Below are 57,671 nucleotides of genomic sequence, written 5' to 3'. Positions count from 1 at the left end.
ACGGACCCGACTCGATCACCGGCCCGGTCCGGTCCGGCCACGTCGGCGACATCAACGGCGACGGCAAGGACGACATCGTCCAGTGGATCTACACCGGTGACGGCACGTGGGGCAACCGCCTGCTCTACGGCGGCAGTTCGGGCTTCACCCGCGGCGACGGGGTGCCCGGTGAGACCGCGGGCGAGGACGCCGGCACCGATGTGGGCGATGTGAACGGCGACGGGTACGACGACGTCGTGGCCGGCGTCGACGGCTGGAACAACAAGGTGCGGGTCGCGTGGGGCTCGGCCTCCGGCCTGTCCGACGACAACGTGCAGACCTTCGACCAGGACCTGGCCGGCTTCCCCGGTGCCGAGGAGGACGGCGACCAGCTCGGCGCCTCGGTCTCCGTCGGCGACGTCACAGGCGACGGTTGCGACGACATCGCGCTCGGCATCCCGGGCGAGGACGTCGGGAGCACCGCCGATACCGGCTCGATCGCTCTCCTCCGCGGCAGCTCATCCGGTGTCTCGGGTGCCGGGTCCCAGGTCTTCCACCAGGACACCTCCGGTGTTCCCGGAGTCGGCGAGAAGGACGACCGGTTCGGGGTGAGCACCGCGCTCCTGGACGTCGACGGCAACGGCAACCGCGACCTCGCCGCCGGCTCCACCGCGGAGAACGGCGAGAACGGCGCGACCTGGCTGCTGCGCGGCACCTCGACGGGTCTCACAGCAACGTCCGCCTACGCCTTCGGCGCCAAGGACCTCTCCGCGCCCTACAAGGACGCCCACTTCGGATCTGCCCTGCGCTGACAGGCGCTGTCGGGCTGAGCCCGACGGAGGTGGGTGGGGCGGCCCGGTGCCGCCCCACCGCCGTTCGAGGCGCGCGGGTGGCGAAACACCGCAGCGGAGGTCCGGCGGTCGCCGCCGGACGAGTCGGTACAGGCGACCCGGGCACGATGTCCGAGGACGCCCATGGCTTCGGGCCGGTCGGGCCGGTCGGGCCGTCTCCAGGCCGTCCGCGGGAGCCCACAGCGACAACAAAGGACCGGCAACGACCACGAGGGTGCGGCGAACTGCCGCACCCTCGTGGTGTGTTCGCCCCGCTAGACCCAGGTGTCGAGCCACATGCGGTCCCGCCACGACTCGATCGGGATCGCCTGGCCCGTGTAGATCGGCCAGAAGTAGATGAAGTTCCAGACGATGAGCAGCACGAGGACGCCCGCGCCCACCGCGCCCACGGCTCGGCGGCGTTCACTCGACCCCCGTGGACCGAGCATCGCGCCCAGCATCATCGCCAGGGCCAGGCAGAGGAACGGCACGAACACCACGGCGTAGAAGAGGAAGATCGTCCGCTCCTGGTACATGAACCAGGGCAGCCAGCCCGCCGCGATGCCGCAGAGGATCGCCCCCGCGCGCCAGTCCCGGCGGAACGCCCAGCGGTAGAGCACGTACAGCACCGCGAAGCACGCCGCCCACCACAGCAGCGGTGTGCCGATGGCCAGGACCTCGCGGGCGCACTTGTCGGCCGCGTCCACCGGGCAGCCGTCCTGTCCCGGGCGCGGGGACTCGTAGAAGTACGAGACCGGGCGACCCAGTACCGGCCAGCTCCAGGGGTTGGACTGGTAGGTGTGCGGCGAGGTCAGCTTGACGTGGAAGTCGTAGACCTCGGCCTGGTAGTGCCACAGGCTGCGCAGCCCGTCGGGCAGCCAGCTCCAGAGGCCGCCCTGGTGCGGCGGGGTCGACGCCCAGTCGCGGAAGTAGCCGCCCCGGGTGGCGAACCAGCCGGACCAGGAGGCGACGTACGTCGCGATCGCGACCGGCAGCACCGACACGAAGGCGGGCAGCGCGTCCCGCTTCAGCATCGAGCGGTACGGGTGCCGGGCCCCGGCCATGCGGCGCGCGGCGGCGTCCCACAGGACGGTGAGGATGCCGAACGCCGCCAGGATGTAGAGGCCGTTCCACTTCGTGGCGATGGCCAGGCCCAGACACAGGCCCGCGGCCAGCCGCCACGGGCGCAGCCCCAGCCGCAGCCGGTCCCCGACGGCGGGATCGGGGCGTACGTCGGTGCCGCTCTCGTCCGGCGGCAGGGCGGCCGCCAGTTTCGCCCGCGTTCTGTCCCGGTCGGCGAGCAGGCAGCCGAAGGCGGCCAGCACCCAGAACATCAGCACCAGGTCGAGCAGCGCGGTGCGGCTCATCACGAAGTGCAGGCCGTCCACCGCGAGCAGGGCCCCGGCCAGGCAGCCCAGCGCGGTGGAGCGGAGCAGCCGCCGGCCGATGCGGCACAGCATCAGCACGGAGAGCGTGCCGAGCACCGCTGTCATGAAGCGCCACCCGAAGGGGGTCAGTCCGAAGAACTGCTCGCCGAGCGCGATCGTCCACTTCCCCACGGGCGGGTGGACGACATAGCTGTGCTCGGGGCTGAGCGGGATCTTCGGCGGGTGGCCCAGGATCAGGTCGTTGGCGTTCTTCGGCCAGGTCCCCTCGTATCCGTACCGGAGCAGCGACCAGGCGTCCTTCGCGTAGTACGTCTCGTCGAATATCACGGCATTGGGGCGGCCCAGGTGCCAGAACCGGAGCAGTCCCGCGACCAGGGCGACGAGCAGGGGACCGCCCCAGGCGGACCAGCGGGCGAGCCGGTCAGCGGCGTGCGGGCCGATGCCGAGCATGGCCCAGGGCCGGGTGGCGGGAGCCGGGTACGGGGGGACGAGCCGCTCCCGCAGCGGCGTCCGCGGCCGGTCCACGTGCCCGAAGCGGCGGAGCCGCAGCTGCCATGCGGTCGGTGCGGCTGCTCGTTCCGCCGCCTCACCGCCGTGCTGTTCGCCGGCCACGGGTCGTGCTCCTGTCGCGGTGTCACTGGTCACCGCGCCATCGTAGGGAACCCTGCTGTGCGCGTGTGCCTCCCGCCCCGGGCCGGGTGCGGGCACCCCTCGGAGGGTTGACCCGCGGGGCGGTGGGCTGCCGCGTTCCCTGTCCGGGGACGGGCTGTGCGGGAACGGGCCGTGCGGGGCGGCCGGGGGCCCGGACGGTCGGGATCCCGGGCGTGCCCGTGCCGGATGCCGGGCCTGGGAGGATGGCAGGCGTGACTGGAACGCTCGTACTCGCAGGGACCCCCATCGGCGACGTCGCGGACGCCCCGCCCCGGCTGGCCGCCGAGCTGGAGACCGCCGATGTGGTGGCGGCCGAGGACACACGGCGGCTGCGCCGGCTCACCCAGGCGCTCGGGGTGCAGACCACGGGGCGGGTCGTGTCGTACTTCGAGGGCAACGAGGCAGCGCGGACGCCGGAACTGGTCGAGGCGCTGGAGGGCGGGGCCCGGGTGCTGCTGGTCACCGACGCGGGGATGCCGTCCGTGTCCGACCCCGGATACCGGCTCGTCGCCGCGGCCGTCGAGCGGGACATCAAGGTCACCGCCGTACCGGGGCCCTCCGCGGTCCTCACCGCCCTTGCCCTCTCCGGGCTTCCGGTCGACCGCTTCTGCTTCGAGGGCTTCCTCCCGCGCAAGGCGGGCGAGCGGCTGGGCCGCCTCCGTGAGGTCGCGGGCGAGCGCCGCACGCTCGTCTACTTCGAGGCGCCGCACCGGCTCGACGACACCCTGGCCGCGATGGCCGAGGTGTTCGGGGCCGAGCGCCGCGCCGCCGTGTGCCGCGAGCTGACCAAGACGTACGAGGAGGTCAGGCGCGGGCCGCTGAAGGACCTGGCCGCGTGGGCGGCCGAGGGCGTACGCGGCGAGATCACGATCGTGGTGGAGGGGGCGCCCGCGCCGGAGCCCGAAGACCTGGACCCCGCCGAGCTGGCTCGGCGCGTGGCCGTACGCGAGGAGGCGGGCGAGCACCGCAAGGCGGCGATCGCGGCCGTGGCGGCGGCGGCCGGGCTGCCGAAGCGGCAGGTCTTCGACGCGGTGGTGGCGGCGAAGAAGGCGTGACGGGCGGTGCGCCGTGGAGGGGGCGGGCACCCGTCTGTGGACCGGTCCTGCGGCCGGTCCCGCAGGGCAGGGGCCGGGCGCAAGGTAAAGGGATAATCTGAAAAGGCAAAGCTCAGGCCCCTGCAGAAGGGTTTCTCCACAACCAACTCCCCAAATCTGCGCCAACAGGTGGCTGGGGCTGCTGCGTTCCCGCCGATATGGGCGTCCACTGGAACCGGGACGTTCCGGTCCCGGAGGGCTTGTCCGATGGACAAGAGGAGCTGGCATGAGTGATATCGCGGACACCCCGAAGGGTGTCTTCCCGACAGCCCGCAGCACATCCGCCGAGCCGCACACCCGCGAGGCGTACTCCTTCGCCTGTATGCGGTGCGGCCACGGCTGGGAGCAGGCGTACGAGATCCATCACCATGTGGACGCCCAGGGGCGCGCCCACGTCACCTACCACGCGAACGGCCACCGCGTGCCGTCCCCGCTGACCCGCCCCACCTGCCAGAACTGCGACGGCCACGTGGTGCGCATCATGCGGTCCGGCCAGATCCCGCTGGCCGCGGCGGGACTGGCGGAGCAGGGGATCGCCGGGCCGCTGCTCGGCTCGGCTGCGCCCGCGGCCCCCGCACCGATGGAACCGCCGGTCACGACGCGTACCGGGGAGACGGCCGGTGGGGAAGGGACCGGACAGGAAGGGGCCGAACGGGAAGGGACGGTCGCCTCAGGAGGCGGGGGCGAGGCCCAGGCCGCCCATCGGCGCCATCTCTCCGATCTGTTCCACCGCTTCCATCGCAAGGCGTCGTGACCCCGGCGCCCGCAGTGCGCGAGCACCCCGGGCTCACGGCCGTGAGCCCGGCGGGCGGCACCGGGACGCACCGGCGGCCCGCATAGGATCGCCGCCATGGCGGCAACGGCACCGAAGAACGGCAGCGGCACGGGCGAGACCCAGGGCAAGGACGGCAGGGACGGCAAGGACCGCGAGGCCGCCTCGGCCCCGCCGCTGCCCGAGCCCCTGCGGGTCCCGGTGGCCGACTCCCACACCCATCTCGACATGCAGGACACCACGGTCGAGAAGGCCGTCGCCAAGGCCGCGTCCGTCGGCGTCGCGACCCTCATCCAGGTCGGCTGCGATGTCGCCGGGTCCCGCTGGGCGGCGGAGACGGCCGCCGCGTACGAGACGGTGCACGCCACCGTGGCGCTGCACCCCAACGAAGCGCCCCGCATCGTCCTCGGCGACCCCGACGGATGGTCCCGCCAGGGCACGCGGAAGCCCGGCGGGCAGGAGGCGCTCGATGCCGCACTCGCCGAGATCGACGCCCTCGCCGCGCTGCCCCAGGTGAAGGGCGTCGGCGAGACCGGGCTGGACCGGTTCCGGACCGGGCCCGACGGCATCGCCGCACAGGAGCTGTCCTTCCGCCGTCACATCGACATCGCCAAGCGGCACGGCAAGGCCCTCGTCATCCACGACCGGGAGGCGCACGCGGATGTGCTCCGCGTGCTGGAGGAGGAAGGCGCCCCCGGGACCGTCGTCTTCCACTGCTACTCCGGCGACGCCGAGATGGCCAAGATCTGCGCCGAGCGCGGCTATCTGATGTCCTTCGCCGGCAACGTCACCTTCAAGAACGCGCAGCCGCTGCGCGACGCGCTCGCCGTCGCCCCTCTCGACCTGATTCTCGTCGAGACGGACGCGCCCTTCCTCACGCCCGCGCCCTACCGCGGACGGCCCAACGCCCCGTATCTGATCCCGTACACGCTGCGTGCCATGGCCGAGGTGAAGGGCGTCGGCGAGGACGCCCTCGCGGAGGCGGTCGCGGCGAATACGGCACGCGCGTTCGGCTACTGACCGCCGCGGCTGCGGCAGGCGAAACCCGGGGTCCGCCGCGCCCGTTGCGTCACCGTGTGCAGTCACTCCGTTTGGGAGAGTGACGGTCCCTTCGATACAGTCCCGGGCCGATCACCGGAATCGGGGGGAGGGAGCGTCGTGAGCAGATCTCAGGGCAGCCATCGCGCCGTCCGCGGCGCCCGCCGGAGCCGCGCGGAGGACGCGCGCGGATTCAGCGGATTCAACCGCCCGTACGAGCCGGGGGAGGCGCCGGGACACGGCCGCCTGTACGAGCCCGGGGACACGCAGGGGTTCAACCGCCCGTACGAGCCCGGCCGGGTGCCGCGTCAGTACCCGCTCGCCGCCCCGCCCCCCGTACCGCCGGGCGGCCCCCGGACCGCAGCCACCGTGCGCCCGGCCGCCGCTCCCGCACCCCCAGTTCCCGCACCCCCGGTCGCCGCTCCCCCGCCGCCCGCCGCGGCTCCCGCACCCCCCGGCGGCGGCCGGGCCGCCGTCCGCCGCGCCGCCCAGCACCGGCGGGCCGCCGAACGCCCCGACGCCCTGCGCCGTCTCGTCCCGCAGGCGCTCGTCGTGGCCTTCCTCGCGGGCGGGACCTCGGCCTTCGTCGCCCACGACAAGTCGGTGCGCCTGACCGTGGACGGCACTGACCGGACCCTCCACACCTTCGCCGACGACGTCCAGGAACTGCTGGAGGACGAGGGCGTGGAGGTCGGCCGGCACGACCTGGTCTCGCCCGCTCCCGAGGAGGCGCTCGCCGACGGCGATGAGGTCGTCGTCCGCTACGGACGCCCCGTCACCCTCACCCTCGACGGCACCGACCGCCGCGTCTGGACCACCGCGGGCACCGTCGAGAGCGCCCTGCACCAGCTCGGCGTACGCGCCGAGGGCGCCGACCTCTCCGCCTCCCGCAGCTCCTCGATCTCCCGCCGCGGCCTCGACCTGAACGTGTGGACCGAGCGCACGGTGACCGTCCTCGCCGACGGACGCGTGCACGCGATGCGCACGAACGCGGCCACCGTCCGGGAGGTCGTCGAGCAGGCGGGCATCGTGCTGCGCGGCCAGGACACCACGTCCGTCGCACAGGACAGCTTCCCCTACGACGGCCAGACGGTCTCGGTCCTGCGGATCACCGGCACGGAGGAGGTGCGGGAGGAGCCGGTCCGCTTCCGCACGGTCAGCTACCTCGACGCGTCCCTCACCCAGGGCACCGAGGTCGTCGTCCAGCAGGGGCTGCAGGGCGCACGGCGCGTCACCTACGCCCTGCGCACCGTCAACGGCGTCCGGCAGAAGCCGCGCAAGCTCCGCTCCGAGGTGGTGCGGCGGCCGCGCACCCAGGTCGTCCACGTCGGGACCAAGCCGCTGCCGCGCTCGGTCAGCGGCGCGGACGGCCTGAACTGGTCGGCGATGGCGCACTGCGAGTCGGGCGGCCGGACGAACGCGGTGGACGCCTCGGGCACGTACGGCGGGCTCTACCAGTTCGACACCCCCACCTGGCAGCGGCTCGGCGGCCGCGGCCGCCCCCAGGACGCACCGGCCGGCGAGCAGACCTACCGGGCCAAGAAGCTGTACGTGCAAAGGGGGGCGAGTCCGTGGCCGCACTGCGGCCGTAAGCTTCACCAGTGAGCACCAGCCCCCTCCACGACGAGCACGGGCCCCTGCTGGGCCCCACCGAGATCCGCGAACTGGCCGCCGCCCTCGGCGTTCGCCCGACCAAGCAGCGCGGCCAGAACTTCGTCATCGACGCCAACACCGTCCGGCGGATCGTGCGGACCGCGGATGTGCGTCCGGACGACGTGGTCGTCGAGGTCGGGCCGGGACTCGGCTCGCTGACCCTCGCCCTCCTGGAGGCCGCGGACCGGGTGACGGCCGTCGAGATCGACGACGTGCTCGCCGGCGCGCTGCCCGCCACCGTCGCGGCCCGGCTGCCGGAGCGCGCCGACCGCTTCGCCCTGGTGCACGCCGACGCGCTGCACATCACCGAGCTCCCGGAGCCCGCGCCGACCGCGCTCGTCGCCAACCTGCCCTACAACGTGGCCGTCCCCGTCCTGCTGCACATGCTGGCGACGTTCCCGGCCATCGAGCGGACCCTCGTCATGGTCCAGGCGGAGGTGGCCGACCGGCTCGCGGCGCCGCCCGGTTCGAAGGTGTACGGCGTGCCGTCGGTCAAGGCCGCCTGGTACGCGGAGGTGAAGCGCGCCGGGGCCATCGGGCGCAACGTCTTCTGGCCGGCGCCCAACGTCGACTCCGGCCTCGTCTCCCTCGTGCGGCGCGCGGAGCCGCTGAAGACCAGCGCCTCGCGCAACGAGGTGTTCGCCGTCGTCGACGCCGCCTTCGCCCAGCGGCGCAAGACGCTGCGCGCTGCGCTCGCCGGCTGGGCGGGCTCCGCTGCGAAGGCCGAGGCCGCGCTGGTGGCCGCCGGGGTCTCGCCGCAGGCGCGCGGGGAGTCGCTCACCGTCGAGGAGTTCGCCCGTATCGCGGAGAAGAAGGGAGCCGCGCTGTGACGCGGTCCGTGACCGTCAGCGTCCCCGCCAAGGTCAACGTGCAGCTCGCCGTGGGCGGGGTGCGGCCCGACGGCTTCCACGACCTGGCCAACGTCTTCCTGGCCGTGGGACTCCACGACCGCGTCACCGTCACCCCGTCCGACACCTTGCGGATCACCGTCGAGGGTCCGGACGCGGACCAGGTCCCGGCCGACCGTACGAACCTCGCCGCGCGCGCCGCGGAACTCCTGGGCGCCCGCTACGGGATCGCGCCCGAGGTACACCTCCACATCGCCAAGGAGATCCCCGTCGCGGGCGGTATGGCGGGCGGCAGCGCGGACGGCGCAGGCGCGCTGGTGGCCTGCGACGCGCTGTGGGGGACAGGCGCCTCGCGCGAGGAACTCCTGTCCCTCTGCGCCGAGTTGGGCAGCGACGTGCCGTTCAGCCTGATCGGCGGTGCGGCCCTGGGGCGCGGGCGCGGGGAACTCCTCACGCCCCTGGAGGTGGGCGGGACCTTCCACTGGGTCTTCGCGGTGGCGGACGGCGGACTCTCGACCCCCGCGGTGTACCGCGAGTGCGACCGGCTGCGGGAGGCGGCGTACGCGGAGAGGGCGGGCGCGGGAGCCACGGGCGGCGCGAGCGTCGAGCACGTACCGGACCCGGAGCCGTCCCCGGCGCTGCTGGACGCCCTCGCCGAGGGCGACGTCGTGGCGCTGGCGTCCGCGGTGATGGCCGGGGGCACGCCCCCTGGCTTCGCCGGGGGGACCCCCGCCAGGACCGTGTCCGGAGGAGGATCGAGCAACGACCTCCAGGCGGCGGCGGTTTCGCTGCGCCCCTCTCTCACGGAGACGCTGGAGGCGGGCGCGAAGGCGGGTGCCCTTGCGTCGATCGTCTCGGGCTCGGGCCCGACGTGCGCCTTCCTGGCCCGTGACGCCGCGGCGGCGACGGCACTGTCGGGCGCGCTCCGCGCCTCGGGCACCTGCCGCACGGCCATCCCGGCCACGAGCCCGGCCCCCGGGGCGACGGTGGTGTGACCGGGCCGGGGCGTCCTCCGAGGACGGGCCGGAGCCGCAGGGGAAGGCGCGGCGCCAAGTGACGTAAGGGCGGGACCCGTTGGGCCGCGCGGCCAGGGGGACCCGCGGCCCGGACCGTACACACCGCCCGAGCGACGCCCTCCGCGCGCGGGACGGGGCACCACCCCGGACTGGGTACGCGTACCTACGCCCGCCGGGACGGAAATGAGTACCGGCGCCGTGACCTCGCCGCGCCTGCCCACGGCAGGTTGTCCGCATGAAGACCAGCGCCAGCGAACTCGCCGCCGCGACCCCCGCGCACCGCGACCGGTACATCGACCTTCTGCGGGCCGCCTCCCTCGGCACCGTCGTGCTCGGGCACTGGCTGATGGCCGCCGTCACCGCGGAGGGGGACGGTCGCGCGCAGGTGGGCAATCTGCTCGCCGTCGAGCCGCGGCTCCAGCCGGTCACCTGGCTGCTCCAGGTGATGCCGGTGTTCTTCTTCGTCGGAGGCTTCTCGCACGCGCTGTCGTACCGCTCCCTGCGCAAGCGCGCCGGAGCCGGAGCCGGAGCCGGGGACGGAGGCGCGGAGGTGCGGACCGGGCTCTACCCCGCCTTCCTCCGCGCCCGTCTGCAACGGCTGCTGCGCCCCACCATGGTCTTCATCGCCGTCTGGGCGGCCGGTGCGCTCGCCGTACAACTCCTCGGCGGCGACGGCCCGCTGACCGATGTCGCCGCGCGGCTCGTCGCCCAGCCGCTGTGGTTCATCGGGATCTACCTCGCCATGGTGGCGTTCACCCCGCCGCTGCTGCGCCTGCACGAGCGGTACGGCTGGGGCGCGTTCGGTGCGCTCGCCGGGGCGGCCGCGGCCGTGGACGTCCTGCGGTTCGGCTTCGGCGTGCCGTACGTGGAGTTCCTCAACTTCGCGTTCGTCTGGCTCGCCGTCCACCAGCTCGGCTTCCTCCGCGCCGACGGCCGGCTCTCCGCGGCGGGGCTGCGCGTGCCCGCCTCCCTGGCGCTGTGCGGTCTCGCGGGTGCTGCCGCGCTGGTGGCCTTCGGCCCGTATCCGCTCAGCATGGTGGGCATGCCGGGGGAGAAGGTCAGCAACATGGCGCCGCCCACGCTCGCCCTGCTGTTCCACGGCCTGTGGCTGACCGGAGCGGTCGAGCTGCTGCGCGCCCCCGCGGCACGCCTGCTCGCGCGGCCGCGTGTGTGGCGTGGCGTGGTCGTGGCGAACGGCGTGGCGATGACCGCGTTCCTCTGGCACCTCACCGCGATGCTGGGCGTCTACGGGCTGCTGTTGGCGCTCGATGTGCCCCTCCCGGCACCCGCGACACCCGCCTGGTGGGCCCAGGCCCCGGTCCGTATGGCCGCCGCTGCCGCGCTGACCGCGCTGCTGGTCGCCGCCTTCCGCCGCTTCGAACGCCCGGCCGCCGCACGGCCGCGGGCCGGAGCCGGTGCGAGCGGCGCTCGCCCCACCGGCGCGGTGGCCCGCCGTGCGTCGAGCCCGGCCGCCGCTGCCGGCGTCACGCTGTGCCTGCTCGGTGTCCTCGGTCTGTCGATGGTCGGCTTCGGCGGGCTGCTGGACGGGCGTACGGCGCTGCTGATCGCCGTGCACATCACGGCTCCCGCCGCCGTCGCGATGGCCGTGTTCGGCTGGCTCCTCGTGGAGACCGCGGGCCGCCGGACCTTGCGCCCCTGACACCGGTCTCGACCCCGCCCCCACCGGCCCGGGAGCGTTCGGCGCCCGGCCGCGGCAGGAGGCGCCCGCTGCGGCGACTACCCTGGAAGGTCGATCATCCGCAGCGCCGTCAGCCGGCGCAGAAGCAGGAGTGAAATGGCCGTCAATCTGGTCAATGTCGAGGCCGTCGTGAAGGTGTACGGCACGCGGGCCCTCCTCGACGGCGTCTCGCTCGGCGTCAGCGAGGGCGACCGGATCGGCGTCGTCGGTCGCAACGGCGACGGCAAGACGACCCTCATCCGCGTCCTGGCCAAGCTGGAGACCGCCGACACCGGCCGGGTCACGCACTCCGGCGGACTGCGGCTGGGCGTGCTCACCCAGTACGACTCGCTCGACCCCGCCGCCACGATCCGCCACGAGGTGATCGGCGACCTCGCCGATCACGAATGGGCGGGAGACGCACGGATCCGGGACATCCTGACCGGGCTCTTCGGCGGCCTCGACCTGCCCGGCTTCCCCGAAGGCCTGGACACGGTCATCGGCCCGCTGTCCGGCGGCGAGCGCCGCCGTATCGCGCTGGCACAGCTGCTGATCGCCGAGCAGGACCTGATCGTTCTCGACGAGCCCACCAACCACCTGGACGTCGAGGGCATCGCCTGGCTGGCCGCCCATCTGCGGGCGCGCCGCTCGGCCCTGGTGGTCGTCACCCACGACCGCTGGTTCCTCGACCAGGTCTGCACCCGCATGTGGGACGTGCAGCGCGGCGCCGTCCACGAGTACGAGGGCGGCTACTCCGACTACGTCTTCGCGCGCGCCGAACGGGAGCGCATCGCCGCCACCGAGGAGGCCAAGCGGCAGAACCTGGTGCGCAAGGAGCTGGCCTGGCTGCGGCGCGGTGCCCCGGCCCGTACGAGCAAGCCGCGGTTCCGTGTCGAGGCGGCCAACGAGCTGATCGCGGACGTGCCGCCGCCGCGGGACAGCGCGGAGCTGATGCGCTTCGCGGGCAGCCGGCTCGGCAAGACGGTCTTCGAACTGGAGGACGTGACGGTCCAGGCCGGGCCCAAGGTGCTGCTGCGGCATCTGACATGGCAGCTCGGACCCGGCGACCGCATCGGGCTCGTCGGCGTGAACGGCGCGGGCAAGACCTCGCTGCTGCGGGCGATGGCGGACGCGGCCCGCACGGAGGGCGACGCGCAGCCGGTGGCCGGCCGGGTCGCCGTGGGCAGGACCGTCAAGCTGGCCTACCTCTCGCAGGAGGTGGCCGAACTGCCGCCGGCGCTCCGGGTGCTGGAGGCGGTGGAGCAGGTGCGGCAGCGGGTCGACCTCGGCAAGGGCCGGGAGATGACCGCCTCCCAGCTCTGCGAGAAGTTCGGCTTCACCAAGGAGAAGCAGTGGACGCCGGTCGGCGACCTGTCCGGCGGTGAGCGTCGGCGGCTGCAGATCCTGCGCCTGCTGATGGACGAGCCCAACGTCCTCTTCCTCGACGAGCCGACGAACGATCTGGACATCGAGACCCTCACCCAGCTCGAGGACCTCCTCGACGGATGGGCCGGTTCGCTGGTGGTCATCAGCCACGACCGGTACTTCGTCGAGCGCACCACGGACCGGGTGTTCGCGCTGCTCGGCGACGCCCGGCTGCGGATGCTGCCGCGCGGCGTGGACGAGTACCTGGAGCGCCGCCACCGCATGGAGGAGGAGGCCGCGGCCAGGGTCCTGGCGGAGGCGGCCCCCGAGCAGCAGAAGCAGCAGAAGTCGGCGGCCGACCAGCGCGCCGCGCAGAAGGAACTCCAGCGCATCGAGCGCCGGCTGGACCGTATCGGCGGCCAGGAGACCACTCTGCACGACCGGATGGCCGAGAACGCCACCGACTTCGAGCGGGTGGCGAAGCTGGACGCGGAGCTGCGGGAGCTGGCGACGGAGCGGGAGGATCTGGAGATGCGCTGGCTGGAGCTGGCCGACGAGGCCTGAGCCGGCGCACGGGTCCGCGGACCGCAATTCCCTTCTCCTTTACGGACGTTGGTGAGCGCGCGGTCCGGGGCGTGCCGCAGTGGCTGTTCGGGTGTGCAACGGAGGCGTCACGGACCGGTCTCGACTGGCCGCCGGTGCCGATACTGGCCCCTCCGGCCGACAGTGGCGGGTGGTAGAAAGAACTCCCGCTCGAGTGTCGTTGTCTTGCGGGGAGCATGCCCGATTCGCTCCATTCCGGCGGGACTTGACACCTTCCGGGAGTGCGGGGGAGGCCGGTCGGGACATGCGCCCCTGCACGAATGAGGACTGCTGATGTCACAGCCGCCCCAGCCGCCGAACCAGCCCCCGCAGGGCGAGTTCGGCGCCCCTCAGGACCCTGCCTACGGGTACCCGCAGCAGCCGCCGCAGCCGCCGCAGGGGCAGCCCTCGTACGGCTATCCGCAGAACCCGCCGCCTCCCGGCCAGGCGCCGCAGGCGCCACCGCCCCCCGGGCAGCCGCCGCAGACCCCTCCGGCCGCGGCGGGCCAGCCGCCGCAGGCCGCGCCCGCGCCCGGCCAGCCGCCGCAGGCCCCCGCCTCGCCGTACGGCTACCCCGGTGCGCAGCAGCCGGGCCAGCAGCCGCAGTTCGGGCAGCCGCCCTACGGTCAGCAGGCATACGGCCAGCAGGCGTACGGTCCGGGTCCGTACGCGCCGCCGCAGTACGGCATGTACCCGCCCCAGGCTCCGTACCCCGGCGCCACCCCGCCCGGAGGCGGGTCCAAGCAGCGTGTGGTCCTGATCGTGGGCGCGGCCGTCGCGGCCCTGCTGCTGATCGTCGGCGGCGTCTGGTTCGCCACGAGCGGTGACGGCGACGGCAAGAAGGACGAGGCCAAGAACTCCTCGGGCGGCAGCGGCACGAGCGGCGGCAGCACAGGCGGTGACAGCGGCGGTTCGGACGGCGGTACCACGACCACGACTGTCGAGGCCGAGCTCATCACGAAGATCCCGCGGCCCAAGGTGGACGAGCAGGTGACCGCCGAGGGCCTGTGGGTGACCGACACCGTCTTCGCCAAGAGCGGCGTCGACGAGATCGTCGGCTATGACGTGTCCGGCGGCGAGAAGAAGTGGGAGATCCCGCTCGACGGCTCGGTCTGCTGGGCCTCGCGCCACACGACCGAGGACGGCAGCACGGCGGTCCTCTTCCAGGGAGCAAAGACCACCAAGGACAAGCTCCACCAGGGCTGCACCGAGGTCGCGGCGATCAACGTCAACACCGGCAAGAAGCTCTGGCAGAAGAGCATCTCCGAGAGCGGCCGGAAGCTCCGCTTCGACGAGGTGACCATTGGCGGCGGCACCGTCGCCGCGGGCGGCATCAGCGGCGGCGCCGCATGGAAGCTCGACGGCGGCGAGCGGCTGTGGAAGCCGGGGACCGACAAAGAGTGCCGGGACGACGGTTACGCCGGCGGTGAGAAGCTGGTGGCCGTCAAGCGCTGCGGCGAGTACTCCAAGCCGGAGCTCGAGGTCCAGACCCTCAACCCGTCCAGCGGTTCCCCGAAGTCGGTCTACAAGGTGCCCAGTGGCATCGAGTACGTGCACATCGCCTCGACCGACCCGCTCGTGATCGCCGTCGACGCCAGCGACGACACCGGAAGCGGTGTCTCGGACTTCTTCGCCATCGACGACGGAGAGAAGACGGGCAAGCTGCGCGGCAAGATCGCCACGCAGCAGGGTCAGTACACCCCTGAGTGCGGTTCGACCGATGTCGAGGACTGCAAGCTGGTCACCGTCACCCAGGACACCCTCTACATGCCCACCAAGGAGCACCAGGCCCAGGCCGATTACGGGCGGACGAACGAGATCGTCGCCTTCGACCTCGACGGCGGCAAGACCAAGGGCAAGGCGGACGCGGGGGAGGGGCGCGTGATGGTGCCGCTGCGCATGGAGGGCGGCGACATCATCGCGTACAAGTACCCGACCTACGACAAGGGCGGGGAGGTCGTCAGCATCGACGGCAAGACGCTCAAGCAGAGCGTGCTGCTGAAGAACGACGACTCCACGGCGCGTACGGAGAGTGTCTTCCGCCCCGAGTTCAACATGGACGTGGTCTACAAGGACAGCCGGCTCTACATGGGCCAGCACTACATCACCAACCGCAAGCCGCTGGTGGGCGAGAAGGAGTACCTGGCGATCGTCTTCGGCGAGGACTAGGCCGGCCCGGACGCGGTGGTGCGCAGCAGCCGCACCTCGCGCCCGCGCGCACCCCGTTCCGCCGCACCCGCACCCGCAGAGGCCCGGCACGCATCCCGCGTGCCGGGCCTCGCGTCCGAACTGGGCACGCATGGCAGGGAATTTCCGCCTGTGTCGAGCCTCCTCGCCGGTATCGGGCACACGACGCGGAGCGAGCGTGTAGCTTCCGGTGGACACGAGGCCCGGGGCGTCGGGGGATTGGGGAAGCCGATGGGCGTACGGCTCATGGTCGTCGACGACCACCGTCTTCTGGCCGAGGCGCTGGCCTCCGCGCTCAAGCTGCGCGGACACCGCGTCCTGGCCGCGACGGCGCCGTGCTCCGGAGCGGCCGAACTCGTCGTCAGCCGGGCGCCCGAGGTGTGCCTGCTGGGCACGGCGGCGCCCGCGCAGCCCGGGGCGTTCGACCCCGTGGTGCGCATCAAGCGCGAGCGCCCGCAGGTCGCCGTCGTGGTGCTCGGGCCGGTGCCCAACCCGCGCGGGATCGCCGCGGCCTTCGCCGCCGGGGCGTCGGGGTATGTGCGCCACGACGAGCGCATCGAGGGTGTCGAACGGGCCATGATGAAGGCCAGGGCCGGCGACGCGGCCGTCGCCCCCCAGCTGCTGCAGGGCGCGTTCGCCGAACTGCTCAACCCCGCCGCCCAGCCGGACGACGAGGCCGCCCGGCTGCTCCAGATGCTGACCCCGCGGGAGGCCGAAGTGCTCGTCCGTGTCGCGGAGGGCGAGGACACCCGGCTCATCGCGGCCGGGATGAGCATCGCGCCGAGCACGGCGCGTACGCATGTGCAGCGCGTACTGATGAAGCTGGGCGTCGGGTCGCGGCTGGAGGCGGCGGCGCTGGCGGCCCGTACGGGACTGCTGGACCGGGCGCACACCGCGCACACGGCGCGCCCGCTCGCGGTCCCCGGGGTGCCGGGGGCCCGTAGCGGGGGCGAGGCGGGCGAGTTGGGCGGCGGAGGACCGTACGGCGTCGGGTGACCGTACGGTCCTCCGCCGGGCGCGTCAGCCCTGCGGCTGCTGTCCGCCGGTCCCGGAACTCCCCGCGCCGGAACCGCCTTCCCCCTGACCGCCCGGCTCGGACCCGCCGGGTGTGGGCAGGTCGGGGTTCGGTGGCGCCTGCACCGGGGGCACGGGCCGCAGTCTCAGCCATACGAGGAAGAGCAGGCCGAGCGCGAGCATGGCCAGCCCGGTCCAGAGATTGATGTTGATGCCCTCCGCCTTGTCGATGTCGGCGTCGGAGGCGGTGATCCCGGCGATGGTGATGATGATCCCGTAGACCACGAACAGCCCGCCGATGATGCGCCGGACGTCGAAGAGCCGGGCCGCCGTCGCCGACTTCTCCTCGAGTTCCTGGACTTCTCGCTGATACGTGTACTCGTCGCTCATGCTGCTCTCCGGTCGGGTCGGGGGCGGGCGGTCACAGGGAGAACGGGATGTAGCACAGGGCCGCCAGGATGATCGCGCCCCAGCCGAGCAGCGCCGGCTTGCGGTACCACGCCTCGTCGCCGAGGGCGGGCGGCTCGGCCATGCCGGGCGAGGTGGTGCCGTACACCAGACCCGCCAGCGACTCCATGGGCTTGGGCTTGGTGAAGAGCGAGACCCCGACCATCACCACGCCGCCCACGACGAACGCCACGATCGCGGAGACGAAGTTGGCGCCCTGGTCGCTGGGGATGGAGATGACGGCCTCCTTGTAGAACCAGAAGTAATTGATCATCGCCGCGACGGTGCCGGTCAGCAGGCCCCAGAACCCGGCCGCGGACGTGGCCCGCTTCCAGAACATCCCGATGATGAAGACGCAGAACAGCGGGACGTTGAAGAAGGAGAACAGCGTCTGCAGATAGTTCATGATGTTGCTGAACGTCGAGGCGATGAAGGCGGTCCCCATGCCGCCGACCACCCCGACCGCCGTCACGATGCGGCCCACCAGCAGATAGTGCGTGTCCTCGCGGCCCCTTCTGATGTACCGGGACCATATGTCGTTGGTGAACACCGCGTTGAAGGCCGAGACGTTCGCCGCCATGCCCGCCATGAACGCCGCCAGCAGACCGGTGATGGCGATGCCCAGCACGCCGTTCGGCAGCAGGTCGCGCATGAGCACCGGCACCGCGTCGTTGTACTCCAGGCCGCTGCCCTCCTGCCCGATGCTCGGCTCCATCACCAGCGCGATCAGGCCGGGGACGACGACGATCAGCGGGATGAAGATCTTGGGGAAGGCGGCGATGAGCGGGGTGCGCTGGGCGGCCGAGAGGTTCTTGGCGGACAGGGCGCGCTGCACCTCGGTGAAGTTGGTCGTCCAGTAGCCGAAGCTGAGGCAGAAGCCGAGACCGAGCACGATGGTCAGCCAGTTGGCGCCGAGCGGGTTGTCCGAGCCGATGCCCGTACCGGCCCATGCGGAGACGAAGTTGTCGCCGTGCCCGCCGACGAGCGAGTCCTTGAGACCGCCGAAGCCGCCGACGCGCGCGAGACCGACGACGGTGAGCGGGATGAGCGCGGCGAGGATGACGAAGAACTGCAGGACCTCGTTGTAGATCGCCGAGGAGAGACCGCCGAGGGTGATGTAGACGAGGACGAAGAGCCCGGAGACGACGATGGCCACCCACTGCGGCCAGCCGAGCAGGGCCTCGATCACGATCGCCATCGCGTAGAGGTTGACGCCCGCGACGAGGACTGACGCCACGGAGAAGATGATCGAGCTGAGCAGGTGCGAGGGCGGCCCGTAGCGGTGCAGCAGGAACTCGGGGACGGACCGGACCTTGGAGCCGTAGTAGAAGGGCATCATCACCAGGCCGAGGAAGACCATGGCGGGGATGGCCCCCACCCAGTACCAGTGCACGGTGTAGACGCCGTACTGCGCGCCGTTCGCCGCCATGCCCAGGATCTCCAAAGCGCCGAGGTTGGCGGCGATGAAGGCCAGTCCGGTGATCCAGGCGGGGAGCGACCGTCCGGAGAGGAAGAAGTCGAGGCTGGTCTTGACGCTGCGCCGGGCGGCGAGCCCGACGCCGAGCACGACGGCGAAGTAGAGGATCAGGATCGCGTAGTCGAGTGCGTTGGTGGGGAGTCGGAGTCGTTCTGCTGCCAGGTCGTGCATGGATCACTCTCTCCGGGTCCGGGGGCGCATTCCGCAGTAGGCGCCGCAATACCGATGTAAACGCCCCCGAACTTGTTCCTTTTATGGGTAGTTGTCCAAGGGGCCGCACGCTATTGACGGCTCTGTTGAGTTGTGGTTTGTTGTGTTCGTTTCTGTTTGCCGGATGATGGTAGTGGCGAGGAGCGCCGGCGTGAAGAAGACATCGACCCGTCTCGCGGACGGGCGCGAACTGCTCTACTACGACCTCTCCGACGACGCCGTACGGGACGCGCGGGACGAGCGCCCGCTCCCTCCTGTGCGCACCGCATCAGAGATCCGTCGCGACGACCTGCTGGGCGAATCCGTGATCGTCGCCTCGCACCGCCAGGACCGCACGTACCACCCCCCGACCGACGCCTGTCCGCTCTGCCCCTCCCGCGGTGGCCGGCGCACCGAGATCCCCGCCGACGACTACGACGTGGTGGTCTTCGAGAACCGCTTCCCCTCGCTGACCGGTGACGCCGGGCGCTGCGAAGTGGTCTGCTTCACCTCCGACCACGACGCCTCGTTCGCCGATCTGACCGAGGAGCAGGCCGGACTCGTGCTCCACGCGCTGACCGACCGCACCGCCGAACTGGCCCATCTCCCGGGCGTGGAGCAGGTGTTCTGCTTCGAGAACCGCGGCCAGGAGATCGGCGTCACCCTCGGCCACCCGCACGGCCAGATCTACGCCTATCCCTTCGTCACCCCGCGCACCGAGCGGATGCTCCGCATGACCGCTGAGCACACGGCGCGCACAGGTGGGGGCAATCTCTTCGACGACGTCCTGGCCGAGGAGCGCGCCGACGGACGGCGCGTCGTGCTGGCCGGTGAGCACTGGACCGCCTTCGTGCCGTACGCCGCCCGCTGGCCGTACGAGGTGCACCTCTACCCGAACCGCCGCGTCCCGGACCTGCTCGCGCTCGACGACGCGGCGCGCACAGAGTTTCCACAGCTCTATCTGGAACTGTTGAGGCGCTTCGACCGGATCTTCGACGAGCCCGGTTGCGGGACCGAAGGTGCGAGGGGCGGAGGGAAGGACAACGCGGGGGAGTCGCCCACGCCGTACATCTCCGGCTGGCACCAGGCGCCGCTGAGCGCGGAGAACCGCGGCGACTTCGCGCTCCACCTCGAGCTTTTCACCATTCGCCGCACTTACGGCAAGCTGAAGTTTCTCGCGGGTTCCGAATCCGGCATGAATGTGTTCATCAACGATGTGCCGCCGGAGACCGCGGCCCAGCGACTGCGAGAGGTAGCGAGCGAGTGAGCAACGAGCAGAAGAAGTACCTGGTCACCGGCGGGGCGGGCTACGTCGGCAGCATTGTCGCCGCGCATCTGCTGGAGGCCGGGCACACCGTGACGGTGCTCGACGACCTCTCCACGGGCCACCGCGAAGGGGTCCCGGCCGGCGCCGACTTCATCGAGGGTCGCATCCAGGACGCGGCCAAGTGGCTGGACCGCTCCTACGACGGCGTCCTGCACTTCGCCGCCTTCTCGCAGGTCGGCGAGTCCGTGGCGAACCCCGAGAAGTACTGGCGGAACAACGTCGGCGGTACCACCGAGCTGCTGGCCGCCATGCGCGCCGCGGAGGTGCGCACCCTGGTGTTCTCCTCCACCGCCGCCACCTACGGCGAGCCGGACGAGGTCCCCATCACCGAGGACGCCGTCACCGCGCCCACCAACCCGTACGGGGCCTCCAAGCTCGCCGTCGACCACATGATCGGCGGCGAGTGCGCGGCGCACGGCCTGGCCGCCGTCTCCCTGCGCTACTTCAACGTCGCCGGGGCGTACGCCGCCGGTGACGGCACCACGTACGGCGAGCGGCACGACCCCGAGTCCCACCTCATCCCGCTCGTCCTCCAGGTCGCCCAGGGCCGGCGCGAGGCGATCTCCGTCTTCGGCGACGACTACCCGACCCCCGACGGGACCTGCATCCGCGACTACATCCACGTGGCCGACCTCGCCGAGGCCCACCTCCTCGCCCTGGGCGCGGCCCGGTCCGGCGAGCACTTGATCTGCAACCTCGGCAACGGCAACGGCTTCTCCGTCCGCGAGGTCATCGAGACCGTCCGCACGGTCACCGGACACCCGGTCCCCGAGGTCGCGGCACCCCGCCGCGGCGGCGACCCGGCCGTGCTCGTCGCCTCCGCGGAACGGGCCCGTACGAGCCTGGGCTGGCGTCCGAGCCGTGCCGACCTCGCCGGCATCGTCGCCGACGCCTGGGCCTTCGCGCAGGGCCGGGACGCGTAGGCGTGACGGGCGCGGGCGGGACGGACCGGAGCGGGACGGACCGGGTGGCGGGGGGCGCGGACGGGGCCGCGGAGGTCGCCGAGGCGTTCCGGGAGCTGTACGGCTCGCCGCCCGACGGCGTGTGGGCGGCCCCCGGCCGGGTCAACCTGATCGGCGAACACACCGACTACAACGACGGTTTCGTGCTGCCGCTCGCCCTGCCGCACACCACGCTCGCCGCAGTCGCCCGCCGCTCCGACGGTGTGCTCCGACTGCACTCGGCGGACGTGGTGGGCGGCGTCGTCGAACTGCGCCCCGACGCGCTGGAGCCGGGCGGAGGCGGGGGGTGGTCCGCGTACCCGGCCGGTGCGGTACGGGCGTTGCTGGACGCGGGGCACGCGGTGACCGGTGCGGATATCCACATCGCGTCCACCGTCCCGACCGGTGCCGGTCTCTCGTCCTCAGCGGCGCTGGAGGTCGTCACGGCGCTGGCCTGCAACGACCTGTTCGGGCTCGACGTACCGCGGTGGCAGCTGGCCCGGCTGTGCCGGCGCGCGGAGAACCTCTACGTCGGAGTCCCCTGCGGGATCATGGACCAGACCGCTTCGGCCTGCTGCACCGAGAGCCATGTGCTGCACCTGGACACCCGCCATCTCGCCCAGCGCCAGGTCCCGTTCGACCTCGCCGGCGAGGGCCTGCGCCTTCTGGTCGTCGACACCCGCGTCCAGCACGAACTCGGTGAGGGTGCCTATGCACGCCGGCGGGCGACGTGCGAAGAGGGCGCGCGTGCGCTCGGTGTGCCCGCTCTGCGCGACATCGCGCCGGACGGGTTGGAGAAGGCACTGGCCGCCCTGGACGAACCGGTTGTCCGTCGCCGCGTCCGGCACGTGGTGACCGAGAACGCGCGCGTGGAGCAGGTGCTCGGGCTGCTGGACCGCGGGGAGACCCGCGCCATCGGTCCGGTGCTGACCGCCGGACACGCCTCTCTGCGCGACGACTTCGAGGTCTCCGGCCCCGAACTCGACCTGGTGGTCGCCTCGGCGAACGCGGCCGGCGCACTCGGATCCCGGATGACGGGCGGCGGCTTCGGCGGCTCCGCGATCGTGCTGACGGAGGAGGCCGGGGCGGACATGGTGGCCATGGCGGTGAGGGATGCCTTCGCCGCGGCGGGCCACCGCGCCCCGAGGGTCTTCACCGCGGTGCCCTCCGCGGGCGCCCGCCGCCTGGCCTGAGAGATCCGGGGCTTGAGCGTTACGGGGCTTGAGCGTTACGGAGCTTGAGCGGTGCGGGACTTGAGCGGTTCGGGACGTGAATGCGCCGGAGCCCGAGTGCGCCGGAGTCCGAGCGTTCCGACGGCCCCGGGCTCGCGCCGAGGGAGCCGACGGCCTGGGAGGACCGGCATGCGAGAGGGGCGACGGCCCGCAGAATCAGGGGCCCTGAGAGACCGTCAAGCGGTCAACTGCTGGCGTTCTTTGTCGACTTGTGTCCTCTAATGACGCATGTAGTACCGCCTGAACGACCTGGGCAAACACTTTTCCCAATCCGCTTCCCCCGCCGGGGTGCCGCCGTACGCTGATGCACAGCATCGGTGGGGGCCGGTGTTGATTCAGGGGGCGAGACAGTCGGGTACGGCGCCCGGGGTGGTTGGTGATCACAGCGCGGCGGCGGCCGTGCACGGTTGTGTCCCTTCCCGTCCAGGCGTCGTACCCCAACTGCCCATTCCCCGACACTTGGGGGGTCGTTAGTGACACGTATCCGGGTCCTGGTGGTGGATGACCACCGCATCTTCGCCGAATCACTGGCAGCCGCGCTCGCGGCCGAGCCGGATGTGGACGTGGCGGCCGCCGGGAGCGCGCCCGCGGCAATGCGCTCCCTGGAGCGGGCGGTCTCCGAGGGGCGCCGCTTCGACGTCCTGCTGGCCGATGCCGACCTCGGCGGACACGATGCCGGAGTCGCGGCCCGCGGGGGTTCCGCCACTGCCGCGCTCTCCGGGCAGCCGGCTGTGAACGGTGCTGGGGACGGCATCTCCCTGGTGACCAGGGCCCGTTCGGTCCAGCCCGGTGTGCGGACGGTCGTGCTCGCCGAGCGCGACGACCCGCGCCGCGCGGCGGCAGCCCTGCAGGCGGGGGCCTCCGGCTGGGTCGCCAAGGACTGCTCGCTGTCCCGGCTGCTGGTGGTGGTCCGCGGGGTCCTGCGCGATGAAACGCATCTGCCGCCCGCGCTGCTCACCGGCGTCCTGCGGGAGTTGACGTCAGCACGCAAGCACCGCACCGAGAGCGAGCAGCTGGTGGAGTCGCTGACCCCGCGTGAGCGCGAGGTGCTGTGCTGCATGGTGGCCGGTCTCGGCCGCAAGGCCGTCGCCGAACGGCTCTACCTCTCCCCGCACACCGTCCGCACCCATATGCAGAACGTGCTGGGCAAGCTGGGCGTGCACTCCACGCTCGCCGCGGTCGCGCTGGCCCGAAGAGCGGGCGTGGGTCCGGCGGACCTAGCCGGGGACGTTGTCGAAAGGGGCGGTCAGCTGGCGTAGCAATCCTGCGAGTTCGGCCCGCTGGCCGCGCGACAGCTCGGCGAGAATCGCCCGCTCCTGCTCGAGCAGACCCGCCAGGGCCTGATCGGCCCGGTCGCGGCCCTCGGTGGTGAGCCGGACCAGTACGCCGCGGCGGTCACTGGGATCGGGCAGCCGCTCGACGAGGCGCTTCTTGGCGAGCCGGTCGATGCGGTTGGTCATCGTCCCGGAGGTGACCAGCGTCTGGGTCAGCAACTGTCCCGGCGAGAGCTGGTACGGGTCCCCGGCCCGGCGCAGGGAGGTCAGGACGTCGAACTCCCAGGACTCCAGCCCGTGCTCGGTGAAGGCCAGCCGCCGTGCCCGGTCGAGATGCCGCGCGAGCCGGCTGACGCGGCTGAGCACCTCGAGCGGCTCCACGTCGAGGTCAGGGCGCTCTCGGCGCCACGCAGCGACCAGCCGATCGACCTCGTCCTCCATGGCGATCAGTGTAGTAGGTCTGTCGACGTGAAGTCTCTTGACGTCAAGAGACGTTCCCGTCAACGTAGGGGGGATCGTCGGCTCGAGGAAGCAATTCCGCTTCCCGCTGTACCAGCAAGGGGAACCATCAATGCCCGCTCCCACGTGGGACCCGCAGCAGTATCTCCGCCATTCCGGACACCGCACCCGCCCCTTCCTCGACCTCCTCGCCCGGATACCCGGGCTCACCACCGGGGACGCGCAGGCAGGCGGCGACACCGGGGCCGCCCGCGGCAGTGAACCCGGGGGCAGGGGGCGCCCGGCCCGTATCGCCGACCTCGGCTGCGGCCCCGGCAATGTCACCGCGCTCCTCGCCGACCGCTGGCCCGACGCGCGCATCACCGGATTCGACAACTCGCCCGAGATGCTCGCCGAGGCCGAGGCGCTCGCAGGGACCACCCCGGGAGGCGGCCGCCTCGACTTCGGCTACGCCGACGCCGCCGGATGGGTGCCCGACGAGACGTACGACCTGATCGTCTCCAACGCCGCGCTCCAGTGGGTGCCCCGCCATGCCGAGTCCTTCGCGACCTGGATCGACGCGCTCGCGCCCGGCGGGATCTTCGCCTTCCAGGTTCCGGGCAACTTCATCTCCCCCAGCCACGCCCTGCTCGGCGAGCTCTGCGACACCCCGCAGTGGCGCGAACGGCTCGGCAGCCAGGGGCGCCGCTTCGTCCACATCCTCGAACCGTGGGAGTACCTCACGCGGCTCACCGACCTCGGCTGTGAGACCGACGCCTGGGAGACCACGTACATACAGCTTCTGCAGGGCGAGGACCCCGTCCTCGACTGGGTCAAGGGCACCGCGCTGCGGCCCGTCCTGACCGCTCTCGCCGGGGACGAGCCGGCCATCGAAGAGTTCCTCGGCCAGTACCGCGACCTGCTGCGGAAGGCGTACCCGCCCGGCCCGCACGGCACGGTCTTCCCGTTCCGGCGCATCTTCGCCGTTGCGAGGAAGGTGATCTAGATGCTCAGCGCCATCGACCATATGCGGCCAGCCGCCCCTGCCGGGAGCGAAAAGCTCTTAAGGCCGTACTGCACCGGCGCACTCGGCATGGCCGAGATCGCGAAGCCGCCGTTGCTCGCCGCGCGCGGTGGCTGCTGGTTCGCCTCCGGAGCCGTACAACTCCATGTCGGCATCGAGGACGATTTCCGCCCGGCGCGCAAGGCCCACCCGGGGATCCGGGTCACCGGGATCGATGCCTTCGCCGCCCGCATCGCGGACGCCGGAGCCGCGGTCATCCGGGACGAGAACCTGCCCGGTCACCGCCGCTTCTTCTCCGAGGACCCGGTGGGCAACCGCCTGGAGTTCCTGGAGCCGGTGGCCGAACCGGGGACGGAGCCGGAACCGGCCCGTCAGGACGCCGCCGCATAGGCGGGGGCCTGGGGTCCTAGTTCCGGCGGTGACCTATCAGCCGGGGCTTGGGCTCCAGGCCGTCCAGGCCGTGCCACGCCAGATTCACCAGGTGCGCCGCCACTTCCGCCTTCTTCGGCTTCCGTACGTCCAGCCACCACTGGCCGGTCAGCGCCACCATCCCCACCAGTGCCTGTGCGTACAGCGGCGCCAGCTTCGCGTCGAACCCGCGGGCCTTGAACTCCAGGCCCAGAATGTCCTCGACCTGCGTGGCGATGTCACTGATCAGCGAGGCGAAGGTGCCCGTCGACTGGGCGACGGGGGAGTCCCGCACCAGGATGCGGAACCCGTCGGTGTACGACTCGATGTAGTCCAGCAGCGCGAACGCCGCCTGCTCCAGCAGCTCCCGCGGATGCCCTGCCGTCAGTGCTCCCGTGACCATCTCCAGCAGCTGACGCATCTCGCGGTCGACGACCACCGCGTAGAGCCCCTCCTTGCCGCCGAAGTGCTCGTACACCACCGGCTTCGAGACCCCGGCCTTGGCCGCGATCTCCTCCACCGATGTGCCCTCGAAGCCCTTCGCGGCGAAGAGTGTCCGGCCGATGTCCAGCAGCTGTTCCCGGCGCTCCTTGCCAGTCATCCGCACCCGGCGCTGCCGCCTGGTGCCGGACGAGGAGGACCGGGTCTTGTCGCTGCTGCTGTCGATCGCCACGCCGTCAATCATGCCGCCTTTGCGGCATCGCTCTCATCCGAGATTCGCGGCTCGCGCTTGGATTCGATCCGCGCCGCGTCCGGCCACCGCACGTCGTAGGCCCAGCCGAGCTTCTCGAACCAGCGGATGATCCTGGCGCTGGAGTCCAGCTGCCCCTTCATCACGCCGTGCCGAGCGCTGGTCGGGTCCGCATGGTGGAGGTTGTGCCAGGACTCGCCGCAGGAGAGCACGGCCAGCCACCACACGTTGCCCGAGCGGTCACGGGACTTGAACGGCCGCTTGCCGACCGCGTGGCAGATGGAGTTGATCGACCACGTGACGTGATGCAGCAGGGCGACCCGGACCAGGGAACCCCAGAAGAACGCGGTGACAGCGCCCTGCCACGACCATGTGGCCAGACCGCCGACCAGCGCCGGGAACAGCAGCGAGACGATCGTCCAGCCCACGAACTGCCGTGAGACATTCCGCACGGCCTTGTCCTTGATCAGATCCGGCGCGTACTTCTGCTGCGGGGTCTGCTCCTCGTCGAACATCCAGCCGATGTGCGCCCACCACAGGCCCTTCATCAGGGCGGGGACGGTCTCCCCGAACCGCCACGGCGAGTGCGGGTCGCCCTCGGCGTCCGAGAACTTGTGGTGCCTGCGGTGGTCGGCCACCCAGCGCACCAGGGGGCCCTCCACCGCCATGGACCCGGCGATGGCGAGCGCGATCCGCAGCGGCCGCTTCGCCTTGAAGGAACCGTGCGTGAAGTACCGGTGGAAGCCGATCGTGATGCCGTGGCAGCCCAGGTAGTACATGAACACCATCAGCCCCAGGTCCAGCCAGCTCACCCCCCAGCCCCAGGCCAGCGGCACCGCCGCGATCAGTGCCACGAACGGGACGGTGATGAACAGCAGCAGGGCGATCTGCTCGATCGACCTCTTGCTGTCCCCACCCAGGGTGGCGGTGGAAACCGGGGTGTCGGTCGCCTTGGGGGCGTCTTCGATCACATCGGGGCTTGTGGTCATACGGCGTCCCTCATCGGACTGGACTTGGCTACGGTTCCGTAACCTACGGCATCGTAAGTATGGCAGGGCTCAGTGTCCGGGCAAGAGGCTGTGGATAACGGCGTGGTGACCTCGACCTATCCTGGTGGCGTCGGACAGCGCGGTCCGCACCCCGCCCATCGTGCAATCCCCTGCAAGGAGCCGCACCCGTGAGCAGTGCCGACATCACCCCCGAGACCTCGGACAACGCGAGTCTGCGCGCCAATATCCGACGCCTGGGCGACCTGCTGGGCGAGACGCTCGTACGCCAGGAAGGGCCCGAACTCCTCGAGCTCGTCGAACGCGTCCGTGCACTCACCCGTACGGACGGTGACGCCGCCGCCACCCTCCTCCGCGACACGGACCTGGACACCGCCGCGAAGCTCGTCCGCGCATTCTCCACGTACTTCCATCTCGCCAACATCACCGAGCAGGTCCACCGCGGCAAGGAGCTGCGCGAGCGCCGCGCCGCCGAGGGCGGCCTGCTCGCCCGCACCGCCGACCGGCTCAAGGACGCCGACCCCGAGCACTTGCGCCGCACCGTGGAGAACCTGGGCGTCCGCCCCGTCTTCACCGCTCACCCCACCGAGGCGGCCCGCCGCAGTGTCCTCAACAAGCTGCGCCGTATCGCGGCCCTGCTCGACACCGCCGTCGACGACGGTGACAGCCGCCGCGCCGACCTGCGCCTCGCCGAGAACATCGACCTCATCTGGCAGACCGACGAGCTGCGCGTCGCCCGTCCCGAGCCCGCCGACGAGGCCCGCAACGCCATCTACTACCTCGACGAGCTGCACCTCGGCGCCGTCGGCGACGTCCTCGAGGACCTCGCCGCCGAGCTCGAACGCGTCGGCATCGAGCTCCCGCCCGGCACCCGGCCCCTCACCTTCGGCACCTGGATCGGCGGCGACCGCGACGGCAACCCCAACGTCACCCCCCAGGTCACCTGGGACGTTCTGATCCTCCAGCACGAGCACGGCATCACCGACGCCCTCGAAGCGGTCGACGGCCTCCGCGGACTCCTCTCCAATTCGATCCGCTACGCCGGAGCCACCGAGGAACTCCTCGCCTCGCTCCAGACCGACCTCGAGCGGCTCCCCGAGATCAGCCCCCGCTACAAGCGCCTCAACGCCGAAGAGCCGTACCGCCTCAAGGCCACCTGCATCCGGCAGAAGCTCGTCAACACCCGCGAGCGGCTCGCCAGGGGCACCGCCCACCAGCCCGGCCGCGACTACCTCGGCACCGCCGAACTGCTCAGCGACCTCACCCTCATCCAGGAATCGCTGCGTGCCCACCGCGGCGGCCTCTTCGCCGACGGCCGCCTGGACCGCACCATCCGCACCCTCGCCGCGTTCGGCCTCCAACTGGCCACCCTGGACGTACGCGAGCACGCCGACGCCCACCACCACGCCCTCGGCCAGCTCTTCGACCGGCTCGGCGAGGAATCCTGGCGGTACGCGGACATGCCGCGGGACTACCGCACCAAGCTCCTCGCCAAGGAGCTGCGTTCCCGCCGCCCGCTGGCCCCCACCCCGGCGCCCCTCGACGCCGCCGGAGAGAAGACCCTCGGTGTCTTCGCGACCATCGGCAAGGCCATGCGCCGCTTCGGGCCCGAGGTCATCGAGTCCTACATCATCTCCATGTGCCAGGGCGCCGACGACGTGTTCGCCGCCGCTGTCCTCGCCCGCGAGGCCGGACTCATCGACCTCCACGCCGGCTGGGCCAAGATCGGTATCGTCCCGCTGCTGGAGACCACCGACGAACTGCGCGCCGCCGACGTCATCCTCGACGAGATGCTGGCCGACCCCTCCTACCGCCGCCTGGTCGCCCTCCGCGGCGACGTCCAGGAGGTCATGCTCGGCTACTCCGACTCCTCCAAGTTCGGCGGCATCACCACCTCCCAGTGGGAGATCCACCGCGCCCAGCGCCGGCTGCGCGACGTCGCGCACCGCTACGGCGTGCGGCTCCGGCTCTTCCACGGCCGCGGCGGCACCGTCGGCCGCGGCGGCGGCCCCACCCACGACGCGATCCTCGCCCAGCCGTACGGCACGCTCGAAGGCGAGATCAAGGTCACCGAGCAGGGCGAGGTCATCTCCGACAAGTACCTCGTGCCGTCCCTCGCCCGGGAGAACCTCGAACTCACCGTCGCCGCCACCCTCCAGGCCTCGGCGCTGCATGTCGCACCCCGCCAGACCGACGAGGCGCTGGCCCGCTGGGACGCGGCGATGGACACCGTTTCCGACGCCGCCCACACCTCGTACCGCAGGCTCGTCGAGGACCCGGACCTGCCCGCGTACTTCTTCGCCTCCACGCCCGTCGACCAGCTCGCCGAACTCCACCTCGGCTCCCGGCCCTCACGCCGGCCCGACTCCGGCGCCGGCCTCGACGGGCTGCGCGCCATCCCGTGGGTCTTCGGCTGGACCCAGTCGCGGCAGATCGTGCCCGGCTGGTTCGGCGTCGGCTCCGGCCTGAAGGCCGCGCGGGAGGCCGGACTCGGCTCCGTCATCGAAGAGATGCACCAGCAGTGGCACTTCTTCCGCAACTTCCTGTCCAACGTCGAGATGACGCTGACCAAGACGGACCTGCGGATCGCACGCCACTACGTCGACACCCTCGTGCCCGACGACCTCAAGCATGTCTTCGCCACCATCGAGGCCGAGCACGAACTCACCGTCCAGGAAGTCCTGCGCATCACCGGCGAACGCGAACTGCTGGATCAGAACCAGGTGCTCCAGCAGACCTTCCGCGTCCGCGACGCCTACCTCGACCCCATCTCCTACCTCCAGGTCGCCCTGCTCGACCGGCAGCGGAAGGCCGCGGCCCGCGGTGAGGCACCCGACCCGGTGCTCTCGCGTGCCCTGCTGCTCACCGTCAACGGCGTCGCGGCGGGCCTGCGCAACACCGGCTGACGCGCCACGCATACACATCTGCCCGCATACATCTCTGCCCCCGCGCCGATCGGCGCGGGGGCAGAGATGTATGCGGGCAGTACGCGACCGGCTGCGGGCTCGTACCCATCCCGCCGGACCGCGGCGTGGTCGTCACAGCAGCAGGAACGTCACACCGAGTTGAGCCACACCCAGCAGGCCGATCACCCACGCCGTACGCCGCATCCGCAGGCCGCCGGCCACCACCAGCGCCGACAGCAGCAGCGCACCCGCGAACGGCACCCAGGCGTACAGGATTCCGGCCCATCCCGTCCGTACGACCTCGTTCGTCCCGGGCTTCACCGCGACGAGCAGCCGCTCACCCGTCTTGTGCGTCACCGACTTGTCGATCGACACCTTCGGGCGCTCGGTCCCCGCGTCGTTCGCCGGGGCGAAGGACCCCGTGCACGTCTCCGCGTCGCACCGGGCGATCGTCACGGTGCCCCGCTCGCGGCCCTTCGTCAGCATCGCGTGCTGCGCCGTATTCCACGACGACCACACACCGGCCGTCAGCAGCAGCAACACCACGCCCGACAACAGCACATTCCTGCCGACCAGCAGCAGGCCATAGGCGCTCTCGCCGGCACGGCGGACAGGACCCCGTCGAATGCGCATGGTTTTGGCCATGGCCGCGATCCTTGGCCATCCGCAGGCCTCGGTCAACCTTTCGCATTCGCCTTGGGATGGGCTGTCCCGTTAGGAGTTATACGTGCCTTGCGCCCGCTCCAGGCCGTCCACGATCAAGGTCTCCACCGCGTCCGCCGCCCGGTCCACGAAATAATCCAGTTCCTTGCGCTCCACCGAGGAGAAATCCTTCAGAACGAATGCCGCCACATCCATGCGACCCGGCGGACGGCCGATACCGAAACGCACACGGTGATAATCCGGACCCATCGCCTTCGTCATCGACTTGAGCCCGTTGTGTCCGTTGTCGCCGCCGCCCATCTTCAGGCGCAACGCCCCGTAATCGATATCCAACTCGTCATGAATCGCAACGATGTTGCCGAGCGGCACCTTGTAGAAATCCCGGAGCGCATTGACCGGACCGCCCGAAAGATTCATGTACGACATGGGCTTGGCGATCACCACCCGGCGGCTCGACGGGCCAGGAGCACCCAAACGCCCCTCGACCACCTGCGCACGCGACTTATGGGTCTTGAACCGGCCGCCCGCCCGGTCCGCGATCAGATCGGCCACCATGAAACCCACGTTGTGGCGGTTCGCCGCGTATTCCGGGCCCGGGTTGCCCAGACCCACGATCAGCCACGGGCTGTCCACATCGCTCATCTGCGTGTCTCCTCGACGGACCAACCGCACAACGCCCGAACCGCCGCCCCGCGCACCGGGCGCGGGACAGCGGTCGGACGACAAGCTCTTCCTGCTGGGGGATCAGTCCTCGGCAGGAGCCTCGGCCGCGGCGGGCTCGGCCTCCTCGGCCTCTTCGTCCTCGGTCGGCTCCTCGGCCTGCGCCGCCACGATCTGCAGGACGACAGTGTCGTCCTCGACGGCCAGCGAGGTGCCCTTCGGCAGGGAGATGTCCTTCGCCAGGATCGAGGCACCGGCCTCCAGGCCCTCGATGGAGACGGACACGGCCTCCGGGATGTGCGTCGCCTCGGCCTCGACCGGCAGCGCGTTCAGCACGTGCTCCAGCAGGTTGCCGCCCGGCGCCAGCTCACCCTCGGTGTGGATCGGGATCTCGACGTTGACCTTCTCGCCGCGCTTCACCAGCAGCAGGTCGACGTGCTCGACGAAACCCTTCAGCGGGTCGCGCTGCACGGCCTTCGGGATCACCAGCTCCTTGCGGCCGTCCAGGTCCAGGCCGATGAGCACGTTCGGGGTCTTCAGCGCGAGGAACAGGTCGTGACCCGGGAGCGTCACGTGAATCGGGTCGTCGCCGTGACCGTAGACGACGGCGGGAACCTTGTTCTCGCGGCGGATACGGCGGGCAGCGCCCTTGCCGAACTCCTTGCGGAACTCACTGGGGATCTTGACCTCAGCCATGCTGCACTCCTCGTAGATAGCAGATATACGACGGCCGTCACTCGGCCCACGACAGACCTGCTACGAAGAGCGCGCCGATTACGGAGCGCCGCACGACACGCGTACGGCCTCCCTCGCCGAGCAACTCCAGGAGTCTACCCGGCGGGGAGGCCGCCTCAGAAATCGATCACCGACGCCCGTCACGGAAACGGGCGACCGCACACGGACCGTTACGCGTCGATCACGCCTGCTCGTCGAAGAGGCTCGTCACCGAACCGTCCTGGAACACCTCACGCACGGCGCGCGCGATCGTCGGCGCCATCGACAGCACCGTGATCTTGTCCAGCTCCTGCTCGCCCGGCGTCGGCAGCGTGTTCGTGAAGATGAACTCGCTCACCTTCGAGTTCTTCAGCCGGTCCCCGGCCGGACCCGACAGCACGCCGTGCGTCGCCGCCACGATCACGTCCTCCGCGCCGTTGGCGAACAGCGCGTCCGCGGCCGCGCAGATGGTGCCGCCGGTGTCGATCATGTCGTCGACCAGGACGCACACCCGGCCCTCGACGTCACCGACGACCTCGTGCACGGTCACCTGGTTCGCAACTTCCTTGTCCCGCCGCTTGTGCACGATCGCCAGCGGCGCCGCCAGCCGGTCGCACCAGCGGTCCGCCACGCGCACACGGCCCGCGTCCGGCGAAACGACCGTCAGCTTGTCGCTGCTCACCCGCGAGCCCACGTAGTCGGCCAGCAGCGGCAGCGCGAAGAGATGGTCCACCGGCCCGTCGAAGAAGCCCTGGATCTGGTCCGTGTGGAGATCGACCGTGAGAATGCGGTCCGCGCCCGCCGTCTTCAGCAGATCCGCGATCAGTCGCGCCGAAATCGGTTCACGGCCACGGTGCTTCTTGTCCTGTCGGGCATAGCCGAAGAACGGCAGAAGTACTGTGATGCTCCGCGCGGAGGCCCGCTTCAGAGCATCGATCATGATGAGCTGTTCCATGATCCATTTATTGATGGGAGCCGTGTGGCTCTGCATCAGAAAACAGTCCGCGCCACGTGCCGACTCCTGGAAACGGACGTAGATCTCGCCGTTCGCGAAGTCGAACACCTTTGTCGGGACCAGGCCGACGCCGAGCTGATGCGCGACCTCCTCGGCCAGCTCGGGGTGGGCGCGGCCGGAGAAGAGCATCAGCTTCTTCTCGCCGGTCGTCTTGATCCCGGTCACAGCACAGTCTCCTTGCACGCTGAATGGGGTGTGGGATTGCTGGGCGCACCCGTTCCCTTCACGGTACGCCCCCTCCGAAGACGCCCGGCCGCGGCCGGTGCCCTCCTCATCGCTCGCCTCACGGCTCGCGTCATCGCTCGCCGTGTCACTCGCCGTCCGACGTCTCTCGGGCCGACGCCTCACGAGCCGCCTCAGCGGCCGCACTGCCGGGGCGCTTGCGCGCAACCCAGCCCTCGATGTTCCGCTGCTGGCCGCGCGCGACCGCAAGCGAACCCGGGGGCACATCCCTGGTGATGACCGAACCCGCCGCCGTGTACGCGCCGTCCCCGACCGTGACAGGCGCCACGAACATGTTGTCGGAGCCGGTCCGGCAGTGGGAACCGATCGTCGAGTGGTGCTTCGCCACACCGTCGTAGTTCACGAACACGCTCGCCGCACCGATGTTGGTGTGATCACCGATCGTCGCATCACCCACGTACGACAGATGCGGCACCTTCGTGCCTTCGCCGATGTCCGCGTTCTTCATCTCCACATAGGTGCCGGCCTTTGACCGCCGCCCCAGCTTCGTCCCCGGCCGCAGATACGCGTACGGGCCGGCGCTCGCGCCCGCGCCGACCTCCGCGCCCTCCGCCACCGTGAAGCTCACCCGCGCGCCCTCGCCGACCGCGGTGTCCGTCAGCGTGCTGTTCGGGCCCACCTCGGCACCCGACGCCAGATGCGTCGCGCCGTGAAGCTGCGTCCCCGGGTGCACCAGTGTGTCCGGCTCGAAGGTCACCGACACGTCCACCCAGGTCGACGCCGGATCCACCACCGTCACACCGCTGAGCATCGCCGCGTCCAGCAGGCGCGCGTTGAGCAGCCGCCGCGCCTCGGCGAGCTGCACCCGGTTGTTGATCCCCAGGATCTCCCGGTGGTCGGAGGCCACCGCGGCGCCCACCCGGTGCCCCGACTCCCGCAGAATTCCGAGCACATCGGTGAGGTACTCCTCACCCTGGCTGTTGTCCGTCCGCACCTTGCCCAGCGCATCCGCGAGCAGCCGCCCGTCGAACGCGAACACCCCGGAGTTGATCTCGCCGATCGCCCGCTGCGCCTCGGTGGCGTCCTTGTGCTCGACGATCGCGGTGACGGCGCCGCCGTCCGGGTCGCGGACGATGCGGCCGTAGCCGGTGGAGTCCGGGACGACGGCGGTCAGGACGGTGACGGCGTTGCCGTCGGCGCCGTGGACTGCGGACAGCCGGCGCAGGGTCTCGCCGGTGAGCAGCGGGGTGTCGCCGCAGACGACGATCACGGTCCCGTCGAGGGGCCCGGCGGCGTCGGACTTCGCCAGCTCCTCCAGGGCCATGCGCACGGCGTGACCGGTGCCGTTCTGCTCGTGCTGCACGGCGGTGCGCACGTCCGGGTCGATCGTGGAGAGGTGGGCGGTGACCTGCTCGCGGGCGTGCCCGACCACCACGACGAGTTCCTCGGGGCCGAGCTCGCGCGCGGCGGAGACGACATGGCCGACGAGGGACCGGCCGCAGATGCTGTGCAGGACCTTGGGGGTCGTCGACTTCATACGGGTGCCCTCACCCGCTGCGAGGACGACGACGGCTGCCGGGCGGTTGGCGCTCACGGGTGTGCCCTTCGGCTTCGGGTGGTGGACACTCGCAGGATACCGGGGTGTTTTGCACCGGAAACGAGGCGGGTCCTGACCGCATGGTCAGGACCCGGATATGAACTTCAGGCTCCGCTGCCAGGACTCGAACCTGGAATGATGGGACCAAAACCCACAGTGTTGCCAATTACACCACAGCGGATGGCAAGGCAGGCCAAACCGGACTTCTTTCTAGATCGCCGAGTTGGCCCCCACCACTATGCCGTACCACCAGCCCTCGATGCGACGGTAGAGGCCGGCGCTGTCCAGGACGCGCACGGTGAGGCAGCCGCGATAGCCCTCGCCCACGTCCTTCCGCGGGGTTTCCGGATTGTGCTTCTTCGGTGCGGTCTTGAGAAACCGGCTCGCGGGTGCGCCGGTGACGGCGGCCCAGTGGTGCAGGGCGGCTTCGGCGTCGGCGGACTCATGGATCATCAGGCTGAACCGCAGGCGCTCGGGGGCGATGCCCAGGAGTCCGAGCCAGGCCAGATGGAGTCTGATCATGTCGGGGTCGCTGTTGATGAAAACGGCGCGCTCGCTCGGCCGGTGAGGCTTGCTCTTGGCGCCCTCCGACCAGTACAGCCCCACGCCCACCAGGAAGAGCTCCCGGTCCGACAGTCGGCCGATGCCGCGCGCCGCCTCGAGTTTCGTCTGCTGGCGCTCAAGGTTCCGCTCGCGCCGATACCCCGCCCAGCGGGCCTCGGCCATGGCGCGGGCGTGCTCCACACGTCGCGCCGGACGGTCCGGCTTCGGCAGGTCCCTCACCCACAACGACACCGAGCTTTTCGCGACGCCCAGTTCGGCCACGATCTCGTCGTACGTCTTCCCCTCGCCGCGCAGTTCGCGGGCGCGTCTCCGCATGTCCGGCTTCGCTTGAACCATGCGTCCATGCTTGCGGCGCGGAAGCCGCAATGCCTCGAAAACATGGGCGGTTCATCAGTTCGAGTGGGGATGCCGTATTCGCCCGGGAAGCGGCACCGTGCCCGGCCTCTCGTTCGAGACCGGGCGCAGCGCCGGGGAGTTCGGCTACAGCAGGCCGTCCCACATCTGCTCGAGGAGCACCGCCCACCAGTTCTCCGGGGTGGAGAGCGCGGCCGGGTCGAGGGAAGCGAGCTGGGCCTGGAAGTCGACGGTCCAGCGGCCCGCCTGCTCCGGGGTCAGGCCGTAGCGCAGGCGCCACATGTGGCCCAGGAGCGCGAGGCAGCGGACGAACTCCGGCAGGCCGGAGTTGACGAACTGCGGTGTCGCGGACTGGCCGTCCGGGCCCGCCTCGACCGGTACGGCGACGATGTTCGCCGTGCCGTACTGGACACAGAGCTGGCGCCCGAAGTCGTTGCCCATCACCAGGTACGAGCCCGCGTCCGGCGCAGGCTGCACACCGCGCTCCGCGGCGAGTTCGGCCAGCGTGGGAACGGGCCGGCCCGGCTGGGCCTGGGCCCAGAAGAACGGGCCGATCTCCACCGGCAGGCCCGCCCACACCAGCGTCTGGGCGACCACCTCCGGTACGCCCTGCCGCGACACCGCCCGCTGGTCGAAACGGAAGACGGCCTGCGGGCCGAACGCCTGCACCAGCTCGTGCGCCAGCCCCTGCGGCGGAACGGGTGGCGCGGGCTGCACCTGACCGGGGTGCGGCAGCGGGACCCGGTTCGGAGCCGGGCGTGCCGGGCCGTCCGCGACCTGGTGCAACTCGCCCTGGTGCTCGATCAGATGGCGTACGCCCTGCTGGCGGGTGGCATGGTCGCGGCCGTACGGCGCCGTGTTGCTGATGCGCACCTGCGGCCAGGTCTCGCGGATCATGCGGGCGCAGTAGCCGCCCGGCAGCTCGCAGGACTCCAGCTCGGTGTGCAGCTCCAGGACCTGCTGGGGCGGTACGCCCATGGCGTTCAGCTCGTGGAGGATCTGCCACTCCGGGTGGGGGGTGCCCGGTGCGGAGCGGCGGATGAGCTGCTGCTCGGAGCCGTCCGGTGCGCGGTAGCGGAGCACGGCCATGTAGCCGGGGCCGACCATGGGCACACCGGCGGGCGGTTGGGGATAACCGTAGGCACCGGGTGCGCCGGCCGGCTGTGCGCCGGGGGGCATGCCGGGTGCGCCGGGTGGTTGTGCGCCCGGCGGCATGCCGGGTCCGGGGATTCCGGGCCCGGGGGCGGTCGGTCCGGCGGGACCGCCGGAGAGCATGGTGGCGGCCGCGTGGATGCCCCCGGGTCCACCGGGCGCGCCCGGGGCGCCGGGGTTTCCGGGGCCGGACGGTTCGGCGAACATCGTGGCCGCGGCGTGGACGCCGCCGGGACCACCGACCCCCGGGGTCCCGGGCGTTCCGGGTGCGCCGGGCGTTCCGGGCGGGCCGGGCTGGTTGGGCGCGCCTGCTCCGGGTGTGCCGGGCGGGCCGGGCGGCGGGGGTGTTCCGGGTACGCCGGGGGGCCCGGGTGGCGGGGGCGATCCGGGTGTGCCGGGGAATCCGGAGCCGGAGGAGTCGGCGAACATCGTCGCCGCGGCGTGGACGCCGCCCGGGCCGCCGGGCCCGGCAGGTCCGCCGTCGCCCGGAGTTCCGGGTGTACCCGGGGCGCCAGGCGCACCGGGGCCGTCCTGGGCGGCGTCCGCCGGAAGCGCCGAGACAAGCTGGGTGGGGATGTAGCCGCCGGCCGGGGCGCCGGGTGCGCCCGGTCCGGAGGCCGGAGGGGCGCCGGCCCCCGGGGTGCCGGGTGCGCCGGGGGGCGGGGGAGTGCCCACGCCTCCGCGGTTCGGGTTGCGGGGTGCCCTGGCCGTGGCGGCGTCGGCGATGTCGCTCGCGCCCTGGCCGTGCGACGGCGGTGTCCCGGGTGCTCCCGGCACGTTCGGCGGGAGCGGTGGCTGCGGGGGCACCGCGGGTGCACCGGATCCGGGCGCGCCCGGCCCGGCCTCGCCCGGTCCCGCCTGGCTCGGATCGTCGATGGCGGGGTTCACTGCCGTACGGGGCAACTGGCTGCCGCCCGACATCAGCTCCGTCTTGGCGTCCGCCGGTACGCCGGGCTGCGGGGTGTCCTCGTCGTCACCGACCAGGGGCGGTGCGAAGACCGTGGCGGGGAGCTCGACGGAGCGGTCGTCGTCGGGGCCGTGGGTGTTGGCGTCCGCCCAGGGTGTGCCGCCGGGGGACGTCCCGGGTCCGGGTGCGGAGGCTGAGGTTCCGGCCGTGGTCTCGTACGACGCCGGTGCGGGCTCCTCGTTCTGCGCGTGGGCGTCGGGCCAGGAGGCCCCGGCCGCGGCTGCGCCTGCACCGGCTTCCGTCGCGGACCCCGGTGGCTCGCCCTCCGGGGTGGCGCCGTACGCGGCTGCCGCTGCCGCCCCGGCGTCGGGCGTCCCGGTGGAAGCCGAACCGGCCGCATCAGTGGAACCGGCCGAACTGTCCGAACCGGCCCCGTCAGGACCGGCCGAGCCGCCGGAAGCGCGCGAACCATTCGAACCGACCGAACCGCCCGAACCGCCCGTCCCCGTCGAGCCGGTGCGAGCGAAACCCGCCCCCGCCGTCGTCCCCGACCGCCGTTCCGGGATGCCGATCTGGTCCGCCGCCTCCTGCAGCCACTCCGGTGGTGTCAGCAGGAACGACGTGGCTTCCAGGTCGATCCGCTGGGGCGCCGCGTCGCCGTCCGCCGCTCCCGCGTCCTCGGGCGGGGTGCCGTACTCCTCCTCGTACCGGCGGATGATCTCGCCCACCGGGAGTGCCGGCCACAGCGTGGCCTCGCCGCTGTCGCGGGCGATGACCAGCCGGGCCCGGCCGCCGTCCGTCGTGGGCCGGTCCTCGTGGTCCTCGGCCCAGGCGATGAAGCCCAGGTCGAACTCCCGGACCTCTACGTCGCGGTGCTGGTACGCCGGTACGTCGCCGTTGACCCAGCGCTCCGCGCGCTCCTGTGCCTGCGCGAAGGTCACCATCGCGCCTCACCCCTCCGTCGGGACGGCGTACGCGAAGCCGCCGTCCACCATCAGGTTCGCCACGGTCTCCAGCTCCGGCGGGTTGCCCGCCAGGCGCTGCAGGAAGTCGTCGAAGTCCTCACCGCACGGCAGCAGCAGCTGCTCGGCGCGCTCCTGGACCGTGGTGCCGTCGCGGTCGCGTGCGTCGTCGTACGCGCAGAACCAGACGGATCCGAGTGCCTGGCCCCGTACCTTCACCGCGAGGACGCCGCCCTGGACGAAGGCGATGCCCAGGTAGTCCTTGGTGAAGTGGTCGCGCAGGCACTTGTTGATGTAGACGAGGTCGTTGACGGCGGCCTCGTCGCGCACCGTGAAGAACGGCTGGTCGACCAGGAGCCCGAGTTCGGCGTCGAGCGCGACGCCGACCGGGGCGCAGCCCCCCGCCGCCTTGAGGAAGGAGCGGTACGCGCCGGGCAGCCGGTAGCCGAGGTCCTCCTCGGCGTTCCGGACCTGGTCCTCGGTGACCGACAGGTTTCTGCTGGGGAGGCCGAAGTGCGCGGGCCGGGTCTCCTGGAGGGGCCGGGTGCCGCGCTTGTTCTGGTCGACGGCGGCGGTGGCGAGGCCTCCGTGGTGCCGCAGGAGCGCCTTGACCTCGACGGGTACGAGTTCGATACGGCGGGTGCCGGGGACGTGGTGCCAGGTCCAGCCGTGCGGGGTGGCCACCGGTGGGAGGCTGGCCCACAGCTCGTGTCCGGCGGCGTGCAGGGCGGCATTGGCCGAGACGTAGTCGGTCAGGCGCAGTTCGTCGACTCCGAACCCCTCGGGGGGTTCGGCGATTTCAGCCGCCGCCCGGGCGTAGGCGGAGAAGTCGGGCAGGCCGTGGTCGTCCACCCGTACGCCTCTGGGGTGGCGGGCGGCGCGGACCGGATCCGGGAAGTTCACGACCTGCCCGGCGTAGGCCGAGTTCGGTGGCGCGGCGTGCCCGAGCCGACCTGTCGTCATGGCTGTTGCCCCCTGCTGCGTCTGGCTATTGCCGCACAGCCTATGCGGTGGCGCTGCGGGGGTCTCTTCCCGGTGGACCGGCTCCGCGTCCCCGCGCGGGCGGTCCTGAACGCGTCCTTCCGTACGGCGGCCGGACCGGGTCCGGGGCCGGTTCAGCCGTCGGCCGCCGCAGTGAGCTTCTCGTGCTGCTCGGCGGCGACGCTCTCCTCGACCGGGGCGGCCTTTCCGGCCATCGGGATGGAGAGATAGGTGGCGGTGTTCGCGCCGCTGCGCACCACGGTGACGACGACGGCCCCGCCGCTCTTCCCGTCCCCGCCGCCCTTCTCGCTCAGGGTGAAGGTGACGGATTCGTCCCCCGCGTCGGCTCCTTCGGCGTCGCTGACGGTGTACCGGGTGGTGCCGCCGCCGTTCCGGGTGCCGGTGAACGCGGCGCAGGTGCCGGTCGCCTTCTTCAACTCGCCCAGCCAGGCGCCGGCTTCACCGTCGGCCCAGGCGGAGAGCTGCAGCGCCTGGAAGGTGCCGACCCCGCCGAACGTGCCCTTGGCGAGTGTGGCGTTGACGCTCGCGGTCCGCCGGTGCGAGGGCTTCGAGGCGATGGCGTCGGCGACGGCGCGGCATTCCTGGCGGTCGATCTCGGTGGGGGCCTCTGCGGTGATGCCGCCGGACTTGGTGCGCTCCACCTCGTAGCCGGAGATGTCGCGCTTGGTCAGCAGTGCGGAGGTCAATTCCGCTTTCGTCAGGGCGCGTACACCCTTGTCCTCTTCCGTATCGCTGTTCTGGGACCCGCCGGAATCTCCGCCGTCCTTGCCGTCCCCGGACGCGGGCCGGTCCTCCGCCGCGCGGTCCCCGCTGCCGCCGGTGCACGCCACCGCGGACAGCGCGAGGACGGGTACGGCGAGGAGGCAGGCGAGGACAGGCCGCCTGCGGGCGCGGGTAAGGCGGCTGCGGGAACGGGCGGATGGCCGGGTACGCATGTCCGGAACCCTCCCGCCTCGCCGTCCCGCCCGCAACCCCCCGGTAGGAGAACGGCGCGCCAGCGGCCGTCCGTGACTTCCCCATCTGCCAGCACATTTGGCAGGCTGTCCCCCGCAACTCGGGGGATTGCACGGGAGGGAAGAGCACCACCATGAACGCCGCACCAGAGATCGACGCCGCCGACGCGTCCGGCCCGGCAGGCAGGCGGCCGGGCGATCCCCGGCTGAGCTGGAGCGTCACGGATGGCGCCGGTGGCCCGCCCGCGCTCCGTCACCGCCGTGACGGGATCCTGCCGGCCGTGGCGGCCGCGCTGTCCGTACGCGGCGAGATGCTGACGGCGACGGCCAGCAAGGGTGACCAGCCGCCCGTACTGCATCCGCTGGTGCAGGACTACCTGGACACGCTCAGCACCGACCGGCGGGAGCGCTTCACGGGCCGGTGCCCCGAGGCGGTGCTGCTGTCGCGTTTCCTCTCGGGGGCGGAAGGAGCGCGCAGCAAGCGCGCTTCGCGCAAACCGCTCTCGCAGGGGGAGGCGCGGCGGGCGCTGAAGCAGGCGAAGCTCACCGCGCGGCACATCCGCGAGGACGGTGACCCCCAGCACGGCGCGTACGCCCCGCCCTGTCGTTCGTGCTCGCCGCTGCTGGCCCACTTCGGGGTGCGCGCGGTCGATCCGGCGACAGCCGGGAGCTGACGTGCGCGCTTTTGACCGGACCGCCGCCACGCGTTTTCCCGTCGCCGTCGATGCGGCGCTGCGCGAGGCGGGGTGGCAGCCGGGCCGCTGGGACATCCGGCAGGCGGAGATCTGGGCCGACGCGCTGCGCGCCCACGCCTCGCCCGCGGGGCACGAGCACACGGTCCTTCCGGCGGCCGTCGAGGCGTGGGCGGAGTTCGGCGGGCTGTATGTCGCGGGCGCGGGGCCGGGGCGGCACATAGCGCCCACGGCGCTGGTGGTGGACCCCATGAGGGGGCTGCACATGGCCCGTACGTTCGCCGATCTCGGGCGGGCGCTGGAGGCCGAGGTGTGTCCACTGGGTGCGGAGACGGGAGGCGCCGGCGCGGTGCTGGCGATCGATTCCGAGGGCCGGGTCTACAGCCTCGATCACACCGGCGACTGGTTCCTGGGGCAGGACATCGACCAGGCGCTCGCGACCCTGGTCACGGGCACGCGCCCGGCCCGCCTCTCGACGGGCGGCTGACGGGACGGCCGACGGCCGGTACGGATTCCGGGCCGCGCAGCTCGGGGCCGCGCAACTCCGGCCAGTTCGAGCCACCGGGTCCGTCCGGGCCACGGGCCGTGGGCCGTGGGCCATCGGGTCCGTACCGGTGCGAAGGCACGTACGGGCTCCGTGGTGTGCCGCGTGGTGTGCCGCGCGAGCGCGCCCGGGAAGGAAGCCCAGCTCTCTCGGACCGGCCTCACGGACCACTCTGTCGGACCGGTCTCACGGGACCGCTCTCTCGAACCGGTCTCTCAGACCGGCCGCAGGGCGTCCGGCGCGCGGTCCGGGAGGACCGCCGATACGCGGAAGCCGCCCGCGTCGGTGGGCCCGGACACGAATCCGCCGCCGAGGGCGGTGACCCGCTCCCGCATGCCGACCAGACCGTTGCCCCCGCTGGGGAGGCGGGCGCCGGCCACGCCCTCGGCCGGAGGCCCGTTCTCCACCAGGACCGCGACCTCGGACTCCCGGTGGGCGAGCCGCACCTGGGCCTTGGCGCCCGCGGCGTGCTTGTGGACGTTGGTGAGCGCTTCCTGGACGACGCGGTAGGCGGTCTGCTCGACACGGGCGGTGTAGGTGCGCAGGTCGCCCTCGACGGACAGCTCCACCGCCATGCCCGCCGCCCGTGACTGCCCGATGAGGGCCTCCAGTTCGCTGAGCGAGGGCCCGTCCGGCTCCTGCACGGCGACAGCGACGGGCCAGGCCGCCCCCGACAGCGACCCGGCCGCGAGCGCGATCCCGTCCCCGTCCGCCTCGGCGCCGCCGCGTGCCGTGGCGAACTCCGCGAGCCGGGCCGGTGCGGCGAGCCGGTCCTCGGTGCGCAGGACGCCGAGCATCTCGCGCAGTTCGTTGAGCGCCTGCCGCCCCATGTCGCCGACGAGGGCGGCGTTGCGCACGGCGCGCTCGGGGTCTTTCTGGGCGACGGCCTGGAGGGCTGCGGCGTGGACGACCATGAGCGATACGCGGTGGGCGACCACGTCGTGCATTTCCCGCGCGATGCGGGTCCGTTCCTCGTTGCGTGCCCACTCCGCACGCTCCTCGGCGCGTTCGGCGAGGAGGGAGAGTTCGCGTTCGAGGCCGTCGGCCCGTTCGCGCAGGCTCTCCACGAGGCGCCGGCGGGCGCCCACGTACAGGCCGAGCAGCAGGGACGGTGCGGCCAGGCCGATGGCCATGAGCGCGGAGACGAGGGTGGAGACCCAGAACGGCGGGCTGTAGCCGTCGCTCCGCATGTCCTGGTGGAAGCTGATGAAGGTGATCAGCAGGGTCCCGGCCATGGACATTCCGGCCAGGATGACGGTGATGCGGCGCGGCACGTCGGACGCGGCGAGCGTGTAGAGGCCCACGACGCCCAGCAGGAAGCCCATTTCGGCCGGGGTGATGGCGATCGAGACCAGCACGACCGCTATCGGCCAGCGCCGCCGCAGGACGAGGGCCGACCCGGCCACCAGGCCCAGGGCCACCCCGGCGGGCACCGCTACGTCCGCCTCGTGGGCGAAGGGGATCCCCTCGACCGCGCATTCGATGGCGGAGATGACGGCGAGGACGACGTCGAGCACCATGCTGCGCCGTCTCGCCCACCACCATGGGCCGGTCGGCGCCCCTCGCGCACCGGCTTCCCTGACTGCCCCCGTTGTGGTCATACCGACCAGCGTACGGGCGGCACGCGCGCATTATCCGCTGGGTTTCCCCACCTCTTGGCGCGGTCGCGTGCGGAGTGTCGCGTTATGCGGTATTCGCTCTCATCCAGAAAGATGTGCGCCGCAGAACACGGCATGACCACCATGACGGATAAAAGGGGCTTCAGGATGAGTGCGTCTGTGTCACCGCAGGGCTTCACCGCGGTACGGGGCCGCGAGCGTGGCTACCGGCCCGAGCAGGTCGACCGCATCGTCGGCGGGCTGTCGGCGTCCCGCGACGAGACCTGGGAGCGCGCGGCGCGCCTCACCGTCCTCGTCAAGGAGATGGAGGAGAAGGCCCGTCACCTGCGGGAGGCGGCGGAGTCGCTGCCGCAGCAGACCTACGAGGGGCTGGGCACCCGCGCCCAGGATCTGCTGTCCCTGGCCGAGTCGCAGTCGGTGGACCTGCGGGACGCCGCCGAGGCGGCGGGGCACGAGGTGCGCGAGGAAGCGGACGCGTTCGAGCGGACCGTACGGGAGCACGCGCGCGGTGTGGCGATGCGCGTGCGGGGGGACGCCGAGGCGTGGGCCGAGCGGTGCAGGGTCGTGGCCCAGCAGGTCGCCGACGAGATGCGGGTGACCGCGCGGCGCGACGCGAAGGAACTGCGCACCGACGCGGTCGCCGCCCTGAAGGAGATGCGGGAGCGGTGCGGGGATCTCCTGGCCGACCAGGAGAAGGAACAGGCGGCCCGCTGGGACGAGGCGGGGCGTGAACTGGCCGAGCAGGAGGCAGGGTTCGACGCCCGCGTCGAGGAGCTGGTGGAGCGGTCGGAGGCCGGGCTGGCGCAGGCACAGCGGCGGTTCGCCGAGGTCGACCAGGCGGCCCGGTACGGGCAGGAGGCGGCGGAGGCCCAGGCCGCGGACCTGCTGGCGCGGGCGCGGGCCTGGGAGGAGCGGGTCGTCGAGGAGACCGAGGCGGTGCTGGGGCAGCACGCGGAGCGGCGCGACGAGGTCCGCCGGCACCTGGACCATGTGCGGGGGAGCCTGGCGGCGCTGTCGGTCCGTGTCCCGGAGGGGAGCCAGGGAGGCAGGGAAGAGGTGGCGGAGACCGGATCGGTGCCGGGGCCGTCGGCGAGCGCGGAGGACTGAACGGGTGGGCTCCGCGGAGGACGGGACGGACCGGCGCCGCGGAGGACGGAACGCGTCGGCACCCGCGGACCCGTAGGCCATCGCCCGCTCGCGCATCCGCCCGCGTGGATCCGCTGGATCCGCTCACGTGGACCCGCTCATGCGGACGGGGTCCGCCCGCCGTGTCGGGACTACGCGCCCCCGCCCGTATCGGTGTCCTCGCGGCCCGGCCCTGGCTCGCTGTCGGGCAGGACGGGGAAGCGGCGCGGGGCCAGGAGCAGGAGGACCAGGAAGGCGAGGGCCGCGGCGGCCGCCGCTCCCACGTACACATGGTCCACGGCCGCGTCGACCGCCCGTCGCAGATAGTCCGCCGCGGTGTCCGAGAGCGCGCCGGGACGCTCGAGGGCGTGCGAGACCGAGTCGAGGCTGTCCGGCAGCTCCGGCCGGATGGCGGCGGGTGCCTCGGCCAGGCGCCCGGCGAGGGTGGCGTTGGCGACCGCCCCGAACAGCGCCGCGCCCACGCTCTGCCCGATCTGCCGGTTGAAGAGCACGGAGGCCGTGGCCGTACCGCGCTCGGCCCATTCCACCGAGGACTGCACGCCGATGATCAGCGGGAGTTGGAAGATGCCCAGCGCACCCCCGAGCAGCAGCATGATCAGCGCGGGCATCCACGGTTCGCCGGGATACGGGAGCAGTGGGAAGGCCAGGAGGATCAGCGTGGCGAGGCCGATGCCCAGCAGCGCGCTCTGCCGGAAGCCGATGCGGTTGTAGACATGGCTGCTCAGCGCGGCCGAGACCGGCCAGCTCAGGGTCATGACGGAGAGCACGAACCCGGCGGCGGTGGGCCCGAGTCCCAGGACGGACTGGGCGTAGGTCGGCAGGAAGACGGTGGGGGCGACCATGAGCAGGCCGAGGGCGCCGAGGGCGAGGTTGACGGCGGCGATCGTCCGCCGCTTCCACACCCAGCCGGGGATGATCGGGTCGGCGGCCCGGCGCTCGATGACGACAGTCGCGGCGGCGCATGCCGCGCCGGCGGCGAACAGCCCGAGCGAGGGCGCCGACAGCCAGGGCCAGGCCACGCCGCCCTGGACCAATGCCGTCAGCAGCAGTCCGCCGCAGGCGAAGACGGCCAGCGCCCCCGCCCAGTCGACGCGGGGCATGCGGAAGGAGCGCCGGCGCCCCGCCGTTCGCGGTGACGGCCGCGGCGGCCTCGCCGGTACGGTCTCGCGGAGATGACGGCTGATCAGCCACAGGGCGACGGCGCCGACGGGCAGGTTGATGAGGAAGATCCAGCGCCAGTGGGCGTACGCCACGAGGAGGCCGCCGAGGGCCGGTCCCGCCACCGCGGAAACGGCCCACACCGTCGAGAGCTTGGCCTGGATCTTGGGCCGGTCCTTCAGGGGGTAGAGGTCGGCGGCGATCGTCTGGACCGTCCCCTGGATCGCGCCTCCGCCGAGACCCTGCACGATGCGGAAGGCGATGAGGCCGCCCATGTTCCAGGCACCCGCGCACAGCAGGGAGCCGACGAGGAAGAGCACGATGCCGCAGACGAGGACGGGCTTGCGGCCGAAGGTGTCGGACAGCTTGCCGTACACGGGGAGGGTGACGGTCACGGCGAGCAGGTAGCCGGAGAAGAGCCAGGAGAAGACGGAGAAGCCGCCGAGGTCGCCGACGATCTGCGGGACGGCGGTCGAGACGATCGTGGTGTCCAGTGCGGCCAGCGCCATGCCGAGCATGAGCGCCGCGGCGACGGGGCCGCGGTGGGCGGTGGGGGCGGGCGCGGCCTCGGATGCAGCGCCGTGGCCCGTACGTCTCGCGGTGCCGCTCACCGTGCCCCTCTCCAGGTCCGTGTACAGCGTCCTCGGTTCTGACGTACGTCTTCGGTTCCGTGTACGTCCCTCGGGTGCGTGTACGACGCACCCTTCCATGCGGTGCCCGGGTTCCGAAACAGGGGGCCTGCGCTCCCTACCGACGGCGGGAGAGCCCGCCGCTCGTGGGCCCGGCCGGGGCCCCGACCCCCCTACGCCACCCGTCGGTTCCCCCGGACCCTCATAGGGGCGGATCCGGGCTTGACCCTCCGGTTACGGGAGGGTGCAGGCTCGGACCGTACGCCCGGCTCGGCCCAGGGGCGGACGACCCCTAGGGGGAGGTCCGTACTTGGGGGCAGCCGGGGTTCGTCCTGCTGGAGGAGGAGGGGATCAACGTGCCGCCCCTAGCCTTCTCGTGGGCCCCCAAGGGGGGCCGCGGGACTCCGGGGAGTGGGGCCAGTTCCCGGAGTCCCGCGGCGGAGGGGTGGGGAAAACCCCCCTCCCGGACGGTGCCGCGCACCCGTGCGCGGCACGGCCGAGCACCCGCAGACTCGGGCCCTACCGGACGGGGGGATCGCCTTCCGTCCGCACACGACTGAGGAGAGACACCGTGACATCGGCTGTGACCATTCCCAGGACCGGGGGCAGTGGAGGGCGTACGGCCGTTGCCGCGCGGGCGCGTCAGGTGCTGAAGGCCTACGGGTCGGGCGAGACGCGCGTCGTCGCCCTCGACCATGTCGACGTGGACATCGCCCGTGGGCAGTTCACCGCGATCATGGGCCCGTCGGGCTCCGGCAAATCCACGCTCATGCACTGCCTGGCCGGCCTCGACACCGTGACCTCGGGCCAGATCTTCGTCGACGAGACCGAGATCACCAAGCTCAAGGACAAGAAGCTCACACGGCTTCGCCGGGACCGTATCGGCTTCATCTTCCAGGCGTACAACCTGCTGCCGACGCTCAACGCGCTGGAGAACATCACGCTGCCCATGGACATCGCGGGACGCAAGCCCGACCGCGAGTGGCTGAACCGCGTCGTGAAGACCGTCGGTCTGGCGGACCGGCTGAAGCACCGGCCGACCGAGCTGTCCGGTGGCCAGCAGCAGCGCGTCGCCGTGGCCCGCGCCCTTGCCGCCCGCCCCGAGATCATCTTCGGTGACGAGCCGACCGGGAACCTGGACTCGCGCGCAGGCGCGGAGGTCCTCGGCTTCCTGCGGCGCTCGGTCGACGAGCTGGGCCAGACCATCGTCACCGTCACCCACGACCCCGTCGCCGCCGCGTACGCGGACCGGGTGCTGTACCTGGCCGACGGGCGGATCGTGGACGAGATGTACAACCCGACCGCCGAGCAGGTCCTGGACCGGATGAAGAACTTCGACGCCCGCGGGAGGGTGTCGTGACGGTCGTCAGAACGTCGCTGCGCAACTTCCTTGCGCACAAGGGGCGGATGGCGCTCTCCGCCATCGCCGTCCTGCTGTCGGTGGCCTTCGTGTGCGGCACGCTGGTCTTCTCCGACACCATGAACACCACCTTCGACAAGCTCTTCGCCACCACTTCGGCAGACATCACCGTCAGCCCCAAGGGCCAGAAGGGCGGAGGTGAGGTGCCGCGGACCGGCCGGCCCGAGTCGCTGCCTGCCCGGACGCTCACCGAGGTGAAGAAGGCGAAGGGCGTGAAGTCCGTCGAGGGCGCCGTCAACAGCATGAGCGTGACGGTCGTCGACTCCGACAACAAGAACATGGGCTCCAGCACCGGCGCCCCGACCATCGCGGCCAACTGGACCGACAACGAACTGCGCGCCATGGAGATCTCGGAGGGCCACCGTCCGCGCGGTCCCACCGAGGTCATGGTCGACGGGGACACCGCCGAGAAGCACAAGCTGAAGCTCGGCGACGAACTGCGCACCATCGCCGTGACCGGAGACTTCCGGGCGAAGATCGTCGGCATAGCGGCCTTCAAGGTCACCAACCCCGGTGCCGCGGTGGTCTACTTCGACACGGAAACGGCCCAGCGCAAGCTGCTCGGCGGCAAGAACGTCTACACCTCGGTCTCCGCCACCGCCGACGCCGGCGTCACCGACGAACAGCTCAAGAAGAACGTCGCGTCCGAACTCGGCGGCGGCTACAAGGTGCAGACGCAGAAGGAGGCCGCCGACTCCAGCCGCGAGGGCATCGGCGACTTCCTCGACGTGATGAAGTACGCGATGCTCGGCTTCGCCGGAGTCGCCTTCCTCGTCGGCATCTTCCTCATCATCAACACCTTCTCGATGCTGGTCGCCCAGCGCACCCGCGAGATCGGCCTGATGCGCGCCATCGGGGCGGGCCGCCGGCAGGTCAACCGCTCGGTGCTGATCGAGGCGCTGCTGCTGGGCTTCGTCGGCTCGGTGGTGGGTGTCGGGGCGGGCGTGGGCCTCGCGGTCGGCCTGATGAAGCTCATGGGCCTCCTCGGGATGCACCTGTCCACCGCGGATCTGACGGTCAAGTGGACCACTCCGGTGGTGGGCGTGACCCTGGGCGTCGTCGTCACGGTCCTCGCCGCGTACCTGCCCGCGCGCCGCGCCGGCAAGGTCTCGCCGATGGCCGCCCTGCGCGATGTCGGCACCCCGGCGGACCGGAGGACCGGCTGGGTCCGCGCCGTCCTCGGACTGGTGCTGACGGGCGCGGGCGGGGCCGGCCTCTACGCCGCGGCCAAGGCCGACAAGGCGGTCGAGGGCTCGATGTTCCTGGGCCTCGGCGTGGTACTCACCCTCATCGGCTTCGTCGTCATCGGGCCGGTGCTCGCGGGCTACGTGGTACGCGTCATCAGCGTGATCGTGCTGCGGATGTTCGGACCCGTGGGGCGGATGGCGGAGCGCAACGCACTGCGCAACCCGCGGCGTACGGGCGCCACCGGCGCGGCCCTGATGATCGGACTCGCGCTGGTCGCCGGCCTCTCCGTGGTCGGCTCCTCGATGGTGGCCTCGGCCACCGACCAGCTCGACAAGTCGGTCGGCGCGGACTTCATCGTCCAGTCCGACACCGGCCAGCCGATCCAGCCGCAGGCGGCCAAGGCGCTGCGGACCGCCACCGGGGTCGACCACGTCACCGAGTACAAGAACCTCGCGACGCGGATCACCACCCCGGACGGCAGGACGGGTGACGCCGGCCTGGTCGCGGCCGACCCGACGTACGCGCAGGACCTGCGGCGGGAGACCGTCTCGGGCGAACTGTCCGCCGCCTACGGCCGGAACGCCATGTCGGTCGGCGACACATACGCCAAGAAGCACGGCATCAAGGTCGGGGACAGGCTGAAGGTGGCCTTCCAGGACGGCGAGACCGCGCGCCTGAAGGTCGCGGCGATCACGTCCGACGACTCCTCCGTCGACAAGGGCGTGAACTACACCAGCATCGCGACCGCCGAACGCCATCTGCCCGAGAAGCGGATGCCGTTGAACACGATCATGTTCGCGAAGGCGGAGGCCGGTAAGGAGAAGGCCGCGTACACCGCGCTCAAGGACTCCATGAAGGAGTACCCGCAGTACACGGTGCGCGACCAGACCGACTACAAGAAGCAGTTGAAGGACCAGGTCGGCCAACTGCTCAACATCGTCTACGGCCTGCTGGCACTGGCGATCATCGTGGCGGTGCTCGGTGTCGTGAACACCCTGGCCCTCTCGGTGGTCGAACGCACCCGGGAGATCGGCCTGATGCGCGCCATCGGCCTCTCCCGCCGCCAGCTCCGGCGCATGATCCGCCTGGAGTCCGTCGTCATCGCCCTCTTCGGCGCCCTTCTGGGACTCGGCCTGGGCATGGGCTGGGGCGCCAGCGCCCAGAAGCTCCTGGCCCTGCAGGGTCTCGAGGTTCTGGACATCCCCTGGCCCACGATCATCACGGTCTTCATAGCCTCGGCGTTCGTGGGCCTGGTCGCCGCCATGATCCCGGCGTTCCGGGCGGGCCGGATGAACGTGCTGAACGCGATCGCGACGGAGTAGAAGGAGCAGGGCAACGGGGAGGCCGCGGTGCGGCCTTCGCGGCGACGGGCCCCCGGGAACGCTTCGACGGGAGCGGGCCCGGGGGCTCGTCGTGTCCGGGCGGGCGCGGTGCGACGCCGGTCTCACGGCGGATAACCGTGCCGCCCGTAGAGGCGGACGAAGCTCGCCCCCGTCAGGATCCCCTCGCGCGCCAGGCCTGCGTCCGTGCGCACGAAGGAGACCACGTCCTCTCTGCCACCCGGGCCGATGGGCGCCACCAGGCGGCCGCCCGGGCGGAGCCGGGCGGTCACGGGCGGAGGGACCTTGAGGAAGGCGGCCGAGATCAGGACCGCGTCGTACGGGGCGTGCTCCGGTACGCCCAACGTGCCGTCGCCGACGAGGAGTTCCACCGTGCCGATGCCCTCGCCGAGGAGGTTGCGGCGCGCCTCCTCCACCAACTCCGGCCATCTGTCGATGCTCACGACATCTCCCGCCACGCGGGCGAGGAGGGCCGTCTGGAAGCCGTGGCCCGTGCCGATCTCCAGGACGTGCTCGGTGCCGGTGAGTTCGAGGCCCTCGATCATCAGCGCCGACAGCGAGGGCTGCGACGTGACCTGCCCGCGGCCGATGGGGAGCGGTGCGTCGATGTAGGCCGCGGCGGCGTGGGCGGCGGGCACGAAACGCGTGCGCGGCGTCGTCCGCAGGGCCTCCAGCACCCGTCTGTCGCGGACGCCGGCCGCCAGGGCGGCGCGGACCAGGTCCTCCGGCGAGGAGGCCGAAGAGGGCGGTGACGGCCCGGAGTTCTTCCGTCGGCGTCCGCTTCCGGCCATCACGCCCGCCCCAGCGTCAGCAGGCCGCCGCCCGGCCCGAGGCCGACCTGGACTCCCGCGCCGTGGCTGATCCGGTCCAGGAGGTCGCGCAGCCACGCGCAGTCCTCGCGCGCCGCCGGGCGCAGACGCATCCGGTGCGCCTGCAGCGGGACGATCCGGCCGCCGGTCAGCCGGCCGCTGTCCGGGTCCACCGTGACGAGCCAGAGCAGCCGCAGGTCGTCCCGGAACTCCTCGTAGCCCCTGATCCCCTCGTAGTCGTCGATGAAGTCGCCGCAGCCGTAGAGGACGAGCCTGTCGTGGTAGACCTCCACCGGGCGGGGGTGGTGCGAGGAGTGGCCGTGGACGACGTCGACGCCGCCGTCGATCAGCGCGTGCGCGAAGCGGGCCTCGTCGCGGGAGACGCCGTAGCCCCAGTTGGGACCCCAGTGGACCGAGGCGATCACGATGTCCCCCGGCCGTTTGACCTGCCGTACGCGATCGGCGACCTGTGCCGCGTCCGCGGACGAGGGCGCGGGGACGAAGCCGACCCCCGGGCGGTCCGCCGTCGCAGCCCAGCGGCGGGGCACCCCGCTCGACGGCATCCCGAAGGAGAAGACGAGGACGCGCCCGCCCCCGGCGGTGCCGACGACGGCAGGCCGGTGGGCCTCGTCCGCGTTCCGGCCGGCCCCCACGGCCCGCAGCCCCGCACCGGCCAGGGCGTCGAGCGTCTCCTCCAGCCCGGTCACGCCGAAGTCGAGGACGTGGTTGTTCGCCAGCACGCACACGTCCGGGCGGGCGACCGTCAGACAGGGCAGATTGGCCGGATTCAGGCGGTAGTGGACCTGCTTCCCCGGAGCGAAGTCATCACTCTGCGTGATGCTGGTCTCCAGATTCACCACTCGTACATCCGGAGCCGTCTCGTCGAGCACGTGCAGGGCCTCGCCCCACGGCCAGGAGAAGTCCGCCGGATGCGGGACCGGGCCACTGGCCGCCTCGGCCAGCGCGACATAGCCGCGGGCGTCCCGGATGTACCGCTCGTGCAGCCCGGGGTCGCCGGGGCAGGGAAGGATGGCGTCGACGCCGCGGCCGAGCATCACGTCGCCGCAGAGGAAGAGCGTCACCGGGTCTCCCCGCATGCTGTCCACGCTAGGCCGCCCGGGAGTCGAAGCATCGGCCCGCGATCGCGCCGGCCGTCCGGGACCGCAGGAGTCGTAGGGCGGCCCGGGGCCCTCGCCGCTTGATTCCGGCCCGATCGTCGCCCTCCCGGCCCCCGCGTCCGGGACTCCACGCCGGTTGTCGGCAGGGCGACGTACGCTGGACACCCCGGCCCGTTCGACGTGTCGGGCGGTTCGCGTTGCACTCAAGTGATCACCCCGGGACGGAAACAGCCTTCATGAGCCTGCACGGTCTGCTCGACGCCGTCGTCAACGATCCCGCGCTCGCCGAAGCGGTGAAGGCCGCCGCCGACGGCAACCGGCAACACGTCGACCTCGTCGGTCCGCCCGCCGCCCGCCCGTTCGCCGTCGCCGCCCTCGCCCGCTCCCGGGCGGGCGCCAAGGGGAGCGGTGCCACCGGCGGAGCCCCGGGAGGCGCAGGCGCCGGCCGGACCGTCCTCGCCGTGACCGCCACCGGCCGCGAGGCCGAGGACCTCGCCGCCGCCCTGCGCTCGCTCCTGCCCGAGGACAGCGTCGTCGAGTACCCGTCCTGGGAGACGCTGCCCCACGAGCGGCTCTCCCCCCGCTCCGACACCGTCGGCCGCCGCCTCGCCGTGCTGCGCCGGCTCGCCCACCCCTCCGCCGACGACCCGTCCGCGGGCCCGGTGAGCGTTGTCGTCGCCCCCATCCGCTCCGTGCTCCAGCCGCAGGTCAAGGGGCTGGGCGATCTGGAGCCGGTGGCGCTGCGCAGCGGCGGGACCGCGGACTTGGAGGAGGTCGTGGACGCCCTGGCGGCCGCCGCCTACTCCCGCGTCGAGCTGGTCGAGAAGCGCGGTGAGTTCGCCGTGCGCGGCGGCATCCTCGATGTCTTCCCGCCCACCGAGGAGCATCCGCTCCGTGTCGAGTTCTGGGGCGACGACATCGAGGAGGTCCGCTACTTCAAGGTCGCCGACCAGCGGTCCCTCGAAGTCGCCGAGCACGGCCTGTGGGCCCCGCCCTGCCGTGAGCTGCTGCTCACCGAGGACGTACGGCGGCGGGCCGCGGCGCTGGCCGAGCAGCACCCCGAACTGGGCGAGCTGCTCGGCAGGATCGCCGAGGGCATCGCCGTCGAGGGCATGGAGTCCCTGGCCCCCGTCCTCGTCGACTCCATGGAGCTGCTGCTCGACGTCCTCCCTGAGGGGAGCATGGCCGTGGTCTGCGACCCGGAGCGCGTACGCACCCGGGCCGCCGACCTCGTCGCGACCTCGCAGGAGTTCCTGCAGGCCTCGTGGGCCGCTTCGGCCGAGACCTGGCGTGCGGGCGAAGCCCGTTCCGTCGAGGGCGGTGGTGGGCGGCAGGCGGGCAAAGCGCCCATCGACGTCGGCGCCGCGTCCCTGTGGGGCATCGCGGACGTACGGGAGCGGGCGCGCGAACTCGGCATGCTCTGGTGGACGGTCAGCCCGTTCGTCTCCGACCTGCACACCGAGGAGGACGGGCTCGACGGGGACGCCCTCCAGCTCGGCATGCGCGCCCCCGAGAGCTACCGCGGCGACACCGCCCGCGCCCTGGCCGACAGCAAGGGCTGGCTGGCCGACGGCTGGCGCACGGTCTACGTCACCGAGGGCCACGGCACGGCGGCCCGTACGGTCGAGGTGCTCGGCGGCGAGGACATCGCCGCCCGCCTGGAGGCCGATCTCGACGCCATCACCCCGGGCGTCGTCCACGTCGCCTGCGGCTCGATCGACTACGGCTTCGTCGACCACGGCCTGAAGCTCGCCGTCCTCACCGAGACCGATCTGTCGGGCCAGAAGGCCGCCGGGCGGGACGCGGCCCGTATGCCGGCCCGCCGCCGCAAGACCATCGACCCGCTGACGCTTCAGGCGGGCGACTACATCGTCCACGAACAGCACGGTGTGGGCCGGTACATCGAGATGGTGCAGCGCACCGTCCAGGGCGCCACCCGCGAGTACCTGGTCGTCGAGTACGCCCCGGCCAAGCGCGGCCAGCCCGGTGACCGGCTCTACATCCCGACCGACCAGCTGGAGCAGATCACCAAGTACTCCGGAGGCGAGGCCCCGACGCTGCACCGCCTCGGCGGAGCCGACTGGACGAAGACCAAGGCGCGCGCCAAGAAGGCCGTCAAGGAGATCGCCGCCGATCTGATCAAGCTGTACTCGGCGCGCATGGCGGCCCCCGGTCACACCTTCGGCGCGGATAGCCCCTGGCAGCGGGAGCTGGAGGACGCGTTCCCGTACGCCGAGACGCCCGACCAGCTCACCACGATCGCCGAGGTCAAGGAGGACATGGAGAAGTCGGTCCCGATGGACCGGCTGATCTGCGGCGACGTCGGCTACGGCAAGACCGAGATCGCCGTGCGCGCGGCCTTCAAGGCGGTCCAGGACGGCAAGCAGGTCGCGGTCCTCGTCCCCACCACGCTCCTGGTGCAGCAGCATTTCGCGACCTTCTCCGAGCGCTACTCCCAATTCCCGGTCGTGGTCAAGGCGTTGTCCCGGTTCCAGACGGACGCCGAGGCGAAGGGGGTCCTCGACGGCCTGCGGGAGAGCTCGGTCGACGTCGTCATCGGCACCCACCGCCTCTTCTCCTCCGAGACCAAGTTCAAGGACCTGGGCCTGGTCATCGTGGACGAGGAGCAGCGGTTCGGCGTCGAGCACAAGGAGCAGCTCAAGAAGCTCCGCGCCAATGTGGACGTGCTGACCATGTCCGCGACCCCCATCCCGCGCACCCTGGAGATGGCGGTCACCGGCATCCGCGAGATGTCGACGATCACCACCCCTCCCGAGGAGCGCCACCCGGTGCTCACCTTCGTCGGGCCGTACGAGGAGAAGCAGATCGGCGCGGCCATCCGCCGCGAACTCCTGCGCGAGGGCCAGGTCTTCTACATCCACAACCGTGTCGAGTCCATCGACCGTGCCGCCGCCAGGCTGCGCGAGATCGTGCCCGAGGCCCGTATCGCCACGGCCCACGGGCAGATGTCGGAGAACTCGCTGGAGCAGGTCGTGGTCGACTTCTGGGAGAAGAAGTTCGACGTCCTGGTCTCCACGACCATCGTCGAGTCCGGCATCGACATCTCCAACGCCAACACCCTCATCGTCGAGCGCGGCGACAACTTCGGCCTTTCCCAGCTCCACCAGCTCCGCGGCCGTGTCGGCCGGGGCCGCGAGCGCGGCTACGCGTACTTCCTCTACCCGCCCGAGAAGCCGCTGACCGAGACCGCCCACGAGCGCCTGGCGACCATCGCGCAGCACACGGAGATGGGCGCGGGCATGTATGTGGCGATGAAGGACCTGGAGATCCGCGGCGCGGGCAATCTGCTGGGCGGCGAGCAGTCGGGCCACATCGCGGGCGTCGGATTCGACCTGTACGTACGGATGGTGGGCGAGGCCGTCGCCGACTACCGCGCCTCGCTGGAGGGCGGCGTCGAGGAGGAGCCCCCGCTCGAGGTCAAGATCGAGCTGCCGGTCGACGCGCACGTCCCGCACGACTACGCGCCCGGCGAGCGGCTGCGCCTCCAGGCGTACCGCGCGATCGCCTCGGCGAGTTCCGAGGAGGACATCACCGCGGTGCGGGAGGAACTGGTCGACCGGTACGGCAAGTTGCCGGAGCCCGCGGAGAATCTGCTGCTGGTGGCGGGCCTGCGGATGCTCGCGCGCGCCTGCGGCGTCTCCGACATCACCCTCCAGGGCTCCAACATCCGCTTCTCGCCGGTGGAATTGCGCGAGTCGCAGGAGCTGCGCCTCAAGCGCCTCCACCCGCGCACGATCATCAAGCCGGCCACGAAGCAGGTGCTGGTGCCGCGCCCGGCCACGGCCCGTATCGGCGGCAAGCCGCTGGTCGGCCGCGAACTGCTGGCGTGGACGGGGGAGTTCCTCACCACCGTGCTCGGCGGCTGAGTCCGGAGCGGGCGGGAGCCGGAGCGGGGGAAGCGCGGGAGACGGAGCGGGGCCCGGTCCTAGGATGCGGTCCGGGGCCGGGCGCGTATCCGCCGGTACGCACCGGCCCGTACGGCCGACTCCCCACTCCCGACGGGACCACCGCCTTGATACGCACCTCGTTCGCTCCCCGTGCGGCCGTGGCCGCCGCCGTCACCGCCGCCCTCCTGGCCACCGCCGGATGCATGCCCGAGGACTCGAAGGAGGCGGGCGGCCACGGCGGAGTGGAACCCGCCGGGAAGGGCGGACCGGCCGTGGCCGCCGTGGACCGGCTGCCCGTCAAAGGGCGTGCGCCCAAGACCGGTTACGCGCGGGAACGATTCGGCTCGCCCTGGGCCGACACCGACAGCAACAAGTGCCCGACGCGCGACGACATCCTCGGGCGCGACCTGACCGATGTGGACCGCCGGGCCGCCTCGTGCGCGGTGACGTCGGGGACGCTGGCCCAGGACCCGTACACCGGGCGGCGCGTGGAGTTCCGGCGGGGCGGGGGCAGCGAGGTCGACATCGACCATCTCGTCGCGCTGTCCGACGCCTGGCAGAAGGGCGCGGGGCAGTGGGAGCCGCGCAAGCGCATCGCGTTCGCCAACGATCCGCTCAACCTCCTCGCCGTCGACGCGAGCACCAACCGCAGCAAGGGCGACGGCGACACGGCGACCTGGCTGCCGCCGAACAAGAAGTACCGCTGCACGTACGTCTCCGGGCAGGTCGCCGTGAAGAAGAAGTACAGCCTGTGGGTGACGCGGGCGGAGCGGGACGCGATGCGGCGCGTGCTGGATGGCTGCCCCGAGCAGCGCCTGCCCACCGGCGGCAACCCGACCCGGGCACCCGCCCGCTTTGGCGCGGGATGACCGCGTATCCGAAGTCGGGTACGAATCGTTGTCCGAATCAGTGGCCCGGGCCACGCGGACTCCCTACGATCGATCAGCACGTCGATCACCGCCAGGTCGCCGCCAGGTCACCGTCACAGCCGTCGTACGCTCGCACGTTCCATGCCGGGAGGCTCACTTGATCCGCCTGATCCGCCGCAGGACCGCGCTCTCCGTCTCCGCCGTCGCGCTGCTCTCCGCGTCGCCACTGCTCGCCGCCTGCGGCAGTGCCCCGCACCCGGGCTCGGCGGCCGTGGTCGACGGCGACCGGATCACCGTCGCCCAGCTCCAGTCGCAGGTGGAGGACGTACGGGAGGCGCAGCGCGGCTCGGCCCAGCCCGCGCAGCTCATCCGGAACAGCGGCCAGCTCACCCGCGCCACCCTCGGCAGCATGATCTTCAACCGGGTGCTGAACCGGGCCGCCGAGGACGCGGGCGTGACCGTCAGCCGCGGCGATGTGCAGAAGGCGCGGACCGCCATGGTGAAGCAGGCCGGAAGCCAGGACCGGCTGAACGCGCAGTGGCTCCAGCAGTACGCCATCGCGCCCGGGCAGGTCGACGAGGCCATCGGCAACCAGGTGGCCATGGACAAGCTCGCGCGAGCCCTCGGCGCCGACCGCAACAGCCCGCAGGGCGTCCAGAAGCTGGTGACCGCGCTGAGCGCGGCCTCCGGGGAGCTGGGGGTCGAGGTGAATCCCCGCTTCGGGGCGTGGAACGACAAGAAGGTGCAGCTCGGCGAGGCGAAGACGCCTTGGCTGCGGGCGGCCCCGAGCGAGAAGAGCCAGACCTGAGGCCGTAGGCCCGCAAGAGCGCGCACCAGCGGGGTCCGTGAGCCCGCTTCGGCCCCGACGCCGTACCTCCGCGCCGGGCCCGACGCCGTACCTCGCGGCGAGGCCCAAACGCCGTACCTCCGGGCCGGGGCGCGGGGGCGGGGGGGGGGGCCCCCCCCCCGGGGGGGGGGGTGGGGGGGGGGGGGGGGGGACCGCGGGGGCCCCCGGGCGGCGCGCCGCGCCCCCCCGCGGGGGCGCGGCG

General features: G+C 71.9%; 45 protein-coding genes and 1 tRNA gene (1 of these 46 cut by a window edge). 26 read left to right on the top strand and 20 right to left on the bottom strand.

Annotated elements, in window-relative coordinates:
• Positions 1–791, top strand: the 3' portion of a protein-coding gene (locus ACGFNH_RS17655; protein ID WP_393654628.1) for a hypothetical protein. 700 nt of this gene lie to the left of the window's left edge; only the last 791 of its 1,491 coding nucleotides appear in the window; the start codon falls outside the window, past its left edge; the stop codon is at positions 789–791.
• 293 nt (positions 792–1,084) lie between these two features.
• Here ACGFNH_RS17655 and ACGFNH_RS17650 read toward each other — a convergent pair whose 3' ends face one another.
• Positions 1,085–2,842, bottom strand: a complete 1,758-nt coding sequence (locus ACGFNH_RS17650) for a dolichyl-phosphate-mannose--protein mannosyltransferase (RefSeq protein ID WP_393654626.1) — start codon at positions 2,840–2,842, stop codon at positions 1,085–1,087.
• 218 nt (positions 2,843–3,060) lie between these two features.
• Here ACGFNH_RS17650 and rsmI point away from each other — a divergent pair, with 218 nt between their 5' ends.
• The 10 genes from rsmI (at position 3,061) to ACGFNH_RS17600 (ending at position 16,077) form a co-directional block, all read left to right on the top strand.
• On the top strand, positions 3,061–3,903 hold the full coding sequence (rsmI, locus tag ACGFNH_RS17645; protein ID WP_393654624.1) for a 16S rRNA (cytidine(1402)-2'-O)-methyltransferase: 843 nt from the start codon (positions 3,061–3,063) through the stop codon (positions 3,901–3,903).
• Between the two features lie 265 nt (positions 3,904–4,168).
• The gene (locus ACGFNH_RS17640; protein ID WP_393654623.1) at positions 4,169–4,696 is read left to right on the top strand and encodes a hypothetical protein; all 528 of its coding nucleotides are present in this window, start codon (positions 4,169–4,171) and stop codon (positions 4,694–4,696) included.
• Between the two features lie 96 nt (positions 4,697–4,792).
• Positions 4,793–5,734: a TatD family hydrolase gene (locus ACGFNH_RS17635; protein ID WP_393654621.1), complete on the top strand. Its 942-nt coding sequence runs from the start codon at positions 4,793–4,795 to the stop codon at positions 5,732–5,734.
• 138 nt (positions 5,735–5,872) lie between these two features.
• Positions 5,873–7,357 carry a ubiquitin-like domain-containing protein gene (locus ACGFNH_RS17630; RefSeq protein WP_393654619.1) on the top strand — a complete coding sequence of 495 codons (1,485 nt, stop codon included), beginning with the start codon at positions 5,873–5,875 and terminating at the stop codon, positions 7,355–7,357.
• Complete coding sequence (gene rsmA, locus ACGFNH_RS17625; protein WP_393654617.1) at positions 7,354–8,235, top strand: 16S rRNA (adenine(1518)-N(6)/adenine(1519)-N(6))-dimethyltransferase RsmA; 882 nt, start codon at positions 7,354–7,356, stop codon at positions 8,233–8,235. The genes ACGFNH_RS17630 and rsmA overlap by 4 nt, the downstream gene beginning before the upstream one ends.
• Complete coding sequence (locus tag ACGFNH_RS17620) at positions 8,232–9,248, top strand: 4-(cytidine 5'-diphospho)-2-C-methyl-D-erythritol kinase (protein ID WP_393654615.1); 1,017 nt, start codon at positions 8,232–8,234, stop codon at positions 9,246–9,248. Before rsmA ends, ACGFNH_RS17620 begins: the two co-directional genes overlap by 4 nt.
• A gap of 256 nt (positions 9,249–9,504) precedes the next feature.
• Entirely contained in the window at positions 9,505–10,929 is a 1,425-nt protein-coding gene (locus ACGFNH_RS17615) for an acyltransferase family protein (RefSeq protein WP_393654613.1), read from the top strand.
• Between the two features lie 135 nt (positions 10,930–11,064).
• A complete protein-coding gene (locus ACGFNH_RS17610; protein WP_393654611.1) occupies positions 11,065–12,876 on the top strand; it encodes an ABC-F family ATP-binding cassette domain-containing protein in 1,812 nt (603 codons plus the stop codon).
• A 312-nt stretch (positions 12,877–13,188) separates the two neighbouring features.
• Positions 13,189–15,063, top strand: coding sequence for a PQQ-binding-like beta-propeller repeat protein (locus tag ACGFNH_RS17605; RefSeq protein WP_393654609.1), 1,875 nt, complete (start codon positions 13,189–13,191; stop codon positions 15,061–15,063).
• Between the two features lie 249 nt (positions 15,064–15,312).
• Positions 15,313–16,077, top strand: coding sequence for a LuxR C-terminal-related transcriptional regulator (locus tag ACGFNH_RS17600; RefSeq protein ID WP_393654607.1), 765 nt, complete (start codon positions 15,313–15,315; stop codon positions 16,075–16,077).
• Between the two features lie 24 nt (positions 16,078–16,101).
• Here ACGFNH_RS17600 and ACGFNH_RS17595 read toward each other — a convergent pair whose 3' ends face one another.
• Together ACGFNH_RS17595 and ACGFNH_RS17590 are read right to left on the bottom strand one after the other, a co-directional pair.
• Complete coding sequence (locus ACGFNH_RS17595; protein WP_393654606.1) at positions 16,102–16,485, bottom strand: hypothetical protein; 384 nt, start codon at positions 16,483–16,485, stop codon at positions 16,102–16,104.
• A gap of 31 nt (positions 16,486–16,516) precedes the next feature.
• Positions 16,517–18,190, bottom strand: coding sequence for a sodium:solute symporter family protein (locus tag ACGFNH_RS17590; protein WP_393654604.1), 1,674 nt, complete (start codon positions 18,188–18,190; stop codon positions 16,517–16,519).
• 190 nt (positions 18,191–18,380) lie between these two features.
• Between ACGFNH_RS17590 and ACGFNH_RS17585 the strand changes: the two genes are divergently transcribed.
• The 4 genes from ACGFNH_RS17585 to ACGFNH_RS17570 all read left to right on the top strand — a co-directional run bounded on the left by ACGFNH_RS17585 (position 18,381) and on the right by ACGFNH_RS17570 (position 22,967).
• Positions 18,381–19,475, top strand: a complete 1,095-nt coding sequence (locus tag ACGFNH_RS17585; protein ID WP_393654602.1) for a galactose-1-phosphate uridylyltransferase — start codon at positions 18,381–18,383, stop codon at positions 19,473–19,475.
• The gene (galE, locus tag ACGFNH_RS17580; RefSeq protein WP_393654600.1) at positions 19,472–20,458 is read left to right on the top strand and encodes a UDP-glucose 4-epimerase GalE; all 987 of its coding nucleotides are present in this window, start codon (positions 19,472–19,474) and stop codon (positions 20,456–20,458) included. The genes ACGFNH_RS17585 and galE overlap by 4 nt, the downstream gene beginning before the upstream one ends.
• Positions 20,459–20,502: 44 nt before the next feature.
• Positions 20,503–21,669: a galactokinase gene (gene galK, locus ACGFNH_RS17575; RefSeq protein WP_393655386.1), complete on the top strand. Its 1,167-nt coding sequence runs from the start codon at positions 20,503–20,505 to the stop codon at positions 21,667–21,669.
• Positions 21,670–22,181: 512 nt separating this feature from the next.
• Positions 22,182–22,967, top strand: a complete 786-nt coding sequence (locus ACGFNH_RS17570; RefSeq protein WP_393654598.1) for a LuxR C-terminal-related transcriptional regulator — start codon at positions 22,182–22,184, stop codon at positions 22,965–22,967.
• On the opposite strand, the gene ACGFNH_RS17565 is transcribed toward ACGFNH_RS17570, so the two are convergent.
• Positions 22,926–23,423, bottom strand: coding sequence for a MarR family winged helix-turn-helix transcriptional regulator (locus tag ACGFNH_RS17565; protein ID WP_393654596.1), 498 nt, complete (start codon positions 23,421–23,423; stop codon positions 22,926–22,928). The genes ACGFNH_RS17570 and ACGFNH_RS17565 overlap by 42 nt on opposite strands.
• A gap of 130 nt (positions 23,424–23,553) precedes the next feature.
• Between ACGFNH_RS17565 and ACGFNH_RS17560 the strand changes: the two genes are divergently transcribed.
• Entirely contained in the window at positions 23,554–24,426 is an 873-nt protein-coding gene (locus ACGFNH_RS17560; protein WP_393654594.1) for a methyltransferase domain-containing protein, read from the top strand.
• Entirely contained in the window at positions 24,427–24,834 is a 408-nt protein-coding gene (locus ACGFNH_RS17555) for a glyoxalase (protein WP_393654592.1), read from the top strand. It abuts the gene before it with no gap.
• A 16-nt stretch (positions 24,835–24,850) separates the two neighbouring features.
• Here the strand turns inward: ACGFNH_RS17555 and ACGFNH_RS17550 are convergent, their stop codons facing one another.
• Both ACGFNH_RS17550 and ACGFNH_RS17545 read right to left on the bottom strand, forming a co-directional pair.
• Positions 24,851–25,537 (bottom strand): TetR family transcriptional regulator, encoded by a 687-nt coding sequence (locus tag ACGFNH_RS17550; RefSeq protein ID WP_393654590.1) that lies wholly within the window; start codon positions 25,535–25,537, stop codon positions 24,851–24,853.
• Entirely contained in the window at positions 25,534–26,532 is a 999-nt protein-coding gene (locus ACGFNH_RS17545) for an acyl-CoA desaturase (protein WP_393654588.1), read from the bottom strand. Before ACGFNH_RS17545 ends, ACGFNH_RS17550 begins: the two co-directional genes overlap by 4 nt.
• 188 nt (positions 26,533–26,720) lie before the next feature.
• On the opposite strand from ACGFNH_RS17545, the gene ppc reads away from it, so the two are divergent.
• On the top strand, positions 26,721–29,456 hold the full coding sequence (gene ppc, locus ACGFNH_RS17540; RefSeq protein WP_393654587.1) for a phosphoenolpyruvate carboxylase: 2,736 nt from the start codon (positions 26,721–26,723) through the stop codon (positions 29,454–29,456).
• A 132-nt stretch (positions 29,457–29,588) separates the two neighbouring features.
• Here the strand turns inward: ppc and ACGFNH_RS17535 are convergent, their stop codons facing one another.
• From ACGFNH_RS17535 to ACGFNH_RS17490, 10 genes are all read right to left on the bottom strand, one after another.
• Positions 29,589–30,101, bottom strand: a complete 513-nt coding sequence (locus tag ACGFNH_RS17535) for a hypothetical protein (protein ID WP_393654585.1) — start codon at positions 30,099–30,101, stop codon at positions 29,589–29,591.
• A 69-nt stretch (positions 30,102–30,170) separates the two neighbouring features.
• The gene (gene pth, locus ACGFNH_RS17530) at positions 30,171–30,761 is read right to left on the bottom strand and encodes an aminoacyl-tRNA hydrolase (RefSeq protein ID WP_393654583.1); all 591 of its coding nucleotides are present in this window, start codon (positions 30,759–30,761) and stop codon (positions 30,171–30,173) included.
• Between the two features lie 102 nt (positions 30,762–30,863).
• Positions 30,864–31,475, bottom strand: coding sequence for a 50S ribosomal protein L25/general stress protein Ctc (locus tag ACGFNH_RS17525; RefSeq protein ID WP_393654581.1), 612 nt, complete (start codon positions 31,473–31,475; stop codon positions 30,864–30,866).
• 220 nt (positions 31,476–31,695) lie between these two features.
• Entirely contained in the window at positions 31,696–32,673 is a 978-nt protein-coding gene (locus ACGFNH_RS17520; protein WP_393654579.1) for a ribose-phosphate diphosphokinase, read from the bottom strand.
• 145 nt (positions 32,674–32,818) lie between these two features.
• Entirely contained in the window at positions 32,819–34,285 is a 1,467-nt protein-coding gene (glmU, locus tag ACGFNH_RS17515) for a bifunctional UDP-N-acetylglucosamine diphosphorylase/glucosamine-1-phosphate N-acetyltransferase GlmU (RefSeq protein WP_393654577.1), read from the bottom strand.
• 112 nt (positions 34,286–34,397) lie between these two features.
• Positions 34,398–34,469: transfer RNA gene (locus ACGFNH_RS17510), tRNA-Gln, on the bottom strand.
• Between the two features lie 29 nt (positions 34,470–34,498).
• Positions 34,499–35,188 carry a hypothetical protein gene (locus ACGFNH_RS17505; RefSeq protein ID WP_393654575.1) on the bottom strand — a complete coding sequence of 230 codons (690 nt, stop codon included), beginning with the start codon at positions 35,186–35,188 and terminating at the stop codon, positions 34,499–34,501.
• Between the two features lie 144 nt (positions 35,189–35,332).
• Positions 35,333–38,209 (bottom strand): SUKH-4 family immunity protein, encoded by a 2,877-nt coding sequence (locus ACGFNH_RS17500; RefSeq protein ID WP_393654573.1) that lies wholly within the window; start codon positions 38,207–38,209, stop codon positions 35,333–35,335.
• A 6-nt stretch (positions 38,210–38,215) separates the two neighbouring features.
• On the bottom strand, positions 38,216–39,190 hold the full coding sequence (locus ACGFNH_RS17495) for an SMI1/KNR4 family protein (RefSeq protein ID WP_393654571.1): 975 nt from the start codon (positions 39,188–39,190) through the stop codon (positions 38,216–38,218).
• 152 nt (positions 39,191–39,342) lie between these two features.
• Positions 39,343–40,164, bottom strand: coding sequence for a hypothetical protein (locus ACGFNH_RS17490; protein ID WP_393654569.1), 822 nt, complete (start codon positions 40,162–40,164; stop codon positions 39,343–39,345).
• Positions 40,165–40,316: 152 nt separating this feature from the next.
• Between ACGFNH_RS17490 and ACGFNH_RS17485 the strand changes: the two genes are divergently transcribed.
• Positions 40,317–40,856, top strand: coding sequence for a YwqJ-related putative deaminase (locus ACGFNH_RS17485; RefSeq protein WP_393654567.1), 540 nt, complete (start codon positions 40,317–40,319; stop codon positions 40,854–40,856).
• A gap of 1 nt (position 40,857) precedes the next feature.
• Positions 40,858–41,361 carry an SUKH-3 domain-containing protein gene (locus ACGFNH_RS17480; RefSeq protein WP_393654565.1) on the top strand — a complete coding sequence of 168 codons (504 nt, stop codon included), beginning with the start codon at positions 40,858–40,860 and terminating at the stop codon, positions 41,359–41,361.
• A gap of 272 nt (positions 41,362–41,633) precedes the next feature.
• On the opposite strand, the gene ACGFNH_RS17475 is transcribed toward ACGFNH_RS17480, so the two are convergent.
• Positions 41,634–43,019, bottom strand: a complete 1,386-nt coding sequence (locus ACGFNH_RS17475; protein WP_393654563.1) for a sensor histidine kinase — start codon at positions 43,017–43,019, stop codon at positions 41,634–41,636.
• A gap of 165 nt (positions 43,020–43,184) precedes the next feature.
• Here ACGFNH_RS17475 and ACGFNH_RS17470 point away from each other — a divergent pair, with 165 nt between their 5' ends.
• Complete coding sequence (locus ACGFNH_RS17470) at positions 43,185–44,144, top strand: cellulose-binding protein (RefSeq protein WP_393654561.1); 960 nt, start codon at positions 43,185–43,187, stop codon at positions 44,142–44,144.
• 170 nt (positions 44,145–44,314) lie between these two features.
• On the opposite strand, the gene ACGFNH_RS17465 is transcribed toward ACGFNH_RS17470, so the two are convergent.
• The gene (locus ACGFNH_RS17465; RefSeq protein ID WP_393655384.1) at positions 44,315–45,859 is read right to left on the bottom strand and encodes an MDR family MFS transporter; all 1,545 of its coding nucleotides are present in this window, start codon (positions 45,857–45,859) and stop codon (positions 44,315–44,317) included.
• Positions 45,860–46,541: 682 nt separating this feature from the next.
• Between ACGFNH_RS17465 and ACGFNH_RS17460 the strand changes: the two genes are divergently transcribed.
• Both ACGFNH_RS17460 and ACGFNH_RS17455 read left to right on the top strand, forming a co-directional pair.
• Positions 46,542–47,330: an ABC transporter ATP-binding protein gene (locus ACGFNH_RS17460; protein WP_393654559.1), complete on the top strand. Its 789-nt coding sequence runs from the start codon at positions 46,542–46,544 to the stop codon at positions 47,328–47,330.
• Positions 47,327–49,900: an ABC transporter permease gene (locus ACGFNH_RS17455; RefSeq protein ID WP_393654557.1), complete on the top strand. Its 2,574-nt coding sequence runs from the start codon at positions 47,327–47,329 to the stop codon at positions 49,898–49,900. Before ACGFNH_RS17460 ends, ACGFNH_RS17455 begins: the two co-directional genes overlap by 4 nt.
• 122 nt (positions 49,901–50,022) lie before the next feature.
• Here the strand turns inward: ACGFNH_RS17455 and ACGFNH_RS17450 are convergent, their stop codons facing one another.
• Together ACGFNH_RS17450 and ACGFNH_RS17445 are read right to left on the bottom strand one after the other, a co-directional pair.
• A complete protein-coding gene (locus tag ACGFNH_RS17450; protein ID WP_393654555.1) occupies positions 50,023–50,709 on the bottom strand; it encodes a protein-L-isoaspartate(D-aspartate) O-methyltransferase in 687 nt (228 codons plus the stop codon).
• The gene (locus ACGFNH_RS17445; protein WP_393654553.1) at positions 50,709–51,824 is read right to left on the bottom strand and encodes a CapA family protein; all 1,116 of its coding nucleotides are present in this window, start codon (positions 51,822–51,824) and stop codon (positions 50,709–50,711) included. Before ACGFNH_RS17445 ends, ACGFNH_RS17450 begins: the two co-directional genes overlap by 1 nt.
• A 257-nt stretch (positions 51,825–52,081) precedes the next feature.
• On the opposite strand from ACGFNH_RS17445, the gene mfd reads away from it, so the two are divergent.
• The 3 genes from mfd (at position 52,082) to ACGFNH_RS17430 (ending at position 57,430) form a co-directional block, all read left to right on the top strand.
• The gene (gene mfd, locus ACGFNH_RS17440) at positions 52,082–55,732 is read left to right on the top strand and encodes a transcription-repair coupling factor (protein ID WP_393654551.1); all 3,651 of its coding nucleotides are present in this window, start codon (positions 52,082–52,084) and stop codon (positions 55,730–55,732) included.
• 224 nt (positions 55,733–55,956) lie between these two features.
• Complete coding sequence (locus ACGFNH_RS17435) at positions 55,957–56,622, top strand: HNH endonuclease family protein (protein ID WP_393655382.1); 666 nt, start codon at positions 55,957–55,959, stop codon at positions 56,620–56,622.
• 166 nt (positions 56,623–56,788) lie between these two features.
• Complete coding sequence (locus tag ACGFNH_RS17430) at positions 56,789–57,430, top strand: SurA N-terminal domain-containing protein (RefSeq protein ID WP_393655380.1); 642 nt, start codon at positions 56,789–56,791, stop codon at positions 57,428–57,430.
• The last annotated feature ends 241 nt before the right edge of the window (positions 57,431–57,671 follow it).

It is taken from the genome of Streptomyces sp. NPDC048639, assembly GCF_043199075.1.
Classification (GTDB): Bacteria; Actinomycetota; Actinomycetes; order Streptomycetales; family Streptomycetaceae; genus Streptomyces.
This window is presented reverse-complemented; position numbering and strand designations above follow the sequence as displayed.

Coding starts and splice junctions, on each gene's coding strand:
- ACGFNH_RS17640 (WP_393654623.1), top strand. CDS start 4,169: ATGAGTGATATCGCGGACACCCCGAAGGGTGTCTTCCCGACAGCCCGC.
- ACGFNH_RS17635 (WP_393654621.1), top strand. CDS start 4,793: ATGGCGGCAACGGCACCGAAGAACGGCAGCGGCACGGGCGAGACCCAG.
- ACGFNH_RS17615 (WP_393654613.1), top strand. CDS start 9,505: ATGAAGACCAGCGCCAGCGAACTCGCCGCCGCGACCCCCGCGCACCGC.
- ACGFNH_RS17610 (WP_393654611.1), top strand. CDS start 11,065: ATGGCCGTCAATCTGGTCAATGTCGAGGCCGTCGTGAAGGTGTACGGC.
- ACGFNH_RS17605 (WP_393654609.1), top strand. CDS start 13,189: ATGTCACAGCCGCCCCAGCCGCCGAACCAGCCCCCGCAGGGCGAGTTC.
- ACGFNH_RS17600 (WP_393654607.1), top strand. CDS start 15,313: ATGGGCGTACGGCTCATGGTCGTCGACGACCACCGTCTTCTGGCCGAG.
- ACGFNH_RS17595 (WP_393654606.1), bottom strand. CDS start 16,485: ATGAGCGACGAGTACACGTATCAGCGAGAAGTCCAGGAACTCGAGGAG.
- ACGFNH_RS17590 (WP_393654604.1), bottom strand. CDS start 18,190: ATGCACGACCTGGCAGCAGAACGACTCCGACTCCCCACCAACGCACTC.
- ACGFNH_RS17565 (WP_393654596.1), bottom strand. CDS start 23,423: ATGGAGGACGAGGTCGATCGGCTGGTCGCTGCGTGGCGCCGAGAGCGC.
- ACGFNH_RS17560 (WP_393654594.1), top strand. CDS start 23,554: ATGCCCGCTCCCACGTGGGACCCGCAGCAGTATCTCCGCCATTCCGGA.
- ACGFNH_RS17555 (WP_393654592.1), top strand. CDS start 24,427: ATGCTCAGCGCCATCGACCATATGCGGCCAGCCGCCCCTGCCGGGAGC.
- ACGFNH_RS17550 (WP_393654590.1), bottom strand. CDS start 25,537: ATGATTGACGGCGTGGCGATCGACAGCAGCAGCGACAAGACCCGGTCC.
- ACGFNH_RS17545 (WP_393654588.1), bottom strand. CDS start 26,532: ATGACCACAAGCCCCGATGTGATCGAAGACGCCCCCAAGGCGACCGAC.
- ACGFNH_RS17535 (WP_393654585.1), bottom strand. CDS start 30,101: ATGGCCAAAACCATGCGCATTCGACGGGGTCCTGTCCGCCGTGCCGGC.
- pth (WP_393654583.1), bottom strand. CDS start 30,761: ATGAGCGATGTGGACAGCCCGTGGCTGATCGTGGGTCTGGGCAACCCG.
- ACGFNH_RS17525 (WP_393654581.1), bottom strand. CDS start 31,475: ATGGCTGAGGTCAAGATCCCCAGTGAGTTCCGCAAGGAGTTCGGCAAG.
- ACGFNH_RS17505 (WP_393654575.1), bottom strand. CDS start 35,188: ATGGTTCAAGCGAAGCCGGACATGCGGAGACGCGCCCGCGAACTGCGC.
- ACGFNH_RS17500 (WP_393654573.1), bottom strand. CDS start 38,209: ATGGTGACCTTCGCGCAGGCACAGGAGCGCGCGGAGCGCTGGGTCAAC.
- ACGFNH_RS17495 (WP_393654571.1), bottom strand. CDS start 39,190: ATGACGACAGGTCGGCTCGGGCACGCCGCGCCACCGAACTCGGCCTAC.
- ACGFNH_RS17490 (WP_393654569.1), bottom strand. CDS start 40,164: ATGCGTACCCGGCCATCCGCCCGTTCCCGCAGCCGCCTTACCCGCGCC.
- ACGFNH_RS17485 (WP_393654567.1), top strand. CDS start 40,317: ATGAACGCCGCACCAGAGATCGACGCCGCCGACGCGTCCGGCCCGGCA.
- ACGFNH_RS17475 (WP_393654563.1), bottom strand. CDS start 43,019: ATGACCACAACGGGGGCAGTCAGGGAAGCCGGTGCGCGAGGGGCGCCG.
- ACGFNH_RS17470 (WP_393654561.1), top strand. CDS start 43,185: ATGAGTGCGTCTGTGTCACCGCAGGGCTTCACCGCGGTACGGGGCCGC.
- ACGFNH_RS17465 (WP_393655384.1), bottom strand. CDS start 45,859: ATGCTCGGCATGGCGCTGGCCGCACTGGACACCACGATCGTCTCGACC.
- ACGFNH_RS17450 (WP_393654555.1), bottom strand. CDS start 50,709: ATGGCCGGAAGCGGACGCCGACGGAAGAACTCCGGGCCGTCACCGCCC.
- ACGFNH_RS17445 (WP_393654553.1), bottom strand. CDS start 51,824: ATGCGGGGAGACCCGGTGACGCTCTTCCTCTGCGGCGACGTGATGCTC.
- mfd (WP_393654551.1), top strand. CDS start 52,082: ATGAGCCTGCACGGTCTGCTCGACGCCGTCGTCAACGATCCCGCGCTC.
- ACGFNH_RS17435 (WP_393655382.1), top strand. CDS start 55,957: ATGCCCGAGGACTCGAAGGAGGCGGGCGGCCACGGCGGAGTGGAACCC.